Below are 44,037 nucleotides of genomic sequence, written 5' to 3' on the forward strand. Positions count from 1 at the left end.
GAGCCAATGACCTGCCCGCCCTGATCGCCTGACCAACCCAAACGAAGGAACGCAGCGCTACACCACTACCCGGGACTTGACCTACCTAAGAGCCGAATTCGGCAACGTGCGGGCTCACGCCGACGTCCGCCGGCACGGTAGGGCACCGGCAACGTGAGGTTGTGACCACCAGAAGGATCGGCTGTCTCCGTCCAACCCCGCCTAAGGGGCGCCTGCGCAGCAGGGCGGCCCCTACTCGTTATCTCTGGGCTGATGCTCGTCGGCGCGATTTCGTCGGGTCGTCCCCGTTCTATCGCGCGTTCCCGCCCGCTTCGGGACGGCGCCACCGGTCAGCGGCTACGGACGTACTCGATGTAGGCGGTGCCGTCGATAGGTTGTCCGTCGTGGTGGCCGGTATAGGTGTAGCCGCCGATCCAGCCGGTGCCGACGCCGTAGACGACATCGGTATCGGTGCGGCCGATGATCTCGGTGTGAACAGCGCCGAGCTCGTTGCGGATGCGCCAGCGGAAGTGGAGGGGTAGACGCGTGGTCGATCCGTCGGGAGCGGTCTGCACCTCCGGGCGATAGTCGAGTACCTCGAAGGTGACCTCGCCGTTGACCCAGCGCCGCGACTTGCCGTCAAGCTCCTTGAGCCACGCGCCTGTCATGACCGGCTGGCCGAAGGCTTCGGTGCTGGCCAGCATGAGCGTGGTGTCAGGGTCAAGCTGGACGACGTGGTAGGTGAAGAAGTTCCAGGGGAACTTGAGCGCCCGTGGGATGTTGCGGTTGCGTAGTGCGGTCAGCGACAGCATGCGGGCGTGCTCGAGTGAGAGAACGCCAGCGATCGTCTGGGATTCACCCCCGTAGGTCAACGTGCCTTCGTAGCGCGCGGGGTACCCGACGTGGTCGTACAGCGGGCTGTGAGCGAACCAGGTGACCTGGCCGGTGCACCGCACGTCGAGGTCGAGTCGCAGCCCGGGTCGGTCGACGATGATCCGGTAGTTGGGGAAGGTTCCGTCGATGATCAGGTCATGTCCGAACTGGATGTGTGACCCGTCCTCGCGCAGGTCGCAGTCGGCGAGGGTGTTGTAGCGCTCGAACCAGCCGGGGCCGGTTGCTGCGGTGCCGATGGAGAGGGTGGCCGTCGTGCGCGGGGTACCTGCGATGACGTCGTCGTTGTCGAAGACCTCGACACCGGTACGCCCGACCATGGCCATGCAGGTCAGGTGCCGGTGCGGCTCGGGCAGGTCGGCGATCACCACGTTGAAGTGAGAGAACGTCCAGCGCCGTCCGGACGCGTACGGCGCCAGGAGAGGGCCGGACGGCAGTGCACGCTCCTTGGTGTCATGGGCCCCGAGCAGGCGTCCCGCCGCCTTGGCCGCTACCTTCGCCGCCGCCGCGCTTGCGCTTCGCGAATTCATCATCGTCTCGGTCCCCTTGCGTGATCGACCTTGGCACCGCGGGTGGCACCATTCCAAACCCACAGCCACTTCGCTTTTCGAAGTGGCCGGTCGGACTGTTGTAGCCTCGGGTGCGTGGCCCTGTCAAACGCACCTCAGCCCGGTCAGCCGGTGCGCGGGTCCGAGTCGGGTCGGCCGATCATGGCTGCGTTCGATCTGCTCGGCCGACGCTGGATGCTGCGCATCATTGGCGAGCTTGGCGAGGGCCCCCTCGGCTTCAACGAGGCACAGCGGCGGCTTGACGGGGTCTCGAGCAGCGTCCTCGCCACCCGCCTTCGGGAGCTTGCGGCGGTCGGCCTCGCTGAGACCGACGCGACGGGCGCCTACCGCCTCACCCACGTCGGCACGTCGCTGCTTGTCGCCCTCGCGCCCCTGTGGGCGTGGTCCGACGAATGGGCGACCGCGACGGGAGCCGAGCCAAATCCAGCACCGTCCACCGCGCTGACCGAAGCGATCACCCGGCCGACTGCGTCGCTCCCCTGATAGGGCCCGCAAGGGTTCAGCTCGGTCATGTCGATGGACGCGCTGCCCCAGCCGACCCCCGCTACGAGTCCACTTAGGCCGCGGCTGAACGTGTGCTTCCCGGCGAGGCGGTGCTGTTTCTGCGGGAGACGTGCGCCGCCTCACGGCGCTTCCGACCCCGCCGTGGCGAACGCATTTTCGCTTAACCGCATCCATCTCAACGGCTTGCCGTCGGCACCACAGGGCAACTGCACCCCCTCGCCTCGCCGAGCGTCCTGATCAACGCGACGATCCGGTAGCATGACAGTGCAACTGTCAATGATCCGGAAACCGCGGACCCACGATCTATCTGAGGTGTTGTGCACATGAACATCACGGTGCTCTCGGGCGGCATGGGAGGCGCGAAGTTCCTACAGGGCCTCCTCCACGGCCTGTCCTCCGGTGCGCTCGCGCCCGCAACCGGACCGGAGACGAGGGTCACCGTGGTGGCCAACACCGCTGATGACATCTGGGTACACGGCCTCAAGGTCTGCCCGGACCTCGACACCGTCATGTACACCCTCGGCGACGGCATCGACCCTGGCCGCGGGTGGGGACGCCGCGACGAGACCTGGAGCGCCAAGGCCGAGCTCGCGGCGTACGGCGTGGAGCCGACCTGGTTCGGTCTCGGCGACCGCGACATCGCCACACACCTGGTCCGCACCCAGCTCATCGAGGCGGGCTACCCCCTCTCGGCCATCACCCGCCGGCTGTGCGACCGATGGCTGACCCCAGGCTACGGCGACCGGCTGCGCCTACTGCCGATGACCGACGACCGGGTCGAGACCCACGTGGCCATCGCCGACGACAGTGCCCCGTCCGGCAAGCGGGTCATCCACTTCCAGGAGTACTGGGTCAGGCTCCGCGCCGAGGTTCCGGCCGACGCGCTCGCCTTCGTCGGCCTCGACACCAGCACCCCGGCTCCCGGCGTCGTCGAGGCGGTCCGCGACGCCGACCTGGTGATCCTGCCACCGTCCAACCCGGTCGTCTCCGTCGGCACGATCCTCGGCGTACCCGGCATCCGCGACGCGCTTCAGGCACGCACCGGCCCGGTCGTCGGTGTCTCCCCGATCGTCGGCGACCACCACATCCGCGGCATGGCAGAGCAGATGCTGACCAGCATCGGCGTCGAGGTCTCGGCAGCCGGCGTGGCCGGTCACTTCGGCGCTCGCAGCACCGGCGGCATCCTCGACGGTTGGCTGGTCGACACCTGCGACAGCGTGCTCGTCGAGCGGGTCGAGGCACTGGGCATCAGGTGCGCGGCCGTGCCCCTGATGATGACCGACAACGATGCCACGGCAGCCATGGCTCGTGCGGCGCTCGAGCTGGTGGGATGACGGCATGAGCGAACTGCGGGTCGTCGCCCCTGACGGCGTGCCCGAGGTGCGCCCGGGCGACGACCTGGTCGCCCTCTTGCTCCCCCTCGTCGAGCTGACCGACGGCGACATCGTGGTCGTGACCAGCAAGGTGGTCAGCAAGGCCGAGGGCCGCCTGCGTACGTCGACGACGGCGGCCGAGCTGCCCGGCGAGACGCTGCGGGTGGTCGCCCGCCGCGGTGAGACGACGATCGTGCGCAATCACCTCGGACTGACGATGGCGGCGGCCGGCATCGACAACAGCAACGTCGCCGCCGGCAGCGTGGTCCTACTCCCCGAGGACCCCGACGCCTCGGCGCGCGCGATCCGCGTTGCGATCCAGGAGCGCACCGGCAACAACGTGGGCGTGATCATCACGGATACAGCTGGCCGGGCCTGGCGCGAGGGCCAGACCGACATCGCGATCGGCGCGGCCGGCGTACGCGTGCTGGAGCAGTTCGCAGGGCGGACCGACTCGTACGGCAACGAGCTCGCCGTCACTGCCCCCGCCGTCGCCGACGAGCTCGCCAGTACTGCCGAGCTCGCCCAGGGCAAGCTCGGTGGGCGGCCGTTCGCCGTGGTCCGTGGGCGTGCCGACCTCGTCCTGCCGCCGCGCGACGACGGCCCAGGGGCGGCCTCCGTGATCCGGCGCGAGGGCGGCGACCTCTTCGGCTACGGCGCCCGCGAGGCAGTCGTACGGGCGCTCGCCGGCCGTGCCGGCGACCAAAGAACGTTCGGCTCGTCGGCGTCATCCGGCGAAGTCCGGGCCGCCTTCCACGTCGTCGCCCCCGACGCCTCCGTCAAGGCCGAGGGCAACGGACTCCACGTCAGCGGAATTGCCCCCGAGGTCGCTGCGGCCCTCGCCTTCGCGCACGGCTGGCAACGCGTGGACGACGGGATGCTGCGGCCCCTCGACAGCCGGTAGCCGCGCCCGGGGCATCGGGCGCCCAGCTGCGTCCTGCCGCGCCGCCTACTGCCGCGCGCCTCTGCCCTCGACGTTGCGGGCGAGCGCCGCGCTCGTGTGCCGGATCGCGACGGCGATCGCCGGCTTCACCGCGGCGGCGATCGCTCGACCTGCTGGTCCGCCGGGCAGGGTGTAGCTGATCCGGACGTCGACGCGCGTGCGGCCGTCTCCCAGATCGGCGAAGCTCCACCACTGGGTGTTGCGGACGCCGCTGACCGAGGTCAGCTCGAGGAGCCGGTCCTGCTCCCAGCCCGTACAGCTGATCCGCGATGTGAGGGAGACACCGAGCTTCATCACCCCGTCGTACGTCGCCCCCACGCCGTGGGTCTGCTCGGTCACCGGCTCGATCCGGTGCAGGCCGTACATCCAGTCTTTGGTGGTGGCGTAGTCGTCCACATAGGCGAAGACCACGGACGCGGGCGCGGCGATCTCGAGGCTCTGCTCGACGATGCTGCTCATGCCGCATCCGTTGCACCGAGGGCCGCCACAGCAGCCACGACGGCATCACGGTAGAGCTCAGGGTGGGACAGCGGGGCCTCGTGGTCGGCATCGATCGAGACGACATCGGCACCCAGCTCGCGCGCCATCCGCCACTGGAGCGCAGCAGGGATGAGCGCGTCACGTTCGTGGACGACGACTTGCGTGGGGGTTCGCGCGATCAGCGCGCACTGTGGCCGGAGGTCGTGGCCGAGCGCCGCCCGCACGGCCGGCGCGAGGAAGCGCGGGTCGTTCGCCTCGAGCTGCCGGCGGATCCACGGCCACGCCCGCGCGAACTCGGCAGACGGGGCGCGCCGGTTCAGGCCGAAGTAGCGGGGTGCGATCATGTGCCCGGCCCCTACCCGGGCGAGAGCGGACAGCAGCCAGGTCATGATCCAGAGGGCTGCCCGCAGGACACGGCCGGGAGCCATCGCGAGGCAGCCCGCGGTCAGCACGAGGCCCGCGACCCGATCCGGACGACGCGCTGCCACCTGCAACGCGGTGAGCGAGCCGAGGGAGAACCCCACGAGCACGGCCCTGCTGATGCCGAGCTCGTCGAGCACGGCCACCACGTCGTCGGCGAGGTCCTCCATGGCGTAGGGACCGGCACCGGGCAGGCCCTCGCCGTGGCCCCGGTGGTCCATGAGAACGACCATCCGGCTGCCGGCCAGCGCGGGGACCACCTGGTGGAAGTTCAGCGCGGCGTTCCAGGTGACGCCGTGCAGGAGGACGACGGGTGGCAGCTCCGCAGGGCCCGGGACGATGCGGACACCCATCGTGCCGCTCCGGGTGCGGAGCTGCTGGAGAGGCGGGAGATCCGGCTCCCAAGCCGACGATCCGCGACGCCCCAACGGCGCGAGAGCCCACGCGATGCGTCGCACACGCGCGCGGGCGAGGGAGGGAGCGGGGCGTATGGTCATCAGAGTCCTCCGAGGGTGGTGAGCAGCAATACCTGGAGCTCGCCGACGACGAACCCGAGGCCGCCCCCGACGGCGACGACCAGCCACTCGTCGTCCTTGAAGACCGGGCGGAGCATCTCCTCGAGCTCCTCGTTCGTGAGAGCGCTCAGCGTCGCCCGCAGCGTGTTCTCCACGTCCATCGCCTCGGCGGCGTACGGCTCGAGGCGCTCGGCGGCCGCTGGCATCGCGGCCTGCGCGCGGGCAACGACCGTGCTCCGCATGGCCTGGTAGCGGGCCGACCCGATGGCGGCGGGGACGAGCGGCTCGACGAGCCCGAGCTCGGCATCGAGGGCAGCATGCACCTCGTCGTGAACCATCACGAAGAGGCGGTCGGCCAGCGGACCCTCGAGCATTGCGTCCAGCAGCACCTTCGGCGTGAAGATCCGCTCGGCTGCCAGCACGCCGTACTCGCGTACGAAGTGGTCCCGGTAGGCGAAGGCCATGCCGTACCACGGGAAGATGCCGAGATAGCGCTTCCGCTCCTTGGGGTGGAAGAGCATCTGCAGCGCCAGCCAATCGGAGACGAGCCCGATGACGAGGCCGAAGACCGGGATCACGGTGTGGCTCTCGGTGAAGGCGAAGACGACCATCTGGACGGAGCCGACGAACGCCCCGAAGAGCAGGCCGAAGCGGCGCATGAACCCCATGATCGGCGCCATCGGTCCTCGCACTAGGTCGTTGAGCAGCACCTTGTCGCGGATCAGCTCGGCGGTGACGATGTAGCTGAGCTGGAACGCCTCGTCGATGTTCTCCTTGGCTGTCGTCAGCAGGTTCTCCACCAGCTGGGGCGCGCGGGCTCGCGCCCGGGCGACGATCGCGCCGCGCACGGCTGCCGGCAGCCGGTCCCAGCGCTCGCCGGTCAGCTCGCGCGCGAGGTCCTCGACCGTCGCGACCACGACGTCATCGAGCTCCGCGGCGACCCGCCGCGGGTCGAGGCGATCGACGAGCTCCCGTGGCTCGATGACGTTGTCGAGGATGATCTCGGCGGCCTGGCTGGCGAACTTCGCCGCCCGGCGCGGCAACTGGCCCTGCCAGCCGATCGGGCCGATGCCCCGGAACTCGATGGGGCGGAACACCATCTCGATCGCCAGGACCTTGGTGATCCAGCCAATGAACCCGGCGACCACCGGCATGGACAGCAGGATCAACCAGTGGTCGAGGAAGAACGACCACGCCTCGGCCGGCGTGTTCACGATCCCTCCGGGCGGGCGACGTCCCAGAGTTCGCGACCGACCGGGCTGAGCCGGATCGTGCCGCGCACGACCTTCGCCGGCACCTTGCCGAGCTGGCCCTCGCGCAGCGCGTCCCGGACCGCCCGTTCAGCCAGCACCAGCTCGTAGCCAGCGGCCTGCTCGGGGTCTTCCGGGCCGAGCTCGGCGAGGCCGACGTGCAACAGGTGCGCGAGGTACGCCGGAGTCCGGCTGGGCACCGTGACCGCGGCGGTCCGCCCGATCAGCGAGGCGTAGCGCAGGACGGGGTCGCCGTTGCCGCGGCGGTAGACGCTGACGGTGGGCGACGGCCGTCCCGCGGCGAGCGAGGCGAAGATGCGCGCCTCGTCCGGCACCAGTTGCCGCAGCAGCTTGCGGTGGTAGTCCTCGTCACCGGTCTCGGTGCTGCCGCGCATGGCCCGTGCCAGCAGGTCGTCGAGGAGCGCTGCCGGCGTCTCCGGCGTGCCCGCGGCACGGGGCCGGGCTGGCGTGACCGCACGCGTTGCCGGAGCAGGGAGCGCCGGCACGTCAAGGCGGGTCGACGCCGCTGAGAGGAGGCGGTCGGCGAGCGCGCGCAGTGCCGCCTGTTCTGCGGCGGCGGCGATGCGGCCCACCTGCTCGATCAGCTGGGCCGGGAAGGCACCACCGGGCATGGCCCGGACGGCTCCGGCGACCTGGTCGAAGATGCCCACGTCATCCCGCCTTCACGGTGGCCAGCGGCAGGCCGGTGGCCACCGTCACGGCTGCCGGGTCGGCGTACAGGGTGGTCCGCTGGCGGAGCGGGCGGCCGATGCCGGAGGTGATCTCGGCGAGCTCCTCGACGGTTTTCGCGGACCCGTGGCCCGACCCGGCCATACGCGAGATCGTCTCCTCCATGAGCGTGCCGCCGAGGTCGTCCGCTCCGGCTCCGAGCATGGCCTGGGCCCCCTCGACACCGAGCTTCACCCAGGACGTCTGGATGTGGTCGATCCGGCCGTGGAGCAGGATCCGGGCCATCGCGTGGACGGCGAGGTTGTCGCGCATCGTCGGGCCGGGGCGAGCCACGCCCGCGAGGTACAGCGGCGCCGAAGTGTGCACGAACGGCAGGGGCACGAACTCGGTGAAGCCGGCGATGCCCTGCTCCTGGTTGCGCTCCTGGAGGCCGGCGAGCAGCTTCAGGTGAGCGACCCAGTGGTGGGGTCGGTCGACGTGGCCGTACATCATCGTCGAGCTCGACCGCACACCCACCCGGTGCGCGGTGGTGACGACCTCGATCCACGCAGACGTCGGTAGTTTGCCCTTCGTCAGCACCCAGCGGACCTCGTCGTCGAGGATCTCCGCAGCGGTTCCGGGGATCGTGTCGAGGCCCGCCTCGCGAGCCCGGACGAGGAACTCCTCGATCGACAGCCCGGTCCGGCTGGCGCCGTTGACGATCTCCATCGGCGAGAAGGCGTGCACGTGCATCCCCGGCACGCGGGCCTTCACCGCAGCGGCCAGGTCGAAGTACGCCGTGCCCGGCAGCTGTGGATCGATACCGCCCTGCATGCAGACCTCGGTCGCCCCGAGCACCCACGCCTCCTCGGCCCGGTCGGCCACCTGGTCGAGTGAGAGCGAGTAGGCGTCGGCGTCCGTGCGGCGCTGGGCGAAGGCGCAGAACCGGCAGCCGACGTAACAGACATTGGTGAAGTTGATGTTCCGGTTGACGACGTGGGTGACCTCGTCGCCGACTGTCTCCCGGCGCAGGTGGTCGGCGAGTGCGACGACCTCGTCGAGCAACGCCCCTTCCGCCTCCATCAGGACCAGCGCCTGCTCCTCCGACAGCCCGGCGGGGTCACGCTCCGCGGCCTTCAGGGCTGCGACACCGTCGACCGAGGCCCGTGAGCGCGGTGCCGCGGCGGGCGCGGCGAAGGACGCGCGCAGCTCGTCCCAGTCGCCGTAGACGCTGTCGAAGTCGTCGCGACGGTCGGCGGTGCGCCCGGTCGTGTCGATCGTGGCGTGCAGGTCCGTGCGGCCGGCGCCCTCCAGGGCCGGGTCCGGCTCCTGCCAGGGCAGGCCAGTCGGACGGACGCCCGCACGGGCCAGCCCGTCGGCGCCCGCGAGCGCCGTGACGTGCGGATGCAGACGCGGGTCGATCCAGGCCTCGCCGCGCTTGAGCGAGCCGGTGACGTACTCGGGGTGGACGGTGAGCCGGGGGCGCAGGTCGAAACCCACAGACGCGGCGAGTTCACGCAGCCGGTCGAGGGAGGGCCAGGGGCGCTCGGGGTTCACGTGGTCCGGGGTCAGCGGTGAGACGCCCCCGAAGTCGTCGACGCCGGCCCTCAGCAGGAGGCGGCACTCGTCGAGGTCGACCAGGTTGGGCGGCGCCTGGACCCGCATCCGCGGGCCAACGACCAGCCGCGTCACCGCGATCGCGGCGCGGTACTCCTCGAGCGCGAGGTCGTCGACGTGGCGCATCGCGGTCTCGGGCTTGGCCCGGAAGTTCTGGACGATGACCTCCTGCACCGCGCCATAGCGGCGAGCCGTGGCACGCAGGGCGAAGATCGTCTCTGCGCGCTCGGCCAGGGTCTCGCCGATGCCGACCAGCAGGCCCGAGGTGAAGGGAACCGCGTGCCGCCCGGCGTCCTCGAGCGTGCGCAGGCGGACGGCGGGGTCCTTGTCGGGCGAACCGAAGTGGGCCAGGCCCTTCGTCTCGTGCAGCCGCCGAGAGGTGGTCTCGAGCATGATCCCCATCGATGGTGCGACCGGCTTGAGCCGGCCGAGCTCCTCCCAAGTCAGGACACCCGGGTTGAGGTGCGGCAGCAGCCCCGTCTCCTCGAGGACCCGGACCGCGAGCGCCCGCACGTAGGCGAGCGTCGAGTCGTAGCCCTGCTCGTCGAGCCAGGCACGCGCCTCCGGCCACCGGTCCTCCGGGCGGTCGCCCAGGGTGAAGAGCGCCTCGAGGCAGCCGAGTTCGGCGCCCCGCCTGGCGATCTCCACGACCTCATCAGGCGACAGGTATGGCGCCCGCCCGGCGCGCTCGGCCTGCGCAGGTGTCTCCACGAACGTGCAGTAGTGGCACCGGTCGCGGCAGAGCCGGGTGACCGGGATGAAGACCTTCGGGGAGTAGGTGACCACTCCGGGCCGCCCGGCGGCCGCCAGGCCCGCGTCGCGGACCCGCGCGGCAGCGGCGCAGAGCTCGTCCAGCTCCTCCCCGCGGGCGGCGAGCAACGCCGTCGCCTCGGCCACGTCGAGGGCCGCGCCGCGGCGTACCCGGGCGAGGGCGCGGCGGACCTGCTGCGGAGTGACCACGGGCTGCCCGGCCACGTCGGGCATGGGCGCGCGCGGGACGACCCCGTCGACCTCAGGCATCGGCGTCGGGCAGGCGGCGGAGCAGGTAGCTGCCCGTCGTGGTGGCGACGGATGTGCCCGCGGTGTCGGTGAGGACGGTGCTCAGCGTGAACCGGATCTTCGGGGCCCCTGCCTCGAGCTCGGCGGCGATCCGGGCGAGCTCGGCCTCGTCGAGGCTCGCCCGTGCGCGCACGGTGGTCGTAGCCGGTGCGCGGTACGAGATCTGCATGTCGGCCACGATCGGCAGGTAGCCGGTCAGGTCCCAGGTCGCCGCGGGCAGGTAGCCGCCCAGCACCTCGGCGACGGTGAAGAGCGACCCGGCGTACATCACGCCGAAGTGGTTGCCGTTGGGGCCGAGCGGGATCTCCGCCTCGGCGACGCCGCGCCCGAGCCGGACCGCTCGCACGTCCATCGCCGCCAGGATCGGCGTGAGGGCGTTCGCGGCCTCGGTCCGCCGGGCCACCTCAGCAGCATCGAGGCCGGTCATCGCAGGCCCAGCTTCTTGAAGAGCTTCAGCTGCTGGTTGGTCAGGGTGACGAACTGCTCCGCGGTCTTTCTCTCGGGTACGCCGAGAGCGATCAGCCGCTGGGTGGCGATGGTCTGCGACTCGGTGTACTTGCGGATGCCCTCGGCACCGTGGCGACGGCCGAGGCCGCTGTCGCCCATGCCGCCCATGCCCGCCTCGACCGATCCAGCCGCGGCGGCAGCGCCGTCGTTGATGCTGACCGCGCCCGCCCGGATCCGCTGCGCGAGCGACTCGGCCCGGCCGGTGTCCTTCGACCAGATGCTGGCCGAGAGGCCGTAGCTGCCCCTGTTGGCCAGCGCGACGGCCTCGGCGTCGGAGCCGAACCGGTAGAGCGCGATGACCGGGCCGAAGGTCTCCTCGTCGCAGACCTCCATCTCCTCGGTGACCCCTTCGAGCACGGTCGGCTCGTAGCAGAGCGGCCCCAGATCAGGGCGCGCGCGGCCGCCCGCGAGCACCGTCGCGCCCTTGGACCGGGCGTCCTCGACGTGCGCGGAGACGGCGTCGAGCTGCGCCTGCGAGGTGAGCGAGCCCAGGTCGACAGAGAAGTCGTAGGCCTGCCCGATCGACTGCGCCTGCGTGGCGGCGACCACGGCGTCGCGGAACGCGTCGTACACCGCGTCGTGGACGTAGACGCGCTCGATCGCGATGCACATCTGGCCGGTGTTGGCGAAGGCTGCCATCACCGTGCCGGCTGCGGCCTTCGTGATGTCGGCGTCCTCGCGGACGATGAGGGGGTTCTTGCCACCAAGCTCGAGCGAGGCGCCGATCAGGCGGCGGCCGGCCTGCTCGCCGACACGGCGACCGGTGGCCGTCGAGCCGGTGAAGCAGATGTAGTCGACGCCCTCGATGAGCGCGTTGCCGACCACGGAGCCGGCACCGGCGACGACCTGCCAGAGGTCGGCCGGCAGGCCCGCCTCGGCGAGCAGGGCCCGTGTCCAGAGCAGGGTGAGCGGCGTCTGCGAGTCGGCCTTCGACACGACCGCGTTGCCGGCCAGCAGGGCGGGGATGACGTCGCCCACGCCGAGGTACAGGGGGTAGTTCCACGGCGAGATGATGCCGACAACCCCCTTGGGGACGCGCACCTCCTTCACCTTCGTGAGGACGGGCACCATGCCGCGGACCGGGTTGTCGGCGAGGTACGCCTTGGCCTTGCGGCCGTAGTGGCGCGCGATCGTCGCGACCTGGGCGATCTCCTGCCACGCGTGGAGGCGGCCCTTGCCGGTCTCCCACTGGATGAGGTCGAGGACCTCGTCCTGGCGGTCGACGAGCAGGTCGTGGAAGGCGAGCATCACGTTCGCGCGCTGGCGGACCGGCGTCTGGTGCCACCCGGGCTGGACGGCGCGGCCCCGGCCGACGGCGTTCTCGACGTCGTCGGCAGTCGACGTGGGAAGCGTAACCGTCGGCTGCAGGTCGTAGGGCGCGACTGGCGTGAGCGCCGGCCCGTCACCGTCGGGGGCGCGGACGACCCAGCGGAGCAGGTCCGCCTCGCGGTCCGGGGTGAGCCAGGCCGGGCGGTACGTCGAGGCTGTGCTGGTCATGCTGGTCATCTCTCGTCCTCTGGTCGATCGGGGTCAGGGGTAGCGGAGCGGTTCGGGGGTGATGCGGGGGTCACGGGAGGTCCGCCACATCGCCCAGGAGGCGAAGCCGTTGCGGCGGACCAGGCCGGGCACGAGGCCGAGCAGCTTGCTGAAGCCCCCGAGCAGGCGCGCGTGCCGTGCTGTGCGCGCGTCGCGCGGCAGGCCGAAGCGGCCGGCCAGCTCCGGCGGGACCGTCTCGGCGACGAAGGACCGTTGCCAGCGGAGCAGCGGAGCGTTGAGCAGGTCGAAGAGCCACTGCGGGACCAACGGAGGCGCCTTCGGCGCGTTGTGCAGCAGGTCCTGGACCACCTCGTTGTCCTCCAGCGTGGTCAACATCTGCGCGAAGTACTCGTCGTACTCTGCGATGGAGCCCGGCAGGAGCCGGTCCTCGCAGCCGATCAGCAGGCCGATCCGGCGCCACTCGTCGAAGAGTTGCTCCTCCCCGGCCGGGCTCAGCCCGCGCGCATAGTCGCGGAGGAACAGCCGCCAGGCGTCGAACAGGGTCGCGTGCACCCAGACGTACGCCGCCGGGTTGCGGGCGCTGTACCGGCGGCCCTGGTCGTCGACGCCCGTGATCTCCCTGTGCATCGCCAGCAGCCGCTGCCCCTCCTCCGCGGTGCGGTAGCCACCGAAGACCTGGCGGATCACCGACGTCGCGGTGCGCCAGAGCCGCCCGTAAGGGTCGGTCTTGTAGACGGAGTGCTGCCCGACGGCGGCGCCCACCATCGGATGCGCGACCTGGAGCACCAGCGTCCGGATCGCAACGAGGAAGAAACGCAGGTCGCTGGCGGCGTACCAGGAGGCGGCCCCCGGACCGGGCGGCCGGGCCGGCAGCCAGAGGGGCGGATCCACCGGGAGCGAATCACCCATAGAGCGCCTCGACGGCCGCGGCGTGGTGCTCGTGGACCACGCGCCGCTTCAGCTTCAGGGTCGGGGTGAGCTCGGCCGACTCGGCGGTCCACTCCATCGGCAACAGCTCCCACTTCTTGACCTGCTCCGGTCGGGAGAGCCGTTCGTTGGCCCTGTCGACGGCCTGCTGGACCATCGCGCGGATCTGCGGGTGCGCGGCGAGCGCCTCGACCGAGGTGTCCTCGATGCCGAGCTTCGCAGCGATCAGGGGGGCGATCTCGCCGTCGAGCGTCAGCAACGCGACGACGTACGGCTTGCCGTCGCCGATCGCCATCGCGTGGCCGACCAGCGGGGACTCCTTGAGGTAGTTCTCGATCACCGAGGGGGCGATGTTCTTGCCCGAGGAGGTGATGATCATCTCCTTCTTCCGGTCCACGACCTTGAGGAACCCCTCGGCGTCAATTTGGCCGATGTCGCCGGTGTGCGCCCAGCCGTCGCCGTCGATCAGTTCCGCGGTGGCCTTCGGATTGGCGTGGTAGCCCGGCGTCACGACAGGACCACGGGCGAGGATCTCGCCGTCCTCGTCGAGTTTGATCTCGATGCCGGGCATCGGACGGCCCACGGTGCCCATCCGGAACGCATCCGGTGTACCGGCGCAGACCGACGCGGTGGTCTCGGTCATGCCGTAGACGTCGAGGATCCGAAGGCCCAAGCCCGCGAAGAAGCTGGCCACCTCGAGCGGCATGGGTGCCGCCGCGGACGCGGTCCACTTCGCGCGGTCGAGGCCGAGGAGGGCACGCATCGGGGCAAGCACCAAGCCATCCCACTGGGCGAAGGCAGCCTCGATCTCCGGAGTCGTCTCCGCGCCGACCTGCTGTGCGAGGACCCAGGCGCGGCCGGCCTCCATCGCAGCCGCGACGGCGGCTCGCTTCTGCTCGTCGGGCTCCATCGCCAGCTTCGCCGCGACTCCGGTCATGATCTTCTCCCACACACGCGGGACGCCGAAGAAGCGCGTCGGCCGCACCTCTGCCAGTGCTCCCACCAGCTGGGCGGGGTCGGCGATCAGGTGGACGTGACCGGACTGCACCTGCGGGATGTAGAGGCCCAGCACGCGCTCGGCGATGTGCGCGAGCGGAAGGTACGAGATCGTGATGCCCGGCTCCGCGAGCTGCCCGGCCTCGATCGACGCCTCGCACTCGAAGAGCACGTTGCCGTGGGTGAGGACCACTCCCTTGGGGTCACCGGTGGTGCCGGAGGTGTAGAGGATCGTGGCCGGCTGATCAGGGGTGACACCCGCGGCCCGCTCCGCCAGAACCGTGCCGCCCTGCGCGCGGAGCTCTCGGCCTGCGGCGACCAGGCCGTCCCAGGTGAGGTGCTCCCCGGCGGCAGCGGCGTCGAGCACGACCACGCTGGTGAGCGTCCGCTGCACCTGCTCGTCGGCCAACGCGAGCGCCCACCGCTCGAGTTGCTCAGCCCCCTCGAGCACGACGACGTGCGGCGCGGCGTGACGGGCGTACCAGGTCACCTGCGCCGGCGACAACGTCGCGTAGACCGAGATGGGGACGGCACCGGCATGCAGCGCACCGCTGTCAGCGAGCACGTGCTCGATCCGGCTCGACGCCATGATGCAGACCCGCTCCCCCGGCTCGACGCCGAGCGTGACCAGGCCAGCCGCCACGTCGAGTGCGCCCTCGCGCACCTCGCCCCAGCTGACCGTTCGCCAGCCGGTGCCGTCCGCGGTACGCCGGTCGGAGTAGGCCGGCTGGTCGGCGTATTGCCGGGCCGTATCCGCAAGGCGGGTGAGGAGGGTCGCCCCTGCGATCCGCTCCGTGAGCGTCTTCCGCTCCAGAAGGACGTCGTCCATGGTGTTCCTCTTCTCCGTGCGGGCGTGTCAGTAGGACTTGGGGAGGCCGAGCATCGAGGTGCCGATGTGCGCGAGCACGAGCTCCTCGGCGACCGGGATGTTCTTGGCGATGCGGGCGTCGCGGAACATCCGCTCGACGGGGTACTCCTTGGAGTAGGCCATGCCACCCAGGGTCTGGAAGGCCTGGTTCGCCGCCTCCCACCCGACCTGGGCACCGGTGAGCTTGGCGATGTTGGCCTCGTTGCCGCAGGGGCGGTCGTTGTCGAAGAGCCATGCGGCCTTGTAGGTCATCAGGCGGCCGAGCTCGGTCTTCGCCTTCAGCTGGGCGAGGGGGAACTGGATCGCCTGGTTGGCGCCGATCGGGCGGCCGAAGACCTCGCGCTCGCAGGCGTAGCCGACGGCCACATCGAGTGCCGCCTGGGCCGCGCCGATGCCGCCGGCCGCGGCAAGGATCCGCTCCGGGTTGAGGACGTCCCACAGGACGCCGAAGCCCCGGTCCACCTCGCCGATGACGTTGGCGGCGGGCACCCGGACGTCGTCGAAGAAGACCTGGCTCGAGCAGAGGATGTTGCTGCCCATCTTCGGGATCGGCTGGTAGCTCAACGTGCCGGCGGCCAGTGCCTCCTTCACGTCGATGAGGAAGAGGGTGAATCCCGCGGTGCGCGGCAGCCCGCGATTCCGGGTCCCGGCCGCCGGGATCGTGCGGGTCACCGCGACCATCCAGTCGGCGTTCTCGACGTTGGAGATCCAGATCTTCTGGCCCTTGATGACGAACTCGTCGCCGTCGCGGCGGGCCGAGGTGGTGATCTCGATGGCATTGGAACCGGCATCGGGCTCGGTGAGCGCGAGGCAGAACTGCAGCTCGCCGGTCGCCAGGCCGGGCAGGATCCGCTGCTTCTGCTCCGCGGTGCCGTGACGGGTGACGGTCATGCTGCCGAAGCCCGGCGTCGTGACGTAGAAGAACGTGCCCGCGGTGCCGCCGGAGGCGCAGAGCGTCTCGTTCGCGACGGCGAGCTCCAGCATGCCCTGGCCACCGCCGCCGTACTCCTCTGGGACGGCGAGGCCGAGCCAGCCGCCAGCGGCCAGGTCGTCGTAGACCTCCTGCGGGAAGCGGTGCTCCTCCTCGCAGCGCGACCAGTACGCGTGGTCGTACTTGGCGGCGACTGCGGCGACGCCCTCGCGGACGGCGAGCGCGGAGTCGGGGAGTTCGAAGTCCATCATGATCCTCTTCAAGCGGGGCCAGAACAAACATTACAGTAACACTGTCAGTGTGTCCTGTCAGGGGCGTGGCACGTACTGCGAGCCACGCTGCTGGATGTGTGGGCCCACCGTCGTGCAGCGCGCACCGAGGGGCAGGGGCACGTGGTGTTGGTACGGCGAGACCTGCGGGCCGTAGATGCAGTTCTTCGCCGTTGTGACCACGAGGATGACGCGGGCCGAGCCGCCCCGGGTGGCGTCCGACATCGCGACCATCTGGCCGGGCCCCCAGCGGTACCAGTGCAGGAGGCCGGGCAGGTGCGCGCGGGCCATCGCCGCGACCGGCGTGCCGTCGTCCAACATCTGCACGAGGGCCGGCGTTGCGGAGTCGAAGTCCTTCGAGATGACCGGGATGAGCGTCGCGCCCTCGTCGATCAGGCGGGCGATGGTCGCATTGGACTTCGCCAGCTGCCCCGTGATGGCACGCGCGTTGGCCAGCAGCGTACGGACCGCGGGATCGAGGTCGTGGACCGCGCGGAGCGGCGTCTCCCCCTCCCGGACGAGGGCGAGGACGTCCGGGCTGATCGTCTCGATCAGGCCGAGCGTGCGGTCCACCTCGTCCATCAACGCGGGTAGGTCGGTCTCACCGTCGCCGAAGATCGCGCGGACCTCGCGGGCGATCGTGCGGAGGTCAGCGGTGTCGATGCGGCGGAGAAGCCTCTGAGTGTCGGCGAGCACCTTCCAGGTCGGCATCGGCAGCGCGGAGGCGTCGAGCGTGACCTTCTCCCCATCGGCGAGGAACGGTCCGTCCACCGTCCGCGGCCGGATGTCGACGTACTGCTCGCCGACTGCTGAGAGGTTGGCCACGACGAATGCCGAGTTGCGTGGCACCTCGACGTCGCCCTCCAGGCGGAGCACTGCGCGTACACCTGAGGAGGTGAGCACCACCCGGGTCACCGATCCGATGTGCTGGCCCCGGTAGGAGACGTCGGAGTGTTTGTGCAGGCCGGCAGCCTCGGGCAGGTCGACGGAGACGTTGACGTGGTCGGCGAAGAGCGGCCCCGAGATGATGATCCGCCCGACGATCGCGGCGCCAACGACCACGATGACGGCGAGCCACACCTCAGCGATGTGGACCCGTCGCGTCATGGTGCTGTGGTCAGTTGCCACTGGGCACCCCCGGCAGCTGAGTGCTCGTCGACGGTGCCGGCAGCACGTCCTGGTCGAAGAGCGTGGACAGGTCGAAGTCGAGGAACGCGCCGAAGGTCGCGCTGTCGGTCTGTCGGCCGAAGTCACGGATTCCGTCCATGATCCCCTCGAAGTTCCGCTGGTTGCGCGTGAGCGTGTCGAGAATGGGGGTGAGGTCCGCGAGTACGGAGAGCATGTCCTCGCGGCTCTGGCTGAGTGTCGCGGTGCCGACCTCGGAGAGCCGGCGAAGCTGCGCCATCAGGTCGAGCACCTGCTTGCGCTGGGCCGAGAGGACGCGGATCGCGGGCTCGAGCTCCGCCATCGAGGTGCCGATCAGCCGGCGGTCGGCGGCGAGCCGGCGACCCAGGCGGTCGAGACTGCCGAGCGCCAGGTCGAACTGCGCCGTGTGGTCATTGAGCCGGGTCGTCATGCCGTCGAGCTGGCCGAGCAGGCGGTGAATGTTGTCGCCATTTCCCTTCAGTGCGGTGTTGAGCTCGCTCAGCACGACCTTCATGTCGGCGAAACTGCCGCCCGTGAGCAGGGTCGATGCGGCCGAGAGCACGTCGCTGATGCCGGGTGCCTCGGACGTCGCGGCAAGGCCGATCTCGCTCCCCGGCGACAGGGTCGCGGCACCGCCACCTCGGGGATCAGTGAACTCGATGAACGAGTCGCCCATCGGCGAGGACAGGCGTACTTCCGCGCGGACGTCCGCCGGAACAGCGAACTCCTTGCTGATCTTCATGTGGACGCGCGCTGCGTAGTCGGCGGTCTCGATGCCATCGACCTCGCCGATCGTCGCGCCGTTCATCTTCACAGCGGCCTGGTCGGGCAGCCCCAGCACGTTGCCGAAGACACCGGTCAACCTGTACGTCGGGCCGGAGACGAGGCCGGGCAGTGGCACGTCACGGAGCGTGCCGCAGCCAGTCGCCAGCACCAACGGTGCCAACGCCAGCAGAAGGGCAGGGCGGGTCATCAGTTCTCCCCCGGGATCGTGCCCTCGACCAGGTCGAAGAGCAGGTCGGCCACGCCGCTTCCGTCGGGCTTGACGAGCAAGGAACAGATGTTGTCGCCGACCAGGGCGGAGCAGACGCCCTGGCGCACCAGCGGGTTGAACACGGCCATGTCACGGATCGCGAGCTGGACGCGCAGGGAACGCGCAGAGGGGTCGTAGGCGCGCACGATGTTCTCGGCGCCGGTGGGGAGGTAGTCGAAGACACGGGCGAGGGCACCCTGCTGCTGGCGGATGGTCCGGGTGACGGCCGCGACGTCACCGAGGTCGTGGGTGAGCACCTTGCGGTTCTTGCCGATGAACGACGAAACCTCGGTGGTGAGGTCGGAGAGCGCGCTCAGCGTGCGGTCCAGGCTCTCGGTCTGGCCGGCTACGACCCGCGAGGACTCGCTCATGTTCGTGGTGAAGCGGCGGACCATCGCGTCACGCTTCGCCAGGGCATGGGCGAGAACGCGCAGGTTGTGCGCGACGGCGATGAGGTCCGGCTCCTTGCGGTCGATCGAGGCGAGCGCTGCGGTACTGGACGTGATCAGCCGCTGGATCCGCTTTCCGTTGCCGTCGAGGTTGGCCGCGGTCACGTGCAGGAGGTCGCCGATGTCACGGCCGCCCGGACCTTGGCGGTCGAGGGCGACGACGAGTTGGTCGATGGACTTGCCGAGGTCGTCGAAGCTGATCGGCGAGCGGGTGTCGGCGGCCGTGATCGTCGCTCCGGAATGGAGCCTCGGCCCACCCGTGTACGCCGGGCCGAGCGCCACGTAGCGGTCGGTGAGCAGCGCCGACTGGAGCACTTCGGCGACCGCCTTCCGCGGCACCTCGATGTCGCCGTCGACGACCATCTCGACCCGCACCACGCGGCCCTCGGGCTCGATGGCCGTGATCTTCCCGACGGGCACACCGAGGTACTGCACCTCGTTGCCGACGTAGAGACCGGTGGTGTCAGTGAACTCTGCGGCGACCGTCCAACGGTCGTCGCGCGCGCCGCGGAAGCCCACGACGAGGGCCCCGACGAGCACGGCGAGGACGACCCCCACGAGGAGGCGGCGTCGACTCAGCATCCGATGTCCTTCCGGAACGTGCACCACCACGAGTCGGGGAAGATCGCGTAGGGCGCATTGACGCCCAGCCACGGTCCGTCACCGGCGGAGTTCACGTAGAGACGAAGTGCCGGGTCGGCGACCTTCAGCGTCTCGGCCAGGTCATCACGGTGCTTCACGAGCACTCCCAGGATCGTGTGGAGCTTGCGGAGTGCTGCGCTCATCGGCTGGTGCGTCCGGCGGGCTGTCGCGGTGAGGTCGACGACCATCGAGCGCGTGTCCCGCAGAAGGGCGTCGATCGCCGCCTTGCGCTGCTCGAGCATCGCGAAGACCTGGTCGCCGTGCTCCATCAGCTGCGTCAGCTGTCCCCGCTGCGCGACGGCCTCGTCGGTCACCGAGCGGCTGGCGACGAGCAGGCGGGAGAGCTGATCGTCGCGCTTCGCGACGAGGTCGGCCAGGTTCGCGAGACCGTCGAGGGCAGCCCTGTTGTCGGCAGGCGAGCCGTTGAGGTCTGTGGACAGCACGTCGACTGCCCGGGAGAGCGCCGCGGGGTCGAAACGGCCGAGGACGTCACCGTTGTCGAGCCAGACCCGCTCGAGGGTGGCGGCGCCGTAGGCATGGTCGAGCCCGATGGTGCCGCCCCCACCGAGCTTCTTCCCCTTGCCCGGCGTCAGGTCGAGGAACCGCGTGCCGAGCAGCGTCGCGAGCTTCACCTCGGTGCGCGTGTCGGCGGTGAGCGGCACGTCGTTGTCGAGGCGGAACTCTGCCTGCACCCGGTCTCCGGCAGCTCGGACCTTCGTCACCTCGCCGACCGCGATCCCGGCTACCTGCACCGCGTCGCCGGCGCGCAGGCCGTTGGCGTCGGGCAGCTCGACGGTGAAGGTCCGACGTACGCCGAAGAGGGCGGACGACTGCGACGCGAGCAGGAGGACGACGACCGCCGCGACGACGATCGGGAGCACGCGCTTCACGGGCACCTCCAGGAGTGCTGCGAACTGGCAGCGGAGAGGTCAACCGGCGGGCCGCCGGCGAGCTTCACGTCGGACTTGCAGACGTAGGTGTTCAGGAAACTTCCAATGCCGAGGGTCTTGACGTAGCCCTTGAGCAGGACCTCGACGTCCTTCAACCCACGTGCGACCCGCGGAGCCACGGTCGCGAACGACGACGACCAGCGAGCGAGGGCTTCGACGGAGTCGATGACGTCGCCGTTGCCGACGGCCAGCAGCGCCGCGAACTGCGTGACCAGGCCCTGCACCGAGTCGATGGTCCGGCCAATGGTGTCGCGGTTGCGCGCCACGACACCGGTGAGGGTGTTGAGCTCGGTGATCAGTGAGCGGAACTCGGCGCGGTGCTGGTCCATCGTGCCCATGACGACGGTCAGGTTGTCGATGATCGAGCCGATGACCTCGTCGCGGTCGACGAGCCGACCGGTGAGCTCCGCGGTCTGCTGGACCAGGTGGCGGATCGTGCCACCCTGGCCTTGCAGCGCCTGGACGATCTCGTCCGCGAGCTGGTTGACGTCCCCGGGCTTGATCATCTCGAAGAGCGGCCGGAAGGCGTTGAAGACAGCGGTCAGGTCCAGGCCGGCGCGAGTGTGGTCGACGGGGATGGTCGAGCCCGGGGCGAGCACGTCGCCCCGGGGCGAGGTCGCCTCGAGGTGAAGGTAGCGCTGGCCGAGCAGGTTCAGGAACTCCACCGTGGCGGTGGTCCCCTGATAGACCTTCTGACCATCGGCGAGCGAGAAGCGGATGCGCGCGTCGGTGCCGTCGAGCTGGACACCCTTGACCTTGCCGACGCGGACGCCGGAGATCCGGACGTCGTCACCCGGAGCCAGGCCGGACGCATTGTGGAAGACCGCCTCGTACTCCTTCGAGGGACCACTTCTGCCGGCGAGGGTCCCGGCGACGAGCGAGGTCAGGAGCAGTGCGAGCGCAGTGAAGATGACGATGCCCACCGTGTCGAGCGGATGGCGCCGCATGGCGCTGAAGAGGCGGCCCATCAGCAGTTGCTCCCACGGAGCGCGCCGTAGCGCGGGCAGTCCTGGGACGTGTACGGCTGGCGGGCGCGGGTGCTGAACTTCGCCGCCATCTGGATCGCGTTGTCGACGATGGCGACCGCACCGTTGTGCAGCACCGTCGGCGCCTTGGCCAGCATCGCCTCGAACGGCCCGCGGCCGGCGACGAAGGCGTCGTACGTCGGGCGGAGCTCGTCGAGGAACCGGACGAGGGTCGGTCCCTCCTTCTCGAGGAAGGTGCTCACGGTGGCCAGCAGGCGGTTGCCCGCCAACATCGCCGCGTCGATCTGCTTGGCCTTCGCCGAGATCGTGCGCGCGAGCGGCAGCGAATTGCGGAGCGAGGCCGCCAGGTCCGGCTCGACATTCGCGAGCATTCCGAGGTTGCGGGAGAGCAGGTCGAGGTCGCGGTAGAACGTCGGCTCGACACCGGAGGAGTCGTCGACGAGCTTGCTGATCCGGAGGACGCCGCGACGCAGGTCGTCACCGCGGCCGTCGAGCGCGCCGGCGAGTTGTGACATCGCCATGTCCACCGCTGCCGGGTCGACCGCGTCGATGATCCGGTAGAGCGCGCTGAAGGTGTCCATGAGCCGGATCGACTCGTCCGAGGTGTCGGCCTGCAGCACATCGCCGTCCTTGATCGAGGCGCCGCCGGTGGTCTCGGCGCGGACAGTCCCCCGATGGCCGGGGATGCCTGCGGTGTCGCGCAGTTCGACGAACTCCGCGCCGAAGAGCGTGCCTGGAACGACGCGTGCGAGCGCACCCGCCGGGATATCACGGGCGTACTGGTCCTCGATGACGACCCGGGCGCGATAGAGGCCATCCGCGTCGCGCGCGCTGTCGAGCGACACGACCCGGCCGACCCGGAGGCCGCGGAACTTCACGCTGGAGTTGACGCCGAGAGAGTCACCCAGCGTCATCACGCGGGCGGTCGCGGCGACGTCCCCTCCGAGCAGGCCGACGTACGAGCCACCGAGCCAGACACTGACGCCGGCGAAGAGCGCCACAACGACCGCGGCGAGGACGGCGAGGCGCAGGCGCAACGCGCCCCGTGCCTCGACGCGAGTGTGCGGGAAGACGATCTCGGACATCAGCTCACCCCGAGATCATCGGCTGGTCGGTGGGGCCCCAGAGCAGGAGCGTCAGCACGATGTCGACCACGACGAGCATGACGATGCTCGACCGGATCGCGCGACCGGTGGCCTTGCCCACGCCCGCCGGGCCGCCCGACGCGACGTACCCGTGGTAGCAGTGGATGAGGGTCACGAGGGTGGTCAGGATGACCACCTTGATCCCGGAGAGCAGCACGTCCTTCGGCTCCACGAAGATCCGGAAGTAGTGGTCGTAGGTCCCCGAGGACTGGCCGTAGAGCAGGGTGACCACCCAGTCGGTGGCGAGATACGTGCCGACCAGACCGATGATGTACAGCGGTATGACGACGACCAGCGCCGCGATCAGCCGGGTCGAGATCAGGTAGGGCACGGGCCGAATGCCCATCGACTCAAGCGCGTCGATCTCCTCGTTGATGCGCATCGCGCCGAGGCGCGAGGTGAAGCCGCAGCCGATACGTGCCGCGAAGCCGAGCGCCGTCACCATCGGAGCGAGCTCGCGCGTGTTGGCGTACGCAGAGATGAAGCCTGTCAACGGAGCGAGACCGATCGCGTCGAGACCGTTGTGGCCCTCGAGGCCGATGCCGCTGCCGGTCAACGTGGAGAGCAGGAGGACGACCCCGACGACGCCGCCCCCGACCACGAAGATGCCGGAGCCAAGGGAGACCTCCGCGAGGACGCGGCCAACCTGGCCGCGATGGTGCGTCATGGCGACCGGCACCCCCTTGATCGCCCGCCATGACATGACGACCTGCTCGCCGATGTCGGCCCCGATGCCGACCACACGGCCAGCTCCTGCGCCGGCAAGGCGCGTGACACTCAGCGTCATCCGAGTGGCCCTCCCATGAACGTGGTCGCGATCTGCGAGATGACGAAGTTCGCGGTGAAGAGCAGGACGAAGTTGACGACGACGGACGTGGTGACGGCGTCGCCGACACCCGCGGGGCCGGCCTTCACGGTGAGGCCGAAGTGTGCGGCGACGGTCACGCAGATGACGCCGAAGACCGCCGCCTTGACCAGCGACAGCCCGAGGTCAGCCGGGGACGCGAGGGAGTCGACCGAGGCGAGGTAGGTGCCGGGAGACAGGTCGAGCAGGACGACGCTGATCAGCAGGGTCGTGATGATCGCGAAGAACATGACGACGCCGGTGAGGAGGCACGAGACGAAGACGATGCAGATCGCCCGCGGCATCACCACCCGCTCGATCGTCGAGATTCCCATGACCTCGAGCGCGTCGAGCTCCTCCCGGATCTTGCGCGCACCGAGGTCAGCGCAGATCGCTGAGCCCGCGACGCCGGAGAGCATGAGTGCCGTGATCATCGGCGCGGCCTGGCGGATCACGGCCAGCGTGTTGCCCGCTCCCGTGAACGAGGTTGCGCCGACCTGCTGGGCGAGCACGCCGACCTGGAGCGCCAGCACGACACCGAACGGAATCGAGACTGCGAGCGCTGGCAGCGTGCAGACCCGGATCGTGTACCAGGTCTCGGTGATCAGCTCCTCCGCAGGAAAGTGACCCGTGCGGACCGCCCTGAGGAACGCCGCGCCGATCCGCCCGAGAAGCGCGAGCATCGCACCACCCTGCCCGAGGAACTCCAGGCGCTGCCGGTCCCTGCGTCCACTCCGGAAGCCCTCCACGAGGGAACCGCCGGCGACGTCGGGGACGCGGTCCTCGCGCCCGGTCGTCGTCTGGCTCATGCTGCTCCTGGAGGGGTCTCGTGTGATCTCGGTTACTTCAACAGTGGCACTGTAACAGTTCTCCTGTTACGGTCAAGAGGTGACCATGTCCACATCAGCCCTGTGGGACGCCGAGGCGTCCTGGACCGTCGAGGCCCTCGCCGGCCTGACCGGATTCACGGTCCGCACGATCCGCTACTACGCCACATTGGGCCTCCTCCCACCGCCCGAACGACGCGGCCGGGTCGCCTACTACGACGACCGCCACCGCGCCCGCCTGTCTCTGATCCGCACGCTGCAGGATCAAGGCCTCGGACTCGCCTCGATCGAGGAACACCTGAGTCACCTCGCGCCGGACAGCACGTCCTCGCAGGTCGAGCTGCGCCGGGCGGTCGCCCAGGGTTGGGCGATCAGCTTCTCCACGGCCGTCGTCGATCGTGCAGGCCTCGACGAGCGGGCCGGCCGGAAGATCGATGACCACGACCTGGCCATGCTGCTGCGCCTCGGCAGCCTGCGCGAAGTGGACGGTGGCTACGAGGTCGGCGCGACGCTCGACGTCGGACTCCAGCTGCTTGAGCTCGACATCCCGCTCGAGAGCATGGAGGCGGCCTCCGCCGCCATGCGCAACCACATGGACGCGCTCGTCCTTGAGCTGCGCGACGTCCTCAGGACCCAGGTGCTGGCCAAGGTGCGCGCGCACGAGACCGACCCCGACCAGTTCGCGCGGACGATGATCCGCCTGCGCCAACTCACGCTCGACGCCCTCGTGGCGAACTTCCAGCGGGCGACCGATGGGCTCATGGACGGCTCACTCCTGGGCCGCACCGGAGAGGACGAAGCATGACGATGACCTCACTCCACCGCACCGCTCCCCCAAGCGGATCCTGCGCGAGCGCGGCCCTGGCCGACATCATCGGCGAGCAGGCCCTGCTGCTCGGCGCGGGGTCGACCGTTCTCTACCAACTCGCCGACCGGGGCACCGGCCTCGGCGTCGCGGAGCACTCGACGACGCTCATGCGCCCGGCCGACCGGCTCCGCACGACGCTGCTCTACGTCTACATGATGATCCACGGCACCGACGAGGAGCGGAAGCAGATCGTCCGCATGGTCAACAAGGCCCACGCCGGCGTCCGTTCCGAGGGCCGCTACTCGGCGTACGACCCGGAGCTCCAGCTCTGGGTGGCAGCGACACTCGCCCAGAACGGCATGTTCATCTGGGAGCGGATCAACGGCCGACTCGACGACGCCAGCCGGGAGCGGATCTACCGGGACTCGCAGATCTTCGGCAACGCCCTGCAGGTGAAGCCGGAGCAGTGGCCGGCCACGATGGCGGAGTTCGAGGCCTACTGGGAGCGCCAGCTCGACTCTTTTGTCGCAGCCGGCCCCGAGCCCTCCGTCCAGGTCTACGTGCAGAAGCTCCTCGCACCCGAGATGCGCCCTGCGGGCCTCCGTGGCCTCGGCCGCGTCCAGGACCTGATGAGCCGGGGCAACGTCGACCCGCGCATCCGCGAGGTCCTCGGACTCACCTGGACACCTGCCGACCAGCGACGCTACGACCTCTTCTGGAAGGTCTTCCCGTCGCTCTACCGGCTGACCCCGCGCTTCCTGCGCCACGCCGCTGCCCGCGCCATCATCCGCGACACCCGCCGCCGCATGCGCAAGGGCCGCCGGGTCATCTGAAGTCTGAAGGGGCCCTCATGGAGTCACCCGCCGCCGCCGCGTCCTGCGAGTCACCGGTCGGCGACGCGGTGCCGATACGACACCTTCGACGAGTTCGTCCAGCAGGGGGCCCTGTCCTACCTCTCCAGCGGGCAGCAGATCGACATCGGTCCTGCCGGACGGCAGCTGCACCGGCTTCTGAGCCGTCCCGCGACCGGGCAGCTGCGACCTCGATCACTTACTCGTAAGTAACAGTTCTACTGCAACTGTTCTTCTCTTAGCCTCGACCGACGGACACCGGGCAGCCACGCTGCCCACGACGGAAGGCGGATGCCATGGGCGCCGAAGCACGGAGGAACGAGCTGGCTACCCACGACGGGGCTGGCCAGACCGAGGCGGAGCGGGCCCTCACCGGCGACGCCGCGGCGGCAGAGCGGGAGCTGCTCGGGCGGTTGGACGGACTCGGGGTCTTCCTCGCCGGCAGCGCCAACGTCGTCATGCAGCTCTCCCGGCCGGCGGTCGGCTACGGAGTGATGGAGAGCAAGGTCCATAGCGGCCAGGTCCAACGGCATCCTTTCAAGCGCTTCCGCACCACCATCGGCTTCCTCGACATCGCTCTCAACGGCTCTCCCGCGCTGCAGGCCGACTACCGCGAGGCGATCAACCGCCAGCACCGGCAGGTGCGCTCCGGGCCTGACAGCCCGGTGCGCTACAACGCCTTCGACCGCGACCTGCAGAAGTGGGTGGCGTCCTGCCTCTACTACGGGGTCCGTGACGTCTACCTGACGATGCGCGGGCCGCTCACGCCTGCCGAGGAGGAGGTGCTGCTGCGCGCATGCAGCCGCTTCGGCACCATGCTGCAGATGCCAGGCGAGATCTGGCACGCCGACCGAGCCACGTTTGTCGCGTATTGGGACGAGGCGATGACACGGATCGCCATCGACCCCGCGCTGCGCGACTACCTGCTTTTACTCCTCCGGGCCCGGTTCCTGCCCTTCCCCCTGCGGCTCTTCGGCCCGTCTCTGACTTGGACCAACACCGGATTCCTTCCGGCGCCGCTCCGCGACGCACTCGACCTGCGGTGGTCCGCGGCGGATGAACGGTGGTTCCGGCGTCTCACCCGGACGCTGGGCCGCGCCGTGCGGTACCTGCCCGGCCCCCTGCGACGAGCCCCGATGAACCTGATGGCAGCCGACCTGCGCCTTCGCCGCAGGCTCGGACGCCCGATGACGTAGGACCCACGAAAGGAAACACATGGAGATCACCGGAAGCAGCGCGATCGTCACCGGCGGCGCCTCGGGCATCGGCGCCGCCTGTGTACGGCGCCTCGCCCTGCTCGGCGCGACCGTCGTCGTCGCCGACCTCGACGCCGACAAGGGCACCACCTTGGCCGAGGAGGTCGGCGGCTCCTTCGTGCGCGTCGACGTCACCCGTACCGATGACCTGAGGGCCGCCGTCGAGAAGGCCGAGGAGCTCGCTCCCCTGCGAGTCCTGGTCAACTCGGCCGGTATCGGCTGGGCCCAGCGCACCATCGGGCGGGACGGCGCGTTCGACTCCGCGCACGACCTCGGCGCCTTCCGCAAGGTCGTCGAGATCAACCTGCTCGGCACCTTCGACGCGATCCGGCTGGCCGCCACGGCGATGAGCCGTCACGACCCGACCGCATCCGGCGACCGCGGCGCGATCGTCAACATGGCCAGCGTCGCGGCGTTCGACGGGCAGATCGGTCAGGCGTCGTACTCCGCGTCGAAGGGCGGCGTCGTCGGCATGACCCTTCCCGTCGCCCGGGACCTCGCGGCGGCCGGCATCCGGGTCAATACCGTTGCACCGGGCCTGATCGACACACCGATCTACGGCGAGGGCGACGCGGCCGAGGCGTTCAAGGCCAACCTCGGCCAGAACGTGCTCTTCCCGCGACGCGTAGGCCAGCCGGACGAGCTGGCTAGCATGGTCGTCGAGCTGGTCACCAACTCGTACATGAACGCCGAGGTGGTCCGCGTCGACGGAGGCATCCGCATGCCTCCGAAGTGACCAGAAGACGACGAACGAGCCGGGCCCTTTGAGGGACCCGGCTCGTTCTGTCAGATCAGGCGACGCCGTCCTCCCGACAGCAGGGTCGCTGCGTGCGGTCGGGCTCCCGGAGGACCTGAGCCGCACACGCCGGGCACGCCTCGCGTGACCGGGGCTCGAACGCGGTCTCGAAGAACGAGTACCAGGAGGCAGAGGCGAGACCGCAGGCGGTCTGGAGCGCGCCGTTCCGCTTGACGTGGATGAGTCCCCACGGCGCTCGCACCGGGCTCGTGCGGGGCATGACCTGGGGCGCTGTCACCACCCAGGCGTGGCCGTCGCACGCCCGAGCGGAACTGCACTGGAACCGTCGGGCCGCGTTGCGCCGCCGCCCGACGGCACCCGTGGAACCCGACGCGCCGGCCCCCATCCGCACCTCAGACGTCGCTGACACGAATGCCCGAGTGGGCCTTGTAGCGACGGTTGATGCTGATCAGATTCGCGGTCAGCGCCTCGACCTGGCGCGCGTTGCGCAGCCGGCCGCCGTAGACACCGCGGACACCGTCGATGGTGTCGGCGAGCGCCTGCACGAGCTCGGTCGCCTCGCGGTCGTCGCCGAGGACGAGCACGTCGGTCTCGAGTGGCTCAGTCGCGTCGAGCAGCACCGCACTGACGTTGTGGAAGGCACCCACGACCGTCGACTCCGTCAGGATCGCTGCGGCCTGCTGGGTCGCAGAGCCCTCGGGTACGTCGAGCGCGAAGGCGCCCTGCTTATCGAAGCCGAGTGGATTGACGCAATCGACGACCACCTTGCCGGCCAGGGCCGGTGCAAGCTCGCGGAGGAGATCAGCGTGACCGTCCCACGGCACGACGACGAGGACGACGTCACACTCGGCCGCCGCGGTGACGTTGTCCGCGCCCCCGACCGGGCCGCCCGTCAGCTCCCTGAGATCGGCTGCGACCAGCTGTGCCCTCTGAGCCGTGCGACTGCCGAGGATCACGTGGACACCTGCCGCTGCAAAGCGGCGGGCCAGGCCGCGACCCTGGGGTCCGGTGCCTCCGAGCACCGCCACCCGCAGGTCGGCCGGAACGACAGCCGGGCCTGCGCCACCGCCGCTCATGCCGGGAACCCCTCACCGTTCTTGGCCTTCTCGACCAGCCACGCCGACGGGCGCAGGCGCTCGCCGTACGCGTCGGCGAGCTCGTTGGCACGCGCGACGAAACCAGCCAGGCCGCCCTCGTGGTTGGTCATGAACGTGACCGTGCCGCCACTGATCGCCGGGAAGCCGAGCGCCATGATCGCGCCGATGTTGGCCGCGGACGAGGAGTCGATGACGCCCTCCTCGAAGCACTTCGCGGTCTCGAGCGCCTCGGCGAAGACCATGCGGTCCATCACGTCCCGGAACGGGATCTGCTCCTGCGCGACGGGGAAGAGCTCAGTCAGCCCGCTCCACAGCGAGAGGCGCTTGCCGGCCTCGTCGTACTCGTAGAAGCCCTTGCCACGGACCCGGGCGGGGCGGCCGGCCTCGAGCATCTTCTCCACGACCGCGAGGCCTGGGTGCTCGATGTACGGCGCGCCCTCTTCCGCGGCTGCCTCCCGGGTCGCCTTGGCGATCTTGCCCATCAGCTCCATGTTCAGCTCGTCGGTGAGCTGGAGCGTCGGCGCCGGGTAGCCCGCCTGCGTGGTCGCACGCTCCAGGCTCCAGGGGGCGACGCCCTCGACCAGCATCGCCAGACCCTCGTTCATCCGGGTCCCGATGATCCGGCTGGTGTAGAAGCCACGACTGTCGTTGACCACGATCGGGATCTTCCGGATCTGCTGCACGTAGTCGATGGTCCGGGCCAGCGCCTCGTCGGAGGTCTGCTCACCGCGGATGATCTCGACGATCGGCATCTTGTCGACCGGAGAGAAGAAGTGGACACCGATGAAGTCCGCCTGGCGCTGAACGCCGGTGGCGAGCTGCGTGATCGGCAGCGTCGAGGTGTTCGAACCCAGGAGCGCGTCTGGGGCGACGACGCCCTCGACCTCGGCGAAGAGCTTCTGCTTCAGGGCCGGGTCCTCGAAGACGGCCTCGATGACGAAGTCGCATCCAGCAAGATCGGCGACGTCAGCCGTCGGGGTGATCCGGGCCAGGATCTGCTGTGCCTTCTCCTCAGTAAGCTTGCCTCGCAAGACCTGCTTGGCGAGGACCTTCTCCGAGTAGGCCTTGCCCCGCTCTGCTGCCTCGACCGAGATGTCCTTGAGAAGCACCTCGATGCCGGCGACGGCCGAGGAGTACGCAATGCCGGCACCCATCATGCCGGCACCCAGGACGGCCAGCTTCTCCGCACGGCGTACCTCGACGCCCGCCGGGCGCAGGGCGTCGCCGTTGAGGCGCTGCAGGTCGAAGAAGAACGCCTGGATCATCGCCTTCGCGACCCGGCCGGTGGCCAGGCTGGTGAAGTAGCGCCCCTCGATCTTCTCCGCACCGGCGAAGTCCACCTGGGCACCCTCGACGGCCGCGGCCACGATGGCCCGTGGCGCCGGGTAGGCCACGCCCTTGGCCTGCTTGCGGACGTTGCCGGGGATGGCGGGGAGCATCTGCGCTACGGACGGGTGGCTCGGCGTACCGCCGGGCATCTTGTAGCCGGGCTGGTCCCAGGGCTGGACGGCGGCATCGGGGTTGCCGGCGTTCGCGGCGAGCCAGGCCTTTGCAGCCGGCAGGAGCTCGTCCTGCGTCGCGACGAGCTCGTCGACCAGGCCCTTCTCCTTCGCGGCAGCCGCCTTGAAGCGAGTGCCGGTCGTGAGCACGTCCATCAGCGCGGCGAAGATGCCGAGCTTCCGCACCGTACGGACGACGCCCCCAGCGCCGGGCAACAGGCCCAGGGTCACCTCGGGGAGCCCGACCTGGACCTTGGGGTCGTCGACGGCGATGCGGTGGTGGGTCGCGAGGCAGATCTCGTAGCCGCCGCCGAGGGCGGCGCCGTTGATTGCGGCGACGACCGGGACGCCGCAGGTCTCGAGCCGGCGCAGCGCCGCCTTGAGCTCCATGGAGTCCTCATAGACGGCCTGCGCGTCGGCAGGGCCGACGGCGAGTAGGGCGTTGAGGTTGCCGCCGGCAAAGAAGGTCTTCTTCGCACTGGCGACGATCGCGCCCTTCGCCGTGCCTGTGGCGACGTCCGCCTCGAGCTGGCCGACGGCCTCGCCGAAGCCGGCCTTGAAGGCCTCGTTCATGGTGTTGGCGCTGCCCGCGGGGTCGTCGAGCAGCAGGGTGGCGATGCCGTCGGCGTCGATGCCGTAACGCACGGCCGACTGGGTCTGAGTGGTCATCTCTGTGTTCTCCGGGTCTCTGATGCGTCTCAGACGAGCTCGACGATGGTGGCGATGCCCATGCCGCCGCCGACGCAGAGCGTGGCGAGGCCGCGGCGCAGGTCGCGCCGCTCGAGCTCGTCGATGACGGTGCCGAGGATCATGGCGCCGGTGGCGCCCAGGGGGTGACCCATGGCGATGGCGCCGCCGTTGACGTTGACGATCTCGGGGTCGAGGCCGAGGTCGCGGGTGAAGCGCATCGCCACGGCGGCGAACGCCTCGTTGATCTCGTAGAGGTCGATGTCGTCGGGCGTGAGGCCGGCCTTGGCCAGCGCTTTGCGTGCTGCCGGCGCGGGACCGGTCAGCATGATCGTCGGGTCGGCGCCCGAGACGGCCGCTGACACGATCCGGGCACGCGGGGTCAAGCCGAGCTCCTGGCCGACCTTCTCGTTGCCGATCGCGACGAGGGCCGCGCCGTCGACGATGCCCGAGCTGTTCCCGGCATGGTGGACGTGGTTGATGCTCTCGATCCAGTGGTACTTCTCGAGGGCGACGAAGTCGAAGCCGCCCTGCTCCCCCATCCCAGCGAACGACGGCTTCAGGCCCGACAGGCTGTCGACCGTCGTGCCGGGCCGGATGAACTCGTCGCGGTCCAGGAGCGTGAGGCCGTTGATGTCCCTGACCGGGACCACGGAGCGGTCGAAGTAGCCATTGGCCTGTGCCTTGGCGGCCCGCGCCTGCGACTCGGCGGCGAAGGCATCGACGTCCTCGCGACTCCACCCCTCGAGAGTCGCGATCAGGTCGGCGCCGATGCCCTGCGGCACGAAGTCGGTCGCGAACGCCGTAGCCGGGTCCATCGCCCAGGGTCCGCCATCGGCGCCCATCGGGACGCGGGACATCGACTCCACACCGCCAGCGAGGATCAGGTCCTCCCAGCCGCCGCGGATCCGGCCGGCTGCCTGGTTGACGGCCTCGAGCCCCGAGGCGCAGAAGCGGTTGAGCTGGATGCCCGAGACGGTGTCCGGGAGACCGGCGGCGATGGCCGCCGTCTTCGCAATGTCACCGCCCTGGTCGCCCACCGGGCCGACGCACCCCAGGACGAGGTCGTCGATGCTCTCGGGGTCGAGCGACGGGTTGCGCTTCTGGACCGCGTCGAGCAGCCCCGTGATGAGGTCCACGGGCTTGACCGTGTGGAGAGAGCCGTCCTTCTTGCCCTTGCCGCGTGGGGTGCGGAGGGCGTCGTAGACGAAGGCTTCTGAGGCAGGTGCCATGAGAGTCGTCCCAACTATGCTGTGCTGTCACTGAACGTAATGAACTGACAGTGACACTAGTACTGTAATCGTTGGCAGCCAAGAGCCAGCGCCTGATTTTCTTCGCCCTCCCCCAGGAGACTGCCGATGAGCCCCGCCGACGAGCCCGCCACCCAGGAGTCGCCAACGCTCGAGCTGACCGTCGAGGAACTCAGTGAGCGCACAGGCATCAGCGTGCGCAACCTGCGCTTCTACACGACACGAGGCCTGGTCCCGCCGCCGGCGAAGCGGGGCCGCACGGCGATCTACGGTCGCGAGCACGTGGCCCGGTTCGAGCTCCTCCAGGAACTCCAGGCACACGGCCTGACGCTCTCCGCCATCGAGCGCTTCTTCGAAGGAATCCCCGCCGACGCGACGGCCGAGCAGATCGCCCTGCAACGCGCCACGCTCCGTCCGCTCGCCGGCACCGAGCAGGTCCTCGTGACCCGCAAGGAGCTCGATGCCCGTGCCGGCCGCAAGCTCGGCCGCGAGGAGCTCGAGTCCCTGACCCGTCTCGGCGGTGTCACCCCGGCCGAGGGCGGCAAGTACGCCGTTACCGACACCCGCTTCCGCTCCTCTCTGCACCTGCTCGACCTCGGCGTCCCGACGGACCTCGTCCTCGCGTGCGAGGACGTCTACCGCCGGCACAGCAAGGCGATGGCCGAGGAGCTCGAAGTCCTCTTCCGCGAGACGGTCTGGCCCGCATACAAGGCCGGCGACGTCGGCGCGGACCAGGTCGTCGCGATGGTCAGCGACTGGGAGCAGGGCGGCATCACCTCACTCGTCGAGGCGTTCACAGAGGCCGTGACCGAGGCCCGCCGCACCCTCATCGAGCGCCGCTCCCGCTGACGCGGGACTGGGGCAGGTCAGGTCAGCCCGCGGCCGCGGCGAGCCCGAGCCGGGCCACCGCCTCCTCGAATCCGACCCTCCCTGCCGGCTGTACGCCGAGGTCGCGGGCCGGCAGGCCACCCACCCGCGCGGCGACCTGCCACAGCGGCTCCAGCAGCCACGGCTGGTCCATCCGCCACGGCTGGCAAAGGTAGTCGATCAGCCCCTGGGCGGCCCGGGTCAGCTCAAGCACGTTCTCGACGTGGTGGTCCCAGAACTCGAGCAAGTCGCCGTAGGTCCGGGGCACGACGCGCATCGTCATGCCGTGCATCCGCCAGTCGACGGTCTCGGCGTCGTAGGCCTCGCGCACCGTGGGCGACCTGCGGCGCTTCACCAGGTCGTCGACGCGAACGACTCGCAGCGGAGGGGGCCCGGTCCGAACGTCCCGTCAGCCATCCTCGCCGCGAGGTGCCCCGAGTGTGAAGGTCATCCGATCGACGACCGCGCCGAGGTGCCACCCGGGCCGCAGCCACGAGGGCAGGGGGCCGTCGGACTCCACCTCGACCCGGACGAGCGCCGGGCGGAACCAGCCCCGGTTCCTCAGCCGGCTGGCGCGCACGACCCCATCCGGAAACTGCTGGCGCGCCATCACCGAGGCGCGCAGCGGGAGCGGCGGTCCGACGACGCGAGGCTTGGCACTGACCCGCCAGGACAGATCGCCTGCGCCACCGCCCGTGATCGTGGCGCCGCTGGCGATCTCACCCTCGAACGCGGCGAGCGTCTTGGGCATCGCCCAGTTGGAGCGCCCGCCGACCAGGCTCGGCTCGGAGTCCACGGCCATGAAGGCGACCGATCCCCACGGTCGCAGGCCGCGGTGCGAGGCGACCAGACCGAGCACCTCGTCGTAGCGCCCCACGGGCGTGTCGGCGTACCGGACGAAGCCGCCGACGACAGCGAGGGCACGGCTGCCCGCGAGGGCCGGAGGCAGCGCCTCCCGCGCGGCGCGGCTGCCACGGGCCGCCCACACGAGCGCCTCGCAGCGGCACTCCCAGGGCGCGGTGGAGGCGTTTGGGGGCAGCCGGGAGGCCACGGCCTCCAGCAGGCGGGTCTCCGGGACACCGGCGACGTCGGTCAGCTCGACGCGGCCGCTCATCGCCGTCCCTCCATCGTCCTCTGGTAGTCGGCCCGGGCGTCCCGGTCGAGGTCGGTGGTCACCTTGTTGCCGCCGGACGCACGGAACATCCAGTCCCGGACGCCGTCGGGGAGGGCGTTGGAGCCGCGCGAGGCCTCACCGACCCCGCGCGGCACGAAGACCGTCCGCGACCGGTTCCGCCGGACGGCCTTCACCACGGCGCGCGCGACGTCCTCGGGATCGACCATGAGCAGCCACCCCGTGCCGCGCGGTGCGGACATGCCGGCGATCAGGCCCGTTCGGACGAAGCCCGGGCAGATCGTCGAGATCGTCACCCCGCTCCCCCGCCACTCCTGGCGCAGGGCGTGGCCGAGGCCGACGACGCCGTACTTCGCGGCGCAGTAGGTGGCCGCGTTGGGCGAGGCTAGCGTGCCCATGACGGAGGCGATGTTGACGACGTGACCGGCTCCGCGCTGGCGGAACCGGCGCCCGGCCAGCTTCGTGCCCGTCAGCACCCCGCGCAGGTCGATGTCGATCGCCCGGTCAGTGAGCGCGTCCGACTCGTCGAGGAAGTCGCCGATCGGCATGATGCCGGCGTTGTTAACCAGCACCTCGAGGCCTCCGGGCAGCGTGTCGGCCTCGTCGAGGAACGCCGCGAAGGACGCCGGGTCCCGCACGTCGACGTACGCCGCCCGGGCGCCACCGCCGAGAGCGGCGGCCGTCGCGCGGGCCAGCTCCAGGTCGATGTCGCCGATGACGACCCGATGGCCGTCCGCGAGCAGCGCCTCGGCGACCGCCCGGCCGATCCCCTGGGCACCGCCGGTGATCGCGACGCTGCGGGCCACCTGACGGGACGTCCTCATGCCTGCACCGCCGCACCCGAGACGAGCAGCTTGTCGACCCCGGCGACGCCCCACGCCTCCAAGGCTTCCCGGGTCTGGGCCCCCGGATGGGTCGGCCCGGTGGTCAGCGTCGGCACCGTCCGCGAGAAGCGCGGAGCGGGCGCAGGCTGGAGGCCACCGTCGCGCTCGACGAAGACCTCCCGCGCTGCCATGTGTGGGTGGCGGGCAGCCTCCCTCAGCGGGAGCACGGGGGCGACGCAGGCGTCAGTGCCGTCGAAGACCGACGTCCACTCGACCAGGGTCCGGGTGCGGATCGCGTCACCGATCGCCGTGCGTGCGGCGGCCGGGTCGGCGGCGAGCGCGAGGTCCAGCCCGAGCAGGCGCATCAGCTCGGCGTAGAACTGCGGCTCGATGGGGCCGACGGACAGATGGCCGCCGTCGGAGGTCTCGTAGAGGGCGTAGTTCGGCAGCCCGCCGTCCAGCGGGTTGACGCCTCGGCGCTCGGTCGCCACCCCGCCGGCGAGCATCGCGGCCCACATCATGTTGAGGTGCGCGGTGCCGTCCACGATGGCCGCGTCGACGACCTGGCCGCACCCGCTGCGACCCCGCTCCATCAGGGCCGCCAGGACGCCGATGACCAGGTAGGTCGAGCCACCGCCGAAGTCGCCGACGACGTTCTGTGCGAAATGCGGGCGATCGGCGTCCTGCCCGGAGGCGTGGAGCGTGCCGGTGATCGCGATGTAGTTCATGTCATGCCCTGCCGCATGTGCGAGCGGCCCCGTCTGCCCCCAGCCGGTCATCCGGCCGTAGACCAGGCCGGGGTTGCGCTCCAGGCAGGCATCGGGGCCGAGGCCCATGCGCTCGGTCACCCCCGGGCGCATGCCTTCGAGGAGCACGTCGGCCTGGTCGACCAACTGGAGGACCGCCTCCACGGCGGAGGGGTCCTTGAGATCGAGCGCGACGCTCGGTCGGCCCCGGGTGAGGAAGTCGTGCTCGCGCCCGGTGCCCGTGAAGGCCCCGCCCGGCCGCTCCACGCGGATCACGTCGGCGCCCAGGTCGGCGAGGATCGTGGCGGCGTGCGGGCCGGGTCCGATGCCCGCGATCTCGACGACCTTGATGCCCTGCAGCGGGCCGGTTCCCTGTCCCAGTTCGAACGTCATGCGACGATCCTGACACTTTTGCTGTCACTTTTGTCAAGACCGTGACAGTTCTGTTGACAACGTCATGCGGGATGGGCAATGGTGACAGCCCTACTGTCATGATCTAAGCACTCCCGGAAGGCCCCTCATGAAGCTCTCGAGCGCGCTCCTCTACGCCGGAAACCCGCGGGAGGCAGCCGACCAGGTCAGCGCCCTGGAGAAGGCTGGTCTCGACACCATCTGGGTCGCTGAGGCCTACGGCTACGACTCGCCCACGCTGATGGGCTACCTGGCCGCCAAGACCGAATCCATCGAGATCGGCGCGGCCATCCTCAACGTCTACTCGCGTACGCCGGGCGCGCTGCTGCAGACCGCCGCCGGCCTCGACAACGTCAGCGGAGGGCGCGCGATCATCGGCCTCGGCGCCTCCGGCCCGCAGGTGATCGAGGGCTTCCACGGCCTCCCCTACGCCAATCCGCTCGGCCGTACCCGTGAGGTCACCGGCCTGATCCGTCGCGGCCTCAAGCGGGAGCCGCTGACCAGCGAGAAGATCTTCAAGCTGCCGCTCTCGAAGGAGGACGGCGCCGTCACCGGCATGGGCAAGGCACTGAAGCTCCTCGTCCACCCCGAGCGGGACTCGGTCCCGATCTACATCGCCGCTCTCGGCAAGAAGTCGGTCGAGAGCGCCGCGTCGTACGCCGACGGCTGGCTGCCGTTCCTTTACCACCCGGAGAGGGCCGGCCAGGTCTGGAGCGCCTCGCTAGCGGCCGGCCTCGCCAAGCGGCCCGAGGGGATGGCGCCACTCGAAGTCGTGGCCGGCGGCATGTGCGCGATCGGTGAGGGGGCGGAGACCAAGGCGCTCCTCGACTTCGCGCGCCCGTTGGTCGCGCTCTACGTCGGCGGCATGGGTGCCCGCGGCAAGAACTTCTACAACGACCTCTTCCGCGACTACGGCTTCGAGAAGGAGGCGGAGGAGATCCAGAGCCTCTACCTCGACGGCAAGAAGAAGGAAGCCGAGGCGGCCGTCCCGCTGGAGTTCCTCGAGGCGATGAACCTCGTCGGCCCCGAGTCGTACGTCAAGGAGCGCATCGCTGCCTACCTCGAGTCCGGCGTGACCAACCTGCAGATCACCCCCGTCGACGCGGACGCCCCGGCGCTCGTCGCGCGCATGAAGGAGCTCATCGATGCGTGACATCTTCGAGACCGAGCACGAGGACTTCCGCCAGTCCGCGCGCACCTTCTTCGAGAAGGAGGTCAAGCCGCACGCCGAGGAGTGGGACCGTGACGGCATCGTGTCGCGCGAAGCCTGGCTCAAGGCCGGCGAGGCGGGGCTGCTCTGCTTCGACGTGCCCGAGGAGTTTGGCGGCCCGGGCATCGACGACTTCCGCTTCAACGTGATCGTCAGCGAGGAGCAGGGACGGATCGGCGCCAGCGGACCGGGCTTCTCGGTCCACACCGACATAATCGTCCCGTACCTCATCAAGCTCGCGACCGACGAGCAGAAGCGCCGCTGGCTCCCCGGCTGCGTCACCGGCGAGACCATCACCGCCATCGCCATGACCGAGCCGGGTGCCGGCTCGGACCTGCAGGGCGTGCGCGCGACCGCCGTCGACCAGGGCGACCATTACGTCCTCAACGGCTCCAAGACCTTCATCTCCAACGGCATCAACGCCGACCTGGTGATCGTCGTTGCGAAGACCGACCCCGGCGCCGGCCACAAGGGCTTCAGCCTTCTCGTCGTCGAGCGGGGCATGGCCGGCTTCGAGCGCGGCCGCAACCTGGAGAAGGTCGGCCTGCACGGCCAGGACACCGCCGAGCTCTCCTTCACCGACGTGATCGTGCCGAAGGCGAACCTCCTCGGCGAGGAGGGCATGGGCTTCATCTACCTGATGATGAACCTGCCGCAGGAGCGGCTGATCATCGCCGCCCAGGCCGCAGCCGCCTGCCAGTACATCTTCGAGCTCTGCCTCGACTACGCCAAGACCCGCGAGGCGTTCGGCAAGCCGATCGGCAAGTTCCAGCACAACCGCTTCGTGATCGCCGAGATGGCCACGGAAGCGCGGATCGTGCAGACCTTCGTTGACGACTGCCTGAAGAAGCACCTTGCCGGCGAACTCGACGCGTCCGGTGCGTCGATGGCGAAGTGGTGGGCGACCGAGTTGCAGAACAGCATGGTCAACCGCGGCGTCCAGCTCCACGGCGGCTACGGCTTCATGCTCGAGTACCCGATCGCGCGCGCCTACTGCGACAGCCGGATCTCGACGATCTACGGGGGCACGACGGAGATCCAGAAGGAGATCATCGGCCGGAGCCTCGGCCTGTGATCCGGATGAAGGCGATCGACATCCTGGCCCGGCGTGGTCAGCGCTTTGCGAACCTGCGTCGCATCGAGTCCCTCGACCCGACCGACGAGGCGGACCTCCGCACGATCCTGGACCTGACGGCCTACCACGAGTTCCCCTTCGAGTACGTCCAGGGAACCTCGATCGCCTTCATGCGGGACTACGGCGTGCCGACCATCAGCGACCTGCTGGACCGCACGGGCCAGTTCGAGCACGACGGCCAGAAGCGCTACGACGACACCAACCTCTTCGCCCACGAGGCAGCCGTCGAGGGCATCGAGTCGCAGCGGGCGCGCGCTGCCGTCCGCAAGATGAACCGGATCCATGGTGCCTACGGGATTCCCAACCACGAATTCCGCTACGTCCTCGCCACCACGCTGGTCGGCCCGAAGCGGTTCATCGACGCGTACGGCTACCGCCCGCTCCACCCCCATGAGGTGACAGCGATGACCTGGTTCACCACCCGGTTCGGCCAGCTGATGGGGATCAAGGAGCTCCCTGTGACGTACGACGAGTACGAGCGTCTCCTCGAGGACTACGAGACCGAGCACTTCGCCTACAGCCCGGCGAACACCCGCGTCGCGGAGGCGAGCATCCGGATCGTCGCTGGCTGGTACCCCCGTCCCCTGCGTCCCCTCGTCCGACGCAGCCTCATCGCGATGCTCGACGAACCACTGCGCGACGCGCTCGGGCTTCCTCGCCAACCGCGGTGGCTATCACGCGCCCTGCACAGGGCCCTGGTGATGCGCGGACGCCTCATGCGTCACCTCCCTCCGCGCCGCAGCGACGACCGCTATGTCCACGACGCACGGCGTACCTACCCGTTCGGCTACACGATCGCTGACCTCGGGCCGCGGGATCACTCGCGCGAGGTGCATACCCACGCCCCGGCGCGTGCGTCCTCCGACGAGGGAGTGTCATGAGCACCGCACCAGGTGCCGCGCCCGGACTCCTCGAGCGGTTCCGGATGGACGGCAAGACCGTCGTCATCACGGGGGCGAGCTCCGGCCTCGGCGCCGGCTTCGCCCGGGCGTTCGCGGACGCGGGGGCCGACCTCGTCCTCGGCGCCCGCCGGGCCGGCGAGCTCGAGGCGATCGCCGACGAGATCCGTACGTCGGGGCGCACCGTGGTCGCCCGGGTGACCGACGTGACCGATCCCGACGCCTGCACTGCGCTGGTGCAGGCGGGCATCGACACACTGGGCCGCGTCGACGTGCTGATCAACAACGCCGGCGTCGGAACCGCTGTACCGGCGGTCAGGGAGGAGCCGGATGAGTTCCGCCGGGTTCTCGAGGTCAATCTCATGGGCAGCTACTGGATGGCCCAGGCCTGCGCGCGCGTGATGGAGCCCGGCTCAAGCATCGTGAACGTGGCCAGCGTCCTCGGCCTGGTGAAGTCCTACTCCCCACAGGCGGCGTACTCCGCAAGCAAGGCGGCGGTCATCGGGCTGACCCGTGATCTGTCCCAGCAGTGGTCCCTCCGTAAGGGGATCCGGGTCAATGCCGTCGCCCCGGGCTACTTCGCCAGCGAGATGACCGCCGGAGCGCACGCCGAGCGGCTCGGCGAGTTCGTTCGGAGCACCGCCACGTTGCAGCGCTTCGGCGAGCAGCACGAGCTGGACGCCGCAGTGCTCTTCCTCGCCAGCGACGCCGCGTCGTACGTCACAGGCGCGACGCTCGCGGTCGACGGCGGGATGTCGGGCCACTGATGACTACTACGAAGAAGCCACAACTGGTCGTGCACGGCGTCGACCTCGACGCGCTCACGCGCTGGATGGACCAGGAAGGGCTTGGCTCGGGACCCGTCCTCGCTGCCGCTCCGGTGGGTGGAGGCACGCAGAACATCATGCTTCGCTTCGTGCGCGGTGGCCGGTCGTTCATCCTGCGGCGCGGCCCCGAGCACCTCCGGCCCGGGAGCAACGCGGTGATCGCGCGTGAGACGCGGGTCCTCCGGGCACTCGCCGGGACCGACGTGCCGCACGCCCGGCTGATCGCCGCATGCACGGATCCGGCGGTGCTCGGTGACGCGGCGTTCTATCTGATGGAGCCGGTCGATGGGTTCAACGCAGGCCTCGAGCTGCCCGCAGCCGCCGCCGGCACGCCCGCGCTCCGACGCGAGCTCGCCTTCTCCTTCGTCGACGCCCTCGCCGCGCTCGGGCGCGTGGACCACGTGGCCGTCGGCCTGGCCGACTTCGGCAAGCCCGACGGGTTCCTCGATCGGCAGACCGGCCGCTGGCTCGGCGAGCTGAACACCCACCTCGCTCTTCCCGGCTACCACCGCGTGGAGGTCCCGTACGTCGACGAGGTCGCAGGCTGGCTCTCCGCACGTGTGCCGACCGACTGGCAGCCCGGCCTGATCCATGGTGACTTCCACGCCTGCAACGTGATGTTCCGGCGCGACGTGCCCGCAGTCGCGGCGGTCGTCGACTGGGAGATGGCGACGATCGGCGACCCGCTGCTCGACCTCGGCTGGCTCGTCGCGACCTGGGACCTCCCGGGGGCTCCCGACGAGTTCGCCGGCCTGCTCACCCGCGCCGGCGGCCTGCCGACCGCGGACGAACTCGTGGCGCGCTACGCCGCGCAGTCCGATCGCGACCTCACCCACCTCGACTGGTACGTCGTCCTAGCCTGCTTCAAACTCGGGATCATCCTCGAGGGCAGCCACGCGCGGGCCCTCTCCGGGCTCGCCCCGCCAGAGATCGGCAACCGCCTCCACACCACCGCAACGCGCCTCTTCGAGCGCGCTCACACCATTCTGGACGGAGCATCATGATCGACTTCGAGATCCCTGCGGAGACCGCCGAGCTGGCGGCCCGGATCCGCACCTTCGTGGACGAGGAGATCATCCCGTTCGAGAAGGATCCGCGCCTCACCGCACACGGCCCGACCGAGGAGCTGCGTGACGACATGGTCGCGCTGGCCCGCAAGGCCGGCCTGCTCACCTTCCAGGCGGAGAAGCGCTTCGGCGGCCTGCAGCCGAGCCACCTGGGCCAGGCCGTCCTCTTCGAGGCTGCCGGCTGGTCGACGCTCGGGCCGATCGCGCTCAACTGCGCGGCACCCGACGAGGGCAACATGTTCCTCCTGTCGAAGATCGCCAACCCGGCGCAGACCCTCGAGTTCCTCCAGCCGGTCATTGCGGGCGAGCACCGCTCGGTCTTCGCGATGACCGAGCCCGACGGCGCTGGCTCCGACCCCGGGCAGCTCGCCACCACGGCGGTGCGCGACGGCGACCACTACGTCATCAACGGCCGTAAGTGGCTGATCACCGGCGCCAACGGGGCGCGGACCTGGATCATCATGGCCGACCTCGAGGGCGCCGGCGCCACCCTCTTCCTCTGTCACGGGGACGCCCCCGGCCTGATCATCGAGCGGACCATGGACACGATGGATCGCAACTACGTCGAGGGCCACGCCGTGGTCCGCTTCGACGACCTCCGGTTGCCCAAGTCCGCGCTTCTCGGTGAGGAGGGCCAGGCCTTCCGCTACGCCCAGCTCCGCCTCGCTCCAGCGCGCTTGACCCACTGCATGCGGTGGCTCGGCGCGGCAACGCGGGCGCAGGCGATCGCGGTCGAGCACGCACGCACCCGCACGGCGTTCGGCAAGCCGATCGGGCAGCACCAGGGCGTCGGCTTCATGCTCGCTGAGAACGAGATCGCCCTTCAGCAGTGCCGCCTGATGATCTGGTGGGCGTGCTGGGTCCTCGACCAGGGCCACCAGGGCCGGCACGAGTCCTCGATGGTCAAGTCGATGGTCGCCGAGGAGCTCTTCAAGGTGGCCGACCGCTGTGTGCAGGTGCTCGGCGGCATGGGCATCAGTGACGAGACGCCGGTGGCGATGATCTTCCGGGACATCCGCGCCTTCCGCCTCTACGACGGCCCCACGGAGGTCCACAAGTACGCCATCTCCCGCAAGGTGCTGGCCGGGGCATGACGGCGCCGGGCGTCGTCCTCGTCATCCCGGTGAAGCGACTCGAGGCGGCCAAGAGCCGACTCGAGGTCGAGCCCGCCGTACGCCGGATGATCGCTCTGTCGCTCGCCGAGCACACGGTGCGCACCGCGGTGGCGACGCCCCAGGTGATCCGCGTCGTGGTCGTCACGCGCGACCGCACGGTCCGGCGGCTGGTTCGCTTCCTGGGTGCGGACGTCTGCCGTGAGCGGCGGCGTGGCGGGCTCAACGCGGCAGCTCGGCGCGGCCGGCGTGCGGCTCGGCGTCGCGTGCCCGGGGCCGACGTGGGCATCCTAGTGAGCGATCTGCCGGCCCTGACCTCGGCTGACCTCGCTGAGGTCGTCGAACGCTACCGACGTGACCGCAACCCGCTGGTCGTCCCTGACCACGAGGGCACCGGCACAACCCTGCTGCTCCACCCCGGCGACCGGTGGCCGCCGGTGCTCTTCGGGCCAGAGTCCCTCCGCCGCCACGTCTGCGTGGGGTACCGCGCCGTGACGGACGCGCCCTCCGGCGTGCGCCGGGACCTCGACAGGCTCGCCGACCAGGTGCCGACGGACCGCGACGAGAGCACCACCGCCCCTGAGATCCACGGGTCATGAGGTAGCACGGGACCGGCGCCCCTCACGAGGCACCGGCCGCGGCATCTGCCTGCCGGCGTTCTCAGCTCGAGAGCGACCGCGCGGAACGGCGTCAGGTGGCGCACGATCTCGCCGAGGCCTTCTCCCGGCCCCCTGGAAGACCAGGCGGACGTGGCGCTCGGTCTCGCCGACGTACTTGTTGAGGATCTCGGGATCGTTGATGTTGAGGAAGTAGGAGCTCTACATCGCTGAAGCGATAGTCAAGCGCCATCTAGATCGCTTCAAGAAGCTCGACGTGAACTCGAGAATCGCAGCAATCAATCGAGCTCGCGAGCTTCACCTCATCTGATCAAGAGCACCGTCTCGTGAGTCGCCCGGACCCCACGAAAACAAGCCGCGTGGTCCGACACCGGCCAATCTAGCCAGGAACTGCCTTGGTCCGACGTCGTCACCGTCAAGAAGAACAAGGCCTCGCCCGCGGAAGCACCCTACCTCCGGGACAACGATCGCCATCATCGCAGCAACGAGGACAGTGCTCGGTAGGCCCTGGACAGGCGATGCCACGACCCGGCCCAGTAACGGTCCGACGACGCCGGCTGGGGTGGCGGCCTTCCGCGAGGATCGTGCTGCGGAGTGATCCGGCACGTCCGCCACTGAGTTGAGTCCCCGATAGTGGTGTAGCGCGGTCGCCGAGACCGTCGCCGGCGTGTACGGCAGACGAAGACGCGGCCACCGCGT

The 44,037-nt window shown here is 70.0% G+C and carries 41 protein-coding genes; 15 read left to right on the forward strand and 26 right to left on the reverse strand.

Annotation, left to right across the window (positions count from 1 at the left end; genetic code table 11):
- Window positions 1–329: 329 nt before the first annotated feature.
- Entirely contained in the window at window positions 330–1,241 is a 912-nt protein-coding gene (locus IEX47_RS16890) for a DUF6670 family protein (RefSeq protein ID WP_188785193.1), read from the reverse strand.
- 339 nt (window positions 1,242–1,580) lie between these two features.
- On the opposite strand from IEX47_RS16890, the gene IEX47_RS16895 reads away from it, so the two are divergent.
- The 3 genes from IEX47_RS16895 to cofE all read left to right on the forward strand — a co-directional run bounded on the left by IEX47_RS16895 (window position 1,581) and on the right by cofE (window position 4,220).
- The gene (locus IEX47_RS16895; protein ID WP_188785194.1) at window positions 1,581–1,922 is read left to right on the forward strand and encodes a winged helix-turn-helix transcriptional regulator; all 342 of its coding nucleotides are present in this window, start codon (window positions 1,581–1,583) and stop codon (window positions 1,920–1,922) included.
- A gap of 344 nt (window positions 1,923–2,266) precedes the next feature.
- Window positions 2,267–3,277, forward strand: coding sequence for a 2-phospho-L-lactate transferase (gene cofD / locus IEX47_RS16900; protein ID WP_188785195.1), 1,011 nt, complete (start codon window positions 2,267–2,269; stop codon window positions 3,275–3,277).
- A 4-nt stretch (window positions 3,278–3,281) separates the two neighbouring features.
- Window positions 3,282–4,220, forward strand: coding sequence for a coenzyme F420-0:L-glutamate ligase (gene cofE / locus IEX47_RS16905; RefSeq protein ID WP_188785196.1), 939 nt, complete (start codon window positions 3,282–3,284; stop codon window positions 4,218–4,220).
- A 45-nt stretch (window positions 4,221–4,265) separates the two neighbouring features.
- Here the strand turns inward: cofE and IEX47_RS16910 are convergent, their stop codons facing one another.
- The 18 genes from IEX47_RS16910 to IEX47_RS16995 all read right to left on the reverse strand — a co-directional run bounded on the left by IEX47_RS16910 (window position 4,266) and on the right by IEX47_RS16995 (window position 24,268).
- Window positions 4,266–4,718 carry an SRPBCC family protein gene (locus tag IEX47_RS16910; RefSeq protein WP_188785197.1) on the reverse strand — a complete coding sequence of 151 codons (453 nt, stop codon included), beginning with the start codon at window positions 4,716–4,718 and terminating at the stop codon, window positions 4,266–4,268.
- Window positions 4,715–5,512: an alpha/beta fold hydrolase gene (locus IEX47_RS16915; RefSeq protein WP_188785198.1), complete on the reverse strand. Its 798-nt coding sequence runs from the start codon at window positions 5,510–5,512 to the stop codon at window positions 4,715–4,717. The genes IEX47_RS16910 and IEX47_RS16915 overlap by 4 nt, the downstream gene beginning before the upstream one ends.
- A gap of 143 nt (window positions 5,513–5,655) precedes the next feature.
- On the reverse strand, window positions 5,656–6,888 hold the full coding sequence (locus IEX47_RS16920; protein WP_188785199.1) for a DUF445 domain-containing protein: 1,233 nt from the start codon (window positions 6,886–6,888) through the stop codon (window positions 5,656–5,658).
- A complete protein-coding gene (locus tag IEX47_RS16925; RefSeq protein WP_188785200.1) occupies window positions 6,885–7,595 on the reverse strand; it encodes an Abi-alpha family protein in 711 nt (236 codons plus the stop codon). The genes IEX47_RS16920 and IEX47_RS16925 overlap by 4 nt, the downstream gene beginning before the upstream one ends.
- A gap of 1 nt (window position 7,596) precedes the next feature.
- Window positions 7,597–10,194, reverse strand: a complete 2,598-nt coding sequence (locus tag IEX47_RS16930; protein ID WP_229662965.1) for a bifunctional FO biosynthesis protein CofGH — start codon at window positions 10,192–10,194, stop codon at window positions 7,597–7,599.
- A gap of 28 nt (window positions 10,195–10,222) precedes the next feature.
- Window positions 10,223–10,696, reverse strand: a complete 474-nt coding sequence (locus IEX47_RS16935; RefSeq protein ID WP_188785202.1) for a YiiD C-terminal domain-containing protein — start codon at window positions 10,694–10,696, stop codon at window positions 10,223–10,225.
- Entirely contained in the window at window positions 10,693–12,273 is a 1,581-nt protein-coding gene (locus tag IEX47_RS16940; protein ID WP_188785203.1) for a succinic semialdehyde dehydrogenase, read from the reverse strand. Before IEX47_RS16940 ends, IEX47_RS16935 begins: the two co-directional genes overlap by 4 nt.
- Window positions 12,274–12,306: 33 nt before the next feature.
- Window positions 12,307–13,164 (reverse strand): oxygenase MpaB family protein, encoded by an 858-nt coding sequence (locus IEX47_RS16945; RefSeq protein ID WP_188785204.1) that lies wholly within the window; start codon window positions 13,162–13,164, stop codon window positions 12,307–12,309.
- Between the two features lie 10 nt (window positions 13,165–13,174).
- Window positions 13,175–15,025 carry an AMP-dependent synthetase/ligase gene (locus tag IEX47_RS16950; protein ID WP_188785205.1) on the reverse strand — a complete coding sequence of 617 codons (1,851 nt, stop codon included), beginning with the start codon at window positions 15,023–15,025 and terminating at the stop codon, window positions 13,175–13,177.
- A gap of 27 nt (window positions 15,026–15,052) precedes the next feature.
- Window positions 15,053–16,243, reverse strand: a complete 1,191-nt coding sequence (locus IEX47_RS16955) for an acyl-CoA dehydrogenase family protein (protein WP_188785206.1) — start codon at window positions 16,241–16,243, stop codon at window positions 15,053–15,055.
- 60 nt (window positions 16,244–16,303) lie between these two features.
- A complete protein-coding gene (locus tag IEX47_RS16960; RefSeq protein WP_188785207.1) occupies window positions 16,304–17,371 on the reverse strand; it encodes an MlaD family protein in 1,068 nt (355 codons plus the stop codon).
- 10 nt (window positions 17,372–17,381) lie between these two features.
- Window positions 17,382–18,383: an MCE family protein gene (locus tag IEX47_RS16965; RefSeq protein WP_188785208.1), complete on the reverse strand. Its 1,002-nt coding sequence runs from the start codon at window positions 18,381–18,383 to the stop codon at window positions 17,382–17,384.
- Entirely contained in the window at window positions 18,383–19,474 is a 1,092-nt protein-coding gene (locus IEX47_RS16970) for an MCE family protein (RefSeq protein ID WP_188785210.1), read from the reverse strand. The genes IEX47_RS16965 and IEX47_RS16970 overlap by 1 nt, the downstream gene beginning before the upstream one ends.
- Window positions 19,468–20,424, reverse strand: a complete 957-nt coding sequence (locus IEX47_RS16975; RefSeq protein ID WP_188785212.1) for an MCE family protein — start codon at window positions 20,422–20,424, stop codon at window positions 19,468–19,470. The genes IEX47_RS16970 and IEX47_RS16975 overlap by 7 nt, the downstream gene beginning before the upstream one ends.
- Complete coding sequence (locus IEX47_RS16980; RefSeq protein WP_188785213.1) at window positions 20,421–21,452, reverse strand: MCE family protein; 1,032 nt, start codon at window positions 21,450–21,452, stop codon at window positions 20,421–20,423. The genes IEX47_RS16975 and IEX47_RS16980 overlap by 4 nt, the downstream gene beginning before the upstream one ends.
- Window positions 21,452–22,555, reverse strand: coding sequence for an MCE family protein (locus IEX47_RS16985; RefSeq protein WP_188785215.1), 1,104 nt, complete (start codon window positions 22,553–22,555; stop codon window positions 21,452–21,454). The genes IEX47_RS16980 and IEX47_RS16985 overlap by 1 nt, the downstream gene beginning before the upstream one ends.
- Before the next feature lie 4 nt (window positions 22,556–22,559).
- Complete coding sequence (locus IEX47_RS16990; protein WP_188785217.1) at window positions 22,560–23,402, reverse strand: ABC transporter permease; 843 nt, start codon at window positions 23,400–23,402, stop codon at window positions 22,560–22,562.
- Complete coding sequence (locus tag IEX47_RS16995) at window positions 23,399–24,268, reverse strand: MlaE family ABC transporter permease (RefSeq protein WP_188785218.1); 870 nt, start codon at window positions 24,266–24,268, stop codon at window positions 23,399–23,401. Before IEX47_RS16995 ends, IEX47_RS16990 begins: the two co-directional genes overlap by 4 nt.
- An 85-nt stretch (window positions 24,269–24,353) precedes the next feature.
- Between IEX47_RS16995 and IEX47_RS17000 the strand changes: the two genes are divergently transcribed.
- The 4 genes from IEX47_RS17000 to IEX47_RS17015 all read left to right on the forward strand — a co-directional run bounded on the left by IEX47_RS17000 (window position 24,354) and on the right by IEX47_RS17015 (window position 27,937).
- Window positions 24,354–25,091, forward strand: coding sequence for a MerR family transcriptional regulator (locus IEX47_RS17000; protein ID WP_188785219.1), 738 nt, complete (start codon window positions 24,354–24,356; stop codon window positions 25,089–25,091).
- Complete coding sequence (locus tag IEX47_RS17005; protein WP_188785220.1) at window positions 25,088–25,927, forward strand: oxygenase MpaB family protein; 840 nt, start codon at window positions 25,088–25,090, stop codon at window positions 25,925–25,927. Before IEX47_RS17000 ends, IEX47_RS17005 begins: the two co-directional genes overlap by 4 nt.
- Before the next feature lie 314 nt (window positions 25,928–26,241).
- Window positions 26,242–27,141 carry an oxygenase MpaB family protein gene (locus tag IEX47_RS17010; protein ID WP_188785221.1) on the forward strand — a complete coding sequence of 300 codons (900 nt, stop codon included), beginning with the start codon at window positions 26,242–26,244 and terminating at the stop codon, window positions 27,139–27,141.
- A 19-nt stretch (window positions 27,142–27,160) separates the two neighbouring features.
- Window positions 27,161–27,937, forward strand: a complete 777-nt coding sequence (locus IEX47_RS17015; RefSeq protein ID WP_188785222.1) for an SDR family NAD(P)-dependent oxidoreductase — start codon at window positions 27,161–27,163, stop codon at window positions 27,935–27,937.
- A gap of 413 nt (window positions 27,938–28,350) precedes the next feature.
- Here IEX47_RS17015 and npdG read toward each other — a convergent pair whose 3' ends face one another.
- Genes npdG through IEX47_RS17030 form a run of 3 tightly spaced genes read right to left on the reverse strand, consistent with a single transcriptional unit; the run spans window position 28,351 to window position 32,473 of the window.
- Window positions 28,351–29,034 (reverse strand): NADPH-dependent F420 reductase, encoded by a 684-nt coding sequence (gene npdG, locus IEX47_RS17020; RefSeq protein WP_188785223.1) that lies wholly within the window; start codon window positions 29,032–29,034, stop codon window positions 28,351–28,353.
- On the reverse strand, window positions 29,031–31,223 hold the full coding sequence (locus IEX47_RS17025) for a 3-hydroxyacyl-CoA dehydrogenase NAD-binding domain-containing protein (RefSeq protein WP_188785224.1): 2,193 nt from the start codon (window positions 31,221–31,223) through the stop codon (window positions 29,031–29,033). The genes npdG and IEX47_RS17025 overlap by 4 nt, the downstream gene beginning before the upstream one ends.
- 29 nt (window positions 31,224–31,252) lie before the next feature.
- A complete protein-coding gene (locus tag IEX47_RS17030; RefSeq protein WP_188785226.1) occupies window positions 31,253–32,473 on the reverse strand; it encodes an acetyl-CoA C-acetyltransferase in 1,221 nt (406 codons plus the stop codon).
- A 126-nt stretch (window positions 32,474–32,599) separates the two neighbouring features.
- Here IEX47_RS17030 and IEX47_RS17035 point away from each other — a divergent pair, with 126 nt between their 5' ends.
- Window positions 32,600–33,340, forward strand: coding sequence for a MerR family transcriptional regulator (locus IEX47_RS17035; RefSeq protein ID WP_188785228.1), 741 nt, complete (start codon window positions 32,600–32,602; stop codon window positions 33,338–33,340).
- Window positions 33,341–33,362: 22 nt separating this feature from the next.
- On the opposite strand, the gene IEX47_RS17040 is transcribed toward IEX47_RS17035, so the two are convergent.
- The 4 genes from IEX47_RS17040 to IEX47_RS17055 are packed head-to-tail and all read right to left on the reverse strand — an operon-like array spanning window position 33,363 to window position 36,453.
- The gene (locus IEX47_RS17040; RefSeq protein WP_188785230.1) at window positions 33,363–33,713 is read right to left on the reverse strand and encodes an oxygenase MpaB family protein; all 351 of its coding nucleotides are present in this window, start codon (window positions 33,711–33,713) and stop codon (window positions 33,363–33,365) included.
- A gap of 54 nt (window positions 33,714–33,767) precedes the next feature.
- The gene (locus IEX47_RS17045; protein WP_188785232.1) at window positions 33,768–34,472 is read right to left on the reverse strand and encodes an acetoacetate decarboxylase family protein; all 705 of its coding nucleotides are present in this window, start codon (window positions 34,470–34,472) and stop codon (window positions 33,768–33,770) included.
- On the reverse strand, window positions 34,469–35,314 hold the full coding sequence (locus IEX47_RS17050; RefSeq protein ID WP_188785234.1) for an SDR family NAD(P)-dependent oxidoreductase: 846 nt from the start codon (window positions 35,312–35,314) through the stop codon (window positions 34,469–34,471). The genes IEX47_RS17045 and IEX47_RS17050 overlap by 4 nt, the downstream gene beginning before the upstream one ends.
- Window positions 35,311–36,453, reverse strand: a complete 1,143-nt coding sequence (locus IEX47_RS17055) for a CaiB/BaiF CoA transferase family protein (RefSeq protein ID WP_188785236.1) — start codon at window positions 36,451–36,453, stop codon at window positions 35,311–35,313. The genes IEX47_RS17050 and IEX47_RS17055 overlap by 4 nt, the downstream gene beginning before the upstream one ends.
- Before the next feature lie 127 nt (window positions 36,454–36,580).
- Here IEX47_RS17055 and IEX47_RS17060 point away from each other — a divergent pair, with 127 nt between their 5' ends.
- The 7 genes from IEX47_RS17060 to cofC are packed head-to-tail and all read left to right on the forward strand — an operon-like array spanning window position 36,581 to window position 43,320.
- A complete protein-coding gene (locus IEX47_RS17060; protein ID WP_188785238.1) occupies window positions 36,581–37,624 on the forward strand; it encodes an LLM class F420-dependent oxidoreductase in 1,044 nt (347 codons plus the stop codon).
- On the forward strand, window positions 37,617–38,756 hold the full coding sequence (locus IEX47_RS17065) for an acyl-CoA dehydrogenase family protein (protein ID WP_188785240.1): 1,140 nt from the start codon (window positions 37,617–37,619) through the stop codon (window positions 38,754–38,756). Before IEX47_RS17060 ends, IEX47_RS17065 begins: the two co-directional genes overlap by 8 nt.
- Window positions 38,757–38,761: 5 nt before the next feature.
- Window positions 38,762–39,697 (forward strand): oxygenase MpaB family protein, encoded by a 936-nt coding sequence (locus IEX47_RS17070; protein ID WP_188785248.1) that lies wholly within the window; start codon window positions 38,762–38,764, stop codon window positions 39,695–39,697.
- On the forward strand, window positions 39,694–40,482 hold the full coding sequence (locus IEX47_RS17075; protein ID WP_188785242.1) for an SDR family NAD(P)-dependent oxidoreductase: 789 nt from the start codon (window positions 39,694–39,696) through the stop codon (window positions 40,480–40,482). The genes IEX47_RS17070 and IEX47_RS17075 overlap by 4 nt, the downstream gene beginning before the upstream one ends.
- Window positions 40,482–41,546: a phosphotransferase family protein gene (locus IEX47_RS17080; protein WP_229662964.1), complete on the forward strand. Its 1,065-nt coding sequence runs from the start codon at window positions 40,482–40,484 to the stop codon at window positions 41,544–41,546. Before IEX47_RS17075 ends, IEX47_RS17080 begins: the two co-directional genes overlap by 1 nt.
- Window positions 41,543–42,703, forward strand: coding sequence for an acyl-CoA dehydrogenase family protein (locus IEX47_RS17085; RefSeq protein WP_188785244.1), 1,161 nt, complete (start codon window positions 41,543–41,545; stop codon window positions 42,701–42,703). The genes IEX47_RS17080 and IEX47_RS17085 overlap by 4 nt, the downstream gene beginning before the upstream one ends.
- On the forward strand, window positions 42,700–43,320 hold the full coding sequence (gene cofC, locus IEX47_RS17090; protein WP_188785246.1) for a 2-phospho-L-lactate guanylyltransferase: 621 nt from the start codon (window positions 42,700–42,702) through the stop codon (window positions 43,318–43,320). The genes IEX47_RS17085 and cofC overlap by 4 nt, the downstream gene beginning before the upstream one ends.
- Window positions 43,321–44,037 lie beyond the last annotated feature (717 nt).

This window comes from Nocardioides phosphati (assembly GCF_014646375.1).
Lineage (GTDB): Bacteria > Actinomycetota > Actinomycetes > Propionibacteriales > Nocardioidaceae > Nocardioides > Nocardioides phosphati.

Excerpts from the sequence above, each read along its gene's own strand:
- IEX47_RS17010 (WP_188785221.1), top strand. The coding sequence starts at position 26,242 with ATGGGCGCCGAAGCACGGAGGAACGAGCTGGCTACCCACGACGGGGCT.
- IEX47_RS16995 (WP_188785218.1), bottom strand. The coding sequence starts at position 24,268 with ATGAGCCAGACGACGACCGGGCGCGAGGACCGCGTCCCCGACGTCGCC.
- IEX47_RS17070 (WP_188785248.1), top strand. The coding sequence starts at position 38,762 with ATGAAGGCGATCGACATCCTGGCCCGGCGTGGTCAGCGCTTTGCGAAC.
- cofC (WP_188785246.1), top strand. The coding sequence starts at position 42,700 with ATGACGGCGCCGGGCGTCGTCCTCGTCATCCCGGTGAAGCGACTCGAG.
- IEX47_RS17030 (WP_188785226.1), bottom strand. The coding sequence starts at position 32,473 with ATGGCACCTGCCTCAGAAGCCTTCGTCTACGACGCCCTCCGCACCCCA.
- IEX47_RS17025 (WP_188785224.1), bottom strand. The coding sequence starts at position 31,223 with ATGACCACTCAGACCCAGTCGGCCGTGCGTTACGGCATCGACGCCGAC.
- IEX47_RS16950 (WP_188785205.1), bottom strand. The coding sequence starts at position 15,025 with ATGGACGACGTCCTTCTGGAGCGGAAGACGCTCACGGAGCGGATCGCA.
- IEX47_RS17005 (WP_188785220.1), top strand. The coding sequence starts at position 25,088 with ATGACGATGACCTCACTCCACCGCACCGCTCCCCCAAGCGGATCCTGC.
- IEX47_RS17055 (WP_188785236.1), bottom strand. The coding sequence starts at position 36,453 with ATGACGTTCGAACTGGGACAGGGAACCGGCCCGCTGCAGGGCATCAAG.
- IEX47_RS16965 (WP_188785208.1), bottom strand. The coding sequence starts at position 18,383 with ATGACCCGCCCTGCCCTTCTGCTGGCGTTGGCACCGTTGGTGCTGGCG.
- IEX47_RS17060 (WP_188785238.1), top strand. The coding sequence starts at position 36,581 with ATGAAGCTCTCGAGCGCGCTCCTCTACGCCGGAAACCCGCGGGAGGCA.
- IEX47_RS16970 (WP_188785210.1), bottom strand. The coding sequence starts at position 19,474 with ATGCTGAGTCGACGCCGCCTCCTCGTGGGGGTCGTCCTCGCCGTGCTC.
- cofD (WP_188785195.1), top strand. The coding sequence starts at position 2,267 with ATGAACATCACGGTGCTCTCGGGCGGCATGGGAGGCGCGAAGTTCCTA.
- IEX47_RS16935 (WP_188785202.1), bottom strand. The coding sequence starts at position 10,696 with ATGACCGGCCTCGATGCTGCTGAGGTGGCCCGGCGGACCGAGGCCGCG.
- IEX47_RS17050 (WP_188785234.1), bottom strand. The coding sequence starts at position 35,314 with ATGAGGACGTCCCGTCAGGTGGCCCGCAGCGTCGCGATCACCGGCGGT.
- IEX47_RS16895 (WP_188785194.1), top strand. The coding sequence starts at position 1,581 with ATGGCTGCGTTCGATCTGCTCGGCCGACGCTGGATGCTGCGCATCATT.
- cofE (WP_188785196.1), top strand. The coding sequence starts at position 3,282 with ATGAGCGAACTGCGGGTCGTCGCCCCTGACGGCGTGCCCGAGGTGCGC.
- IEX47_RS16915 (WP_188785198.1), bottom strand. The coding sequence starts at position 5,512 with ATGGGTGTCCGCATCGTCCCGGGCCCTGCGGAGCTGCCACCCGTCGTC.
- IEX47_RS16960 (WP_188785207.1), bottom strand. The coding sequence starts at position 17,371 with ATGACGCGACGGGTCCACATCGCTGAGGTGTGGCTCGCCGTCATCGTG.
- IEX47_RS17000 (WP_188785219.1), top strand. The coding sequence starts at position 24,354 with ATGTCCACATCAGCCCTGTGGGACGCCGAGGCGTCCTGGACCGTCGAG.
- IEX47_RS16940 (WP_188785203.1), bottom strand. The coding sequence starts at position 12,273 with ATGACCAGCACAGCCTCGACGTACCGCCCGGCCTGGCTCACCCCGGAC.
- IEX47_RS17015 (WP_188785222.1), top strand. The coding sequence starts at position 27,161 with ATGGAGATCACCGGAAGCAGCGCGATCGTCACCGGCGGCGCCTCGGGC.
- IEX47_RS17065 (WP_188785240.1), top strand. The coding sequence starts at position 37,617 with ATGCGTGACATCTTCGAGACCGAGCACGAGGACTTCCGCCAGTCCGCG.
- IEX47_RS17075 (WP_188785242.1), top strand. The coding sequence starts at position 39,694 with ATGAGCACCGCACCAGGTGCCGCGCCCGGACTCCTCGAGCGGTTCCGG.
- IEX47_RS16930 (WP_229662965.1), bottom strand. The coding sequence starts at position 10,194 with ATGCCCGACGTGGCCGGGCAGCCCGTGGTCACTCCGCAGCAGGTCCGC.
- IEX47_RS16980 (WP_188785213.1), bottom strand. The coding sequence starts at position 21,452 with ATGGGCCGCCTCTTCAGCGCCATGCGGCGCCATCCGCTCGACACGGTG.
- npdG (WP_188785223.1), bottom strand. The coding sequence starts at position 29,034 with ATGAGCGGCGGTGGCGCAGGCCCGGCTGTCGTTCCGGCCGACCTGCGG.
- IEX47_RS17045 (WP_188785232.1), bottom strand. The coding sequence starts at position 34,472 with ATGAGCGGCCGCGTCGAGCTGACCGACGTCGCCGGTGTCCCGGAGACC.
- IEX47_RS16985 (WP_188785215.1), bottom strand. The coding sequence starts at position 22,555 with ATGTCCGAGATCGTCTTCCCGCACACTCGCGTCGAGGCACGGGGCGCG.
- IEX47_RS16910 (WP_188785197.1), bottom strand. The coding sequence starts at position 4,718 with ATGAGCAGCATCGTCGAGCAGAGCCTCGAGATCGCCGCGCCCGCGTCC.
- IEX47_RS17035 (WP_188785228.1), top strand. The coding sequence starts at position 32,600 with ATGAGCCCCGCCGACGAGCCCGCCACCCAGGAGTCGCCAACGCTCGAG.
- IEX47_RS17080 (WP_229662964.1), top strand. The coding sequence starts at position 40,482 with ATGACTACTACGAAGAAGCCACAACTGGTCGTGCACGGCGTCGACCTC.
- IEX47_RS17085 (WP_188785244.1), top strand. The coding sequence starts at position 41,543 with ATGATCGACTTCGAGATCCCTGCGGAGACCGCCGAGCTGGCGGCCCGG.
- IEX47_RS16990 (WP_188785217.1), bottom strand. The coding sequence starts at position 23,402 with ATGACGCTGAGTGTCACGCGCCTTGCCGGCGCAGGAGCTGGCCGTGTG.
- IEX47_RS16955 (WP_188785206.1), bottom strand. The coding sequence starts at position 16,243 with ATGGACTTCGAACTCCCCGACTCCGCGCTCGCCGTCCGCGAGGGCGTC.